The following is a 56,491-nucleotide window of genomic DNA, read 5'->3' as shown; positions in this document are numbered from 1 at the left end:
GATGTGGCAAACTTCTGGAGTGATACCCCGGCATTTCTCATGATGGCTGCAATTTTATACATCATAGCTCAGGTATTCAAAAAAGGGATAGAATTGCAAAACGAAAACGACCTAACTGTATAAGCCATGCCTATAATCGTAAACCTGGATGTCATGATGGCAAAGCGAAAAATGTCATTAAACGAACTTTCGGATAAAGTGGGGCTAACGCTCTCCAATTTATCCATTTTAAAAACCGGAAAAGCAAAAGCAATCCGATTCAGTACCTTAGAAACCATTTGCGAAGTATTAAATTGCCAACCCGGAGATATATTAGAATACGTAAATGATGAACCCATAAACCCGTCAAATCCCTAAAGAACTAAAAAAAGGCACATACTAAACCCCATCCCAAAACAGTCAACTGAAAACGGTCAACTGAAAACTGATAACTAAGGACTAAGCACTAAGGACTATTCACTAAGCACTAAGGACTATTCACTAAGAACTAAGGACTAAGGACTATTCACTAAGGACTAAAAAAAGTAGGCACACATTGAAGGTATTTTCTTAAATAAAATTTTTTTAGGTATCAAAATTGTCTATCTTAGCAATAAGCCAACATTTGGTTCGATCTGTACCAATGAGAAAGCTGATAAACTTTAACAAAACGATTAAAAATAACCCCTACTAATGGAAGACAAATTCAAACAATACGAAAAAACAATTAAAAAGAAACACAGTATCGCTTGGACACCCAGTTACAATACCGAATTTACCACCAGACGAAGTGCAAAAGAATTTTGTGCCATTGCCGAAAAAACATGTAAAAATTTAGATTGGGACATCGTTTATCAAGATGACAAATCAATTGAAGCCAAAAGAAAGGAAAAATCGCTAGGTAATGAGCGTTGGACAGAGGGAATTACAGCAACATTTGAATACGGAAAAATCAGGGTTAAAAGTGTTTCTTTGGGTAATGAAATGTGGGATTTTGGCAGAAACTCAAAGCGGGTCAAACTTTTTATATATGCATTTCAAGAAACAGAAAAATCTTATAATGAGGCAGAGCTTCAAAATCTAGTTAACGAAAAAGAATCGGTAAACAATTGGGACGATTATGTAATTCCGGAATCACTCCCACAACCTAAAGAAACAAGAGTACCCCAATTTTACATTCCTGTAATAGGATGTGTAGTACTCTCAATCGTAATAGCCTTCTTACTCGCCAAGGTTTCAATTAATGGACTTTACATTATCGGACTGTTTGAGTTCCTGGTTGGGATTGCCATAGGTTTTAGTTTTAAGTTTTGGATGAAATGGTCCAATTTCACCGATTACGACAAACTTTATTATGTTGTATTGGGAACCGTGGGTTTAACCTATGGTTTAAATCTCTATTTTCAATACGAAATAATAGTATATGAAACCCATTTGGAACGAATAGGATTCCTGGAATTTCTCAAAATAAAATGGGAATACGGTTTCAAATTTAAAAATACAAATACCGGATGGATAGGCCTCATTGTGCATTGGATTGTTCAATTGGTTATAACCTACTATGTCTCGCTTTTTGCGTTCCTTAGAAATCTATCTACATTCCAACTTGAAAGAGTACCGCCGGAAGTGGTTGACTTTGCTTTCTATCACCTAGTAAAAGACAAAACGGAAGACCAAGTAAGAACAGAGTTGGCAACTAAAGGGTGGATTGAAAAACAAAACCAAGATGAAGTGTTTGAAGCTATCGGAGCATTACAAACAATTCACGAAGCGAATAGAGTATGACATAGGCACTCCCACACACCTATAAACTACTCTCAAATTCAATACAAAATACGAAAACCCTCTTCACCCATAACCCATAACCCAAAACTTAAAACTATTCACTAATCACTAAGGACTAAGAACTAAGGACTAAGCACTAAGCACTAAGGACTAATCACTAAAGACTACCCCCATACTCCCCCAACAACGCTTCCCAAACCACCGCTTGCTCATACCGGGAAACAATCAATTCCCGAGCTTGAGCAGCCATAGCTTCCCGGAGTGCAGGTTCTTCCAAAAATCGCAACATAGCTTCCAGTAAGGCTCGCTCGTCTTTTGGAGGGACCAACAAACCGTTTTGTTGCGGTAAGATGATCTCGTTACATCCGTTTATGTCGGTAGCTATCACCGGTAAATCCATGGCCCCGGCTTGCAAAACGACGTTGGGAAACCCTTCGCGGTAACTCGGAAAAACCAAAGCATCCGAAGCCGCAAGATAGGGTCGTACATCCGACTGATACCCTACCGAAAACAAGGTAGAACAATGCTCCAACGCCTCCAAAGTATCGGGATGCAACGGATCCAAATCCGGCTCCAACGGACCAACCAACAACAAACGAATAGAAGGATTCCCTAAAGTCAATTTGCGAAAAGCACCTACCAATTCGTTGATGCCCTTATCGGTTACCAACCGACCCACAAAGACAAAAAGAAAAGCATCGGTAGGAATACCCAACGACTCGCGAAAGGCATCTCGGGAAAAAGACCCCAAAGCCGAACGGGAAAAATAAGACGTTCGAATCCCATTCGTACTGCCGTTACACAACACTTTGATGCGATGGGGAGCACAAAACCGATGAGCCAAAATCAGCGTGCGTAAACCCTCCGAATTGGAATAAACTTGAGTAGCCATACGGTAGGTAAAACGCTCCACCCATTCCAATACCCGGCGTTTAAATCCTGTGGCTTCCAGCAAGGGCAATCCGGCAACCGTATGCATCCGTACGGGTACAAAGGCCAATCGGGCTGCCAACATCCCCACCAATCCCGCTTTGGGCGTATGGGTATGTACAATCTGTGGCCGCACGCGCAACAAATAAACGGTGAGCAATAGCACACACCACAAATCCTGCAAAGGGGTAATCTTACGGGTTAGCGGTAGCGAATGTACAGCCACCCCTTCCCGCTCCCCAACGCGAGCCAAATACTCCGGTTCAGCCGATATAGCCGTTACGGCATAATGGGCCGACATGAAGCGTAGTTGCCCTTCCAATAGCTTGTCTAACGAAAGCGGAACAGTAGTAATACGAATGAGTTTAGGTAACGATTTCATACAGCTGAAGATTTGGGAGAAAGAACCAAACGGGACAATCCCCAAGTGAGAAGTAACAAAACAAATGGTTGAAATTGAATTTTTGTGCGTACAAATATACCCAAAGCAGAATAGCGTTGCAAATACACCCCAACGGCCAGTACCGTAAAGAGTAGCACAAAACCAAACCAAAAAGCCAACCGCCCTTTGGGATAATAATAAAAAAGAAGAGGCAACCCTATCAGATGCAATAATAAAACCCAGGCATTTTCAATAGAGAGAACCCAAGAATAAACCGAGGCAGAGGATTCAAAAAAGGGGCGAAATAAAAAAGCAAAATACTGCTCAGGCAACGCATACGAATCCAAAGGAATATAGGATTGGGCATGTTGAAACGAATGACGGGAAAAGGCATTAAAATGAACCACCCGCTCCCAATCCCAATAGTACAGTTGAGTGAGTTGCAAAACCGGATAAAAAGCCAAAACCGCAACACCCAATACCACAAAAGCCAATTGCAGTTTAACGCGGAACGTAAAGGAATGCGATAACAAAACGGCTACACCAAAAGCCAAAGCCAAAAGTAGTACCAGATGCGGTCGGATAACCCCCAACAAAAGGAGCGAAAAAACAAAAGCAAAGGAGCGGTAACGTTGTTGGTACATTTGCCAAAACAAAGTACTTAATCCCCAAAAAACCAGAGCCTCTTTTCCAATAAGGCCGGTCCAAAAATGAAGATTGGGTAAAAGCAATACAAAATAGACCAAATAGCGAACCCACCGATGAGCCAAGGTGTCGCCCAATAAAGCCAAAAACAAGCGGGAAAAAGTAACAATCCCCAAGAATCCTAGGGCACTGTAAAACAGAGAACCCATCCAAAAAGGGAGCTCCAAGACTTGTGCAAACGGATAATTCAAAAACAAAATGCTATCCGTTCCAAACCCCAAATAGGAAAACCAGGAGCCTACCGGTTTCCCTTGGGCAAACCAATACAAATAGGCATCGCCATCATGGGTTTCCAAATAGACATAGGCCACTGCAGAAAGCAGCAAATGATAGAAAGCCAACAGCAACCAAAATACGCGGGGAATGTAGGGAAATGTCCTCATAGATCAGACCGTTCGGGAAGCTTGTTGAGCTTGCTGGTAGGACATAGACCAAAGTATAAACAGCAACAACCCGGGCAAAAACATATTACGCATGCGTATCATAATCCCGATGTTTCCAAGCGACTGTGAAAAGGCCAAAGTCCCAAAAATCAAAAACAAAACCAACCCTTTCAATACAAAAGGCGATTGAAAGAAAGTACTTCGTAGTTCTTGACGAACCACCTTAAAACACAATACCAACAACAACAAATTCTCAAAAGAGGCCAATACAGCCGGAATCCCATTGATGTCAAAAAAGAAAGGACGAAACAAAAACGAAAAAACTTTCAGCGGAAAAGGATAACTCGAAATGTCAATTCGCGTATCCACATTGGCCCGACTCAACACATCCGATTTCGAAGACGAAAACTGCGAAAAACTGTCAAATGTAGCTTCTTCAATTCGGGCAAACTCAAGAACGGTTGGCAAAATAGCTACTCCTACTCCCAACAAGACCAAAGTAAAAAACACGCGTTGAAAAGTAGACACTTTAGAACTCAACAAATAAGCAATTCCAAATGACAAAGCCAAAAACAAGGTAATATGCGGGCGTACAAAATAAGAGACGGCCAAAGCCAAAAGCAGCAAGGGTAAACGCTTAACAGGTTGTAGCAAACCGTATACAAAAGCTCCCACAGCAAAAAACAAAAGCGTATCTTTACCTACAGCACAACTCCAAAAATGCAAATTGGGCAAAAAGAACAGAAAAGGAAACAAGGCATACCCCATAAAAGAAGAATTGTACGGTATCAGTTGATAGCAGGTTACGTAAAAAAAACACAAGCCCATAAAACCAATCAAACTGTACAACAGCGTACCCGAAAAATAGGATAGCCCCAACACTTGAGACGGGAAATAATTCAAAGAGAACATAAAATAAGTCCCCTTTTGCGTCAAACCATATAAGAACTCCGTATAGTTCAATCGTTTAGCTACTTCCCAATACCCAATAGCGTCACCTTGAATAAAAAAACAATAGTAAATGCCAAAAACAACATGATAAAACCAGAGCAGTTGCAAATGCGATAAGGCTGTAGGAGATAGTCGGGATTTGAACAGGCGTACAAAACCCAATCCCAAAACAACAATCAAAAACAGCACTATAAAATCCATACAACTAACTACTTAAAACGGTTACATGCGAGGCATAGGTCAACGATTCACACACATAAGCGGGTGTTCCGGCATAACGCTTTTGCAAGGCCTCCAAATGGGTTAAAGCATAAGACAATTGGGTAGCCAAATGCGAAACATCCGATGGGGTAAAAGTCAAAGATAAAAAATCATCAGGATTAAGCTCAACTACACTTTTAAAACTTCCGTTAATAACCACTTTACCCGAAATCAAGGCATCCAAATACTTCACGTGTACAATCAATTCCGAATAAACGTTTTGCTTATCGGGGCACACGATTACATGGGCTAAATCTTGATAGGTACGCAAATGGGTGTACGGAATTCGACCGATAAAAGTTACCACCGATTCCAATCCGTAATGACGCACCGCTTCCTGACATTCGGCATAGGTAGGTCCATCTCCCACCAAAAGCAATCGCAAATCAGAATGCTCTCGAGAAACAGAAGCAAAAGCGGCAATCAAATCGGGAACACCACCGGTTTTCTTAAAAGCCCCGGCAAACAGCACCACGCGTTGCTGTGGCAGAATCCCCAACTGAGTAACCAATTGCTCTCGCAAAACCAAATCTACCGGACTGTCACAAGCACCCGAACTCAACACATAAGGCAAAATATAATTTTTCTTTACGGAAACGGCCGGATACTGCTGTTCAAAATACTGCTGCATAGCCTTACTCGCAAAAATAAGTCCGTGAGCCTTGGTAAACACTTTACAATCCAATTGATTGGAAACCCAATACTTAATATAAAACCGAATTCGCTGAAGCAAACCGGTGGCCAATTGGGCCTGAAATTTGAACTCCAATGTAGCAACGCCGTGCAAATCATTAACATACCCACGAATCAACCCTTTTTGAAACAACCAATACCCTATGGAATTATCCAAATACTCAAAAAAGTAAACCGAATCAGCGGTTTGATAAGGAGCCATAACGGTCTTAAGTCGCTTGAAAAAACGAGCATACAACAACGTAAAAAGAAAAACGGGCAACAAGCCCAACAAGCCTTGAAAAATGCGTTTATCCTGTCGGGAAAACAAATAAGACAAATACACATGAGATATCGAAGGATGAAAAGCAGCCAACTTCTCAGGTGCTTGTACGTTGGAAATAAAAACCACTTCGTGACCCGATGCAGCCAACTCATTCAAGATTCCCAACATCCGGATAGTACCCCCGCCCTCATGCGAGAAATCATTCATTCCAAAAAAAACAAATCGCATACCTTCTTATTTAAATAAGCCTTTGGCTTTCATTTCAGCTATTGATTGTGAATAGCGGTCTTCCATGACATCCTGAGAAATAACCCAATCCACAAAACGACGAACACCGGTTGCAAAATCAAAACGGGGCTCAAATCCCAATACTTTTTTAATTTTGGTCAAATCGGCATAATTGTGGCGGATATCACCCAAACGGAAATTCCCCGTAACCTGTATGGCTATCGAAGCTCCATAGTAAGATTTCAAAGTTTCGGCTACTTGTAAAACCGGAGTAGCTACCCCGGAACCCACATTAAATACTTCATAGGCTGCAGCATCACTTTCTATCCCCAAAACAGTAGCCTGAACCACATCGTCAATATACACAAAATCACGACTCTCCATCCCGTCTTCAAAGATAGAAATAGAATTGCCGTTGCGAATTTGAGTTGAAAAAATAGACAATATTCCGGTATAAGGATTCTTTAAAGATTGCCCAGGGCCGTATACATTTTGATAGCGAAACGCTACGGCAGGTATAGACAGAGATTTACAGATGTTCAATACCATTTGCTCCTGATTTTGCTTGGTAATACCATACAAAGAAGAAGGATGTATTTTTGATTCTTCATCTGTAGCTTGTAAAGTCAATGCCCCTCCGGAAAACGGACACTTGGGTTCAAAATCACCACGCAACATATCGGCTTCTGCCCGCTCCGTAGGATAAACAAAACCATGCGATTCCGAAAAATACTTCCCTTCGCCATAAATAGCCCGTGAAGAAGCAATCACTACTTTTTCTACGGTATGCGGCTGATTAACCAAATAATCCAGAAAAATTGCCGTTCCGTTGATGTTTACATCTACATACTTCTGAACCTCATACATCGATTGACCCGTTCCGGTTTCTGCAGCCAAATGCACGACAATGTGTTGCCCCTCTAAAGCGGTATACCAATCGGGTGCATGGCGTACATCGCCCTTAATAAATCGAACTTTATCGCGTATCGAAGCATACAAAGTCGAATCCGTTCCGTGTATTTGTTCCGATAAATTATCCAAAACCGTAACAGAGTAACCTTGAGCTACCAATTGAAGAGCCAAATTAGACCCAATAAAACCGGCACCTCCGGTGATAAGTACATTTTTTTTCATAAAACAACTAATTGAAAAGAGAATGAAAAGCTTTTTGATAACTGGCAACACTTTGCTCCAGCGTAAAATACTGCAATCCCGTAGCCCGCAAAGCGGTAGGATCTGCCGTTGACAAGGTTTGCAACCATGCCAATACACCGTCATAATCCGGTGGTGTAAGTTGGGCATCCCAAAGGAAACAATGCGGGGTTTCTCGCAACAAATCCTCCGTATCCCCTATCCCTCGCGAAGCAATTGTGGGCAAACCCATCAACAAATATTCCCCCAATTTTATAGGAGCTACACCTCGCATACTCGGCTTGGGCTCCCGCAAGGCAAAAGCCACTTGTGCCAGAGAAAGATAAGCCGGAACCTCAGCAAAAGGAACACTGCGAATAAGCGTATGCGAAGCCTGCGACGCAGGCGTATGACGGATAGCAAATTCCGTATTTCCGGTTAAAATTAAAAAATAAGCATTCGGTTGCGTTTCCCGATATCGGGCAAAAATAGTCTGCATGGCTTCCCAACCGTACTGAGGCCCCAACGAACCGCAATACACAAAAACAAAAGCATCGGCGGGTATCTCCAAGGCCTTTCGCAAGGACAAAGCCTGCTCCGGTTGCCGACTAAAAAAATGGGCATCCCTACCGTTGTAAACCACATGAAACTTGGAACGATAGGCCTCGCCAAGGGTTTGCAAATGAACAGCTATCGCCGCTTGCGAACGGGTAATCACAACATCTGCCCCCAACAACATCCGCCGCTCCTCGGCCTTAAACCAACGATACGTGCGACTCTGAGGCGACAAGCCCGAAAAATCAACCCGTTCTTCTATAGGCAAGCCATCTGCATCAAACAGAACCTGAAATCCGGTTCGAGGCAGTCGATTGACTAGAATAGCCGGAAACGTACTACGGGGCATCACCACATCAATCTGATGGGTGGCTATATACTGCTTCAAAAAACGATACCCGCGATACAAAGTCAACAACGACCCCAAAGCCGGATGCGGCTTTCGCAATATCGGAAAAGAAGTATAGGCAATCCCTAGAGCATCGGCATGAGCTCGGGTTTCGGCCACGCGATTCGCATCGCCCCATGTAAACTGCAAAACGTGAAAACTCAAACCGCCTTCAGCCTGCAACCGGGCATAAATGGGCATAAACAACCCCTCCATATAGCGGGTTTGAGGACCATCCCAAGTAACAAATAAGAGCTTTTTCATGTAAGGTAACGCAATGGCAAGAGGTAGATTTTACAATAAGGGTCGAAGGGAAAAACGTTTAAATAACATAATTAAAATGGGAGCCTTTTACAAAAGTTGTAAAAGTAGCATCCAAGCGTTTGGGCTTCAATTGAAAGGTATCTTGTATTTTTTGAACCAATACCTGCTCGCCGGGACGATCGGTATTATCTACAAACAAAGCAAATCGTTCTCCTAATATACCCGACAAATGCTTGATATTAGACGAACGACTCATCACGTTCTCAGGTTGCCAGGCACTGGGTCCGTCTATAAGCACCAAATCAAACAAAGCATTTCCCAATTGGGCTTTCAAAGCCACAGGATCAAATTCATACGACTGCGAAATATCCGCACTCTTTTGAGTAGGTAAAGCCACAAAAGTAACATACGATTGCAACCCTTCTTGGGTCAAAATACCTTCTATAATTGCCTGCCATTCGGCACTCTCATCAACCGTAGTAATATGGCCTTCCAAACCATTCATCCGGAACAAACGAGCCAAAATAATAGTAGATATACCGGAACCAAATTCCAAGACCTGACGGCGGGAATTCACCACTACATCATTACACATACAAGCCAAAAACTTCATCTTCAAAGACGAAGTAGTAAAAGGCAAATACGTCCCTTGGTGAAACAACTCATGCAAAAGAAAAGCAGGGATTTCTTCGTTTTTATGGATAAAAATCCGACGGACTATTTTTTCAACTTTTTCTTTAAGCATAACCAAATGGAATTAGAAATTAGTGGGAGTAAACATACTAAAAAAAATGTTAAAACAAAGGAAATAATAACAGTTTACCTCTCTTTTATGGGTTTTGTAAGAGAAGCCAACAAGCCTTCATACAAGGTTACCACATCCCGAACATACCGCTCTTCGGTAAAATGAGCCAAAGCACGTTCTTTTCCGGCAGCCCCCATCCGATTTCGCAAAGCCGAATCAATCACCAAAGCCTTCAAGGCTTCGGCCAATTCGGGTACCGACTGTGGAGGTACCAAAAATCCGGTTTCGTTTTCGGCTACTATAGAAACCATACCCCCAACGCGTGTTGCTACTACAGGCAATTCACACAACATAGCCTCGGCCAAAACCAAACCAAAAGCTTCATAGGCAGAAGCCAATGAAAACACATCAAACGCGTGATAATACAACGCAATATCGTCTTGATAACCGGCAAAGAAAACCGAATCTGAAACGCCCAAATCAGCCGCAAGTTCGGTATAAACCGCTCGTTGTGGGCCATCACCCACCAAAAGCAAAGCTACCGGTAAGGATTGAGCTCGCAGCAGAGCCACAGCCCGAATCAAATCGGAAAAACGCTTGTGACTGTCCAACAACATCCGTCCGGTAGACCCAATAACCACCGTCTGCTCCGCAATCCCGAATGATTCCCGAACCGCCTTACGCTCGGCCACCGATACGGGTCGCGGTACCGCTACACCGTTCATAAGCAAATGTACTTTACGGGCCGGAATGTGCAACTGCTTTTGCAAATAGGCTACAGCAGCCGGAGATACCCCCACTACCGCATCAGACACACGGGCAAACCATCGCATCAAGGTATGCCCTTTCCAACTCCGATTCTGAGGATCGGAAGTTTCTTCAATAACAACTAAAGGCACCCGCTTGAGAAAACCATTCACAGCGGCCAGAGTCACGCCTTCAAAAACCGCCCCATGTACAATATGCGGCTGAAAATCAGCTATAATTTGCTGCACCTTACGGTGCTGTTTCCAATCTAAAGGATGACGTAAAGGCCCAATTTCCAAGACCTCAACCCCATAGGCTCGTATCGAATCGGCCATCGGACCGTGCGTTTGCGTACACACGAGCTTCAGGTCAAAACGCTCGGGATCCAAATACTTCGCCAACGACAACCGACGGCGTTCTACACCTCCGGAGCCAATCGTTTCTTGAATATGTAATACTCTAATGCGTGGGGTTTTCATACAAATGTTCTAAAGTGCGTTGATACTGTTCCGGAGTAAATTTCCCAATGACCGAAGTATAGCCCTTTAGAGCTACCGCTTGGCGTTCTGCAGCGGGCAATCCCATTATATAGGCCAACTTAGCTGTGAGTTCCGGAACATTTTGGGGGTCAAACAACCACCCGGTTTCAGTATCGGTTATAAATTCGGGTACGCCACCTACAGCCGAACACAAACAAGGAACTTGCTGCAATAAGGCTTCAACCACAGCTATACCAAACCCTTCCGAAAGCGAAGGTAATACAAATAAATCGGCTTGAGCCAAATAGGTTTCAGGGGTAGCCGAGAAACCCACAAAGGCAACACGATCGGTCAAACCGTAGGCCGCGACTTCCGCTTCCAAAGCCTGGCGTTCCCGCCCCTCGCCTACCAACAACAACCGAAAAGGTTGTGCCGCCAAGGGTGCCAAAGCCTGAAGCAAAACCGTATGGTTTTTTACGCGTTCCAATCGGCCTACACACACAAGAGTAAAAACAGAAGAAGGCATTTTGGGTAAAACAGCTTGCACCGAAACCGGATTGTAAACTACCACCCCACGAGCCGGCTCCAACTCGCCCAAGGCCACCAAAAACGCGTGAACCGAACGCGATACACACACCACCCGATGAGCCAATCGATACACCCATCGAAATACATACTGAGCCTTGCGGGAATGAGTGGGTAAACCAATCTCTTCTCCTATAATCGTGCGTACACCCGCCAAGCGAGCCGCCAATATCCCATGAAAATTGGCCTCTCCGGCTGCCGTATGCACCACATCGGGCCGCTCTTGCCGAAACCAACGATACAAAACCCAAACATTGGAAAGGGTACTAATTTTTGGATTCCGATTGAAAATACGAACCCGAAAACCCCGAGAACGCAACACACCCTCGGTATGACCGCCATAACCCAAAGCAGCAAATACATACTCGTGTTGCAATCCTTCGGGCGACTCAGTAAACAGCAAATATTTGCGTTCCTGACCTCCAAAATCCAATAGGGTCGTAAGTCGAATTACTTTCATGAGCGGGATATGATTTTGCGTAAAGCCGTTTTAAAATACCGAAGGCCCAAAACCACCAAAACCAAAAAGGAAACAGCAGATAAAAGACCTTTATAGAGCACGGGCAAATCCCGTAACTGATAAACCACCACAGTGAGAACCACAGTGGCCAACAACCAAGCCATAGGATAATACGATACCGTAGCATGGGCTTTGTAATCTTTCAAATAATAACCGGAATACCCCATAAACATCAAACTGAAAAAGGTGGTAACAGCCGCTATCTCAAAACCGTAAAGAGGAATGAGTATAAGGTTGGAAATAATATTCAAAACTCCGGCTACAAAAGTGATACGCCATAAAACTTGTGTCTTTTCATGATAGATTAATTTATCAACGGCTCCAAAATATATAGCACGATAATTATAGGCCATAACAATTAAAATACCCATTGGGTAAGTTGCAGCTAAAGTTGCATTTCGAATTAACAATTGAAACAATTCTTTCATCCATAAACTGGCTGCAAATGTGGCAATAAAAAAGGTAATTTGTAAAACCCAAACTAAACGACGAGCTCCATATTCATCTTTCTTACGATAACTCTCATACAACAAGGGGGAAATAGCAAATCCGGCTACGGTTCCAATAGATTGAAAAAAATTGCCAACCGTATAAGCCGCAGTATATTTTCCAATATCTCCTATGGGGACAGCCAATTTCTGCATCACCAATTTATCTGAGGTGTTAAGTAAAAAGTTAGCATAAAAATGAGGTATGGTGGGAAGTGTTACTTTCAAATACTTTCGGATTCTACGATAAGATACTTTAAAAATAGGCTGGATACGATATTTGAAATAGATAGGATAAACATAAGACAAATTAGTACCCAAAGTGACAAGAAAAATAGACAAAAACCATCCTATATAACCCATTTTAAAATAAGCTATAAAAAGAATATTGAAAACCACCGTCAAAGTTCCAAACACTATAGTACGAAGGGCAATCTGCTGAGGTTTTTGATGAATTTGATAAAAGGTAGAACCAATAGTAGCAGTTGGACCAAATAGAATTCCGGTAAATACACAGAGGAAAATAACCCATAAAGGATTTTCAACCTCTGCCGGCATCAGGGCATAAAGAAAGAGGGATTTGAATAGAACGAATACAAAATTCCAAATTATTAAAAATCCATAAATTTCACGCCAAACCCAGGTAAACCAATTACGATGCTTGTAAAAAGTGTTAATCAAAACAACTCGCAAACCTAAGTAAGCAAAAACTTCAATAGCCGCAATATAAGAAGTAATAACTCCAAAAACTCCGTAATCCAATTCTGTTAAATGAGCCGTAATAAAAGGCAACGAGAATAGCCCGGCTATCTTGGGAATTTGATTTCCAATACCATAAATAAAAGTATGTGAAAAGAGTTTTTTAATCATTTGCAATAGGTTCTAAACCAATATATTTTAAAATCAACTCCTTAGACCTATTGGCATAAGGGGTTCCTATGGTACTGCAATAATAGCGGCAAGCTTCAAAATAGGATGGCGTTTCCGTTATATTTTTCGCCTCCAAACGCTGGGGTATTTCGGGCAAAGTTACAGCTTCGGTTATACCGTTTCGCACAAATCCATACAAATCATAAGCGGCAACACCATCGTCAAAATACAAGGTTTTCACCCCCAACAAAGCGGCTTCCAAAATAATAGACGACTCTCCGGACAACAAAACATCTACCGATTGAATGAACACCTGAGGTCGTTCCAAGCGGGCATTCGAAATGCGAACACCCAAATCAGCCAACGTATCATAAAAACCTTGCGTATTGCCCGGATGGGGTCGCAAAACCACCTCAACCACCGTAGAAGCTTTTCGAATAGCAGCCAATAAAGCTACAATCAATTCCATCGAATAATAGGGCTTCAAACACAAACCCACCGTAAGCGGAGCTCCCGGGGTATAGGTTTTAATCCCCAACAAGCCATCCAAACGGGGAATACCCACCAAATGAATCCTTCGGGACAGTATTCCGAGTTGTTGATAAACATCCAAAGCCTGCTGCCCTTCCAACAAAGCTGTATGCGACAAATGCATCGGAAAAGCTTCCGAAACCGCAGCATGTTGGATGTAATACGTGGGCAACTGCAAATCGCGAGCCGCCAACATCAAAGCCAAAGCTTGCAAATTGTGATCGTTGGTCAAAACCACGCGACTAACGCCACTGGCACGCAACAATTGCGTAAACTGCCGATGAGCCGCCAAAAACAAAGCCATATTCACATACACATGGGTACGATTGAGCACCCCACGTTGGCTTCGGGCATAACCGCGTGTCAAAGCAAAAGCTTTAGGCAAATACCACAAGCCCCAAGCAAATTGATACCGCTCCGAATACAACAAATGGGAATACCCCGTAACGGAGACTTTCGAGCTCACCGCAAACAACAACGACTGCCGTTGCGATTCGGGTAAAAGTTCAAAAACATCAATCACGGCATTCTTCTGATTGAGCGTTTCCAAAAAAACAAAATGCGAATAACCCGATTGGGGCAAACGCAATCCGGGTTGCCGCAACAACCGAAAAAAATGATAGCCTAGCGTACCCAAAGCTTGCAACAAGGGCAAACGATCAAGACCCGGCCGGTACGCATACAAACGCTCGCCCAACCGGATAACATAATACAATCGATAGTAAAACAAATACTTAGCTTGGGAATACATAATCGGTTTTTTCAAGTAATTCATGCAATTGCAACAATTCCAATTCCGAGGCAAACGAAGCTACCGGAAATCCGGTAAGTTCACTAAGGTCTTGCAACGAATGCGTGCCATCACTGTAATTCAACACATACAACAAACGCTTCAAACTGGCACTGCGTTGCGTGGTATCCATCAAAGTGGGATACAACCCCCGTTTCCCCAATTGGGGTTCGCCGTAAGGTTTCAAATTGCGGTAAAAAACATCGGCTTCTATGGTCTGAACCACTTCGTAGAGTAACGTAATATAATCGGCCAAAGCATCAAAATCCATCGCGTCTTTAGCATCAGCCGACGTGTGGTATTCAGGATACTGCCCGTATTGGGTACGCGACAGACATACCATAGGCAAAAGGTATCCGGGCGATCCATACTGACGCTCGTCACTTCCCATAGGAAAATAGGCCTGTTCTACAAATGCTTCACCGCGTTGGGCCAATACAGTGGCTACCCGACGATCAAAATACCCCGGAGTTCTACTGTGTTTAAACGTCACAGGACCTCGATCGCCACAACACGTCAATACAGCTCCGCCCAACAAGGAGCGTTGCAGTTGCGTGCCGCGTTGCGACAAATAGTACAGGGCTCCTATGGTTTCGGGAGCCAAATAAAACCGATAGGTGTACTTCCGTTCGGGTAAAGCTTGAATTTGGCGATACAAAAACGCCAAAGCCAAAATTCCGGACAACTCATTGTTGGCCATGCTCGGGTGGCAACAATAGGACGTAAACAAGACCTCTTGCTCGGAAGTCCCAGGCAATACCGCCTCTCCTACGGTCATAGAACCGTCAAACAAACGAGTGCGAACGACAACTTCATACAAACCCTCTTGAGGCAAAGTCTCCAAAAGCGAATGCGGCAAACAAAAACCCCATCGGGGCGTATAATAGGACGTAACATACGGAATCACCTCGGGAGAATCCGGGCGGGTATGCAAATGAGGCACCAATTCGGCATAAGTTAGTGTCCCTTCAAACGGAATCGAATAGCCAACCAAATGCAAATTGTGGTCATTAAAATCGGCAATTCGCCGCCCATCAGGCGTGAGAATATAAGCTTCGGTAACCTCCCATTCCTGAGGTACGGTCCAATCCAATACGCGAGTCCCCGAAGGCACCTCGGTAAGTGTAAACGGAACCAACTCTTGCAAAATAGCAAAAGTGTCACGTACCCCCGAACCGGTTAAACTCCGATTCAAAGGAAAAAGGCGATCAAAATAAGATTCAAGTTGATTTTTCATGCAATCGTATCGCTTGTTGCACCACAGAGTCCAACAGCTGATTTTGTTCCAATAGGGTTTCTACAAATTCACGAAAGGCTCCTTCACCCCCTTTTTTTTGAGTAACCAAATGCACCCGAGACTGAATATAAGCCGGGGCGTTGGCCGGACAAGCACTAAAGCCCACACGTTCCAACAGCAAGGCATCGTTTATATCGTCACCCATAAAAGCACAGTCGGCCCAAGTAATACCTAAAGTTTCCAACAAGGGTTCTAGGGTTGCCACTTTATTTTTTACCCCTTGATATACATAAGGAATTTGAAGTTTTTCGGCCCTGCGAGCCACAATCTGAGTGGTTTCACCGGTGAGGATAGCCACCGGAATACCGCACAAACGGGCAAACAAAACACCGGCACTGTCGTAGGTATGAAAACGCTTCAACTCGTTTCCGGTTTGATCGTAATACATACTCCCGTCAGTCCAAACGCCATCGATATCGGTTACAATTAACTTGGGTAACATATGGTTAAGGTTTTACAACATAAGACGGTATATAATTGAATCGGGGTTTTTGAATCAATACATTTCGCGAAGCAAAAAATTCATCTACAGCTCGGGTCTCGCCCACAACCGTTCCATAATCATCAAAAACGACAATACCTCCTTTTACAACACGATCCCATAACAATTCCAAAATCAATTTCGAGGGTTCATATACATCAACATCAATATGCAACATCGCTATTTTGAAAGACGGATTTTGAGCCAAATAGGCCGGTAAAGTCTCGGTGATATCGCCGGCTACCAAACTGAAATTCTGAAATCCTTTTTGGGTCAAATGCTGTTCCAACTCTTCTTTACTAATACCATATCCGGCATCCGATTCAAATTTTTCAACAAATTTTCGGTCACTTTCCATTTCCAAAGCATCCGGAAATTTTCCAAACATATCAAATCCGATAACTTTTCGGGAAAAATCCGATTCCAATAAATTTCGAAATGACAAAAAACGAACCATAGAGGCTCCTTTGAAAACGCCAAACTCTAAAACATCACCCGGAAGATTCAAAATCTGATTGTAAATCTCTAAATGATTCAATAATTTTCCAATTCTGCTGGTTTCACAAGTCAAGTAAAATCCATTTTCATAATCCCACTTTTTAGAGGGATCTACCGTGTAATGTTTCATAAGGCAACGTTTTCAATTAGTTAATACAATCCGGATAAATCAATTCGTTTTCAGGAATGGCTTTTACAACCGTTTTCCCAATGAGGTGGTCTTTTTCACTCCATTTGTACCCGTCACCCGGACTTAACAAATGAAAATGTTCTTCTTTCAAAACGTCTCCGGGCTGCAAAGCCACTTTGGTCGCGATGGATCGCTCCAATTTAACTTTGGCCGAAGCCACCTCTTTTTCAATATAAATATCTTCAACACCCATCCACTTTTCGGCCACACGAATGTCACGAACCATTCGGAACACCCCGTCAGGGCCCAAAGAACCGGCTTGGTCTGTTCCTTTCATATTGCGGTCTATCGTTATGTGCTTTTCTATCACTTGAGCTCCCATTCCCACAGCAACCACCGGAGCCGAAATCCCTATGGTATGATCGGAAAATCCAATAGTGTACTGTCCGTAATGCTTTTGCAAATACGTGATGGTTTTCAAATTCAAATTGTCGGGATGCGTAGGATATTGCGAAACACAATGCAAAATAGAAATGTGGGAATGCGAACGCGTAATCACGTTTAAGGCATCATCCAATTCTTTTTTTCCGGCCATTCCGGTAGATAATATCATCGGAATATGCGTCTCTGCCATAGCTTCCAACAAAGGCAAATTGGTCAAATCCCGACTCGCAACTTTCAAAAAGTCGGGCGTAAACAAACGCAACAACGACAAACAACCCCGAGAGCACAAGGTTTCTACAAAGTCCAAACCGCGACTCTTGGCATAGGTGTAAATTTCAAAATGTTGTTCGTCATTCAACTCCAAAAACTCCCGGTGAGCTCCATAAGTAGCCCCAAAAGAATGCGGAGAATCATAGGGACGATTCATTTGCGTAGCGGTCAATTCTTCTTTCAAATCGCGTTTGGTGAGCTTAACCGCATCCATGGGTCGCAATTGCAAACCAAAATCACTTTCATAAACCGGACGGGAAACCAGTTCCACTATAAGTTTGGCAATATCAACAGAACCGTTGTGATTCTGACCGATTTCACCAATGATATAAACCCCGTTTTCTGTAATGTTCTTCATGTAGAGTGGTATTATTTTTATTTGGTTTGGGCACGAATTTGGGTTTCCATAACCCCCAGATAATCCGGATGGGATTCCAAATAGGTTACCAATTCAGGCAATCCAAAGGAAAAACCGTATTGAGCCACCAAGTCGGCAAAAACCGCAGACAAGGTAGTAAAATCTTCTGGGGTATCCAAGGTCATACGAATATCGGTTCGTCCTTCCAAAAAAGAAGGAACCGGAATAAAATGCAACGCAAAAGTTTCGGGATGTTCATACAAATAATTGGTCACATGCTCGTGATACCAAGCATCTGATGTAGCCGCTTGAACCTGTTGCAAGGCAGCTACAGAAACATACTCGGCCCAAAACCCAAAATGCGTTTTGATAGCCGGTAATCCATTAACCCGAAATCCCATATAATCAACATCGGGATGTTCGGCTACAGTAGCCAATAAAGTATGCAACGAGGCGACATCCAAAAAAGGATTATCGGCACAAATCCGAATCACACGCGTATACTGAAAAGTTTCGGCTGCCGATACAAAACGACCCAATACATCCGACTCAGCTCCCCGAAATACCTGAACGCCATGAGCCAAAGCTACCGTTTCCAATACCGAATTGGAAGGATGCTCCGAAGTAGCCAATACAATAGGTAGGTCAAAATGCGATTGCAACTTCTGTAGAAGTAAAGTCAAAAGTGTCTCCCCTTCGTAAAAAGGCAAGTTCATCTTTTGGGGTAACCGACTCGAACCCATTCGGGCTTGAATCATAAAACACAACCCTGCTGTAGTCTCTGTATACAATGGCATAACATTGGTCCTTGATTGGGTAGCACATTCAGACAGAAGGGCACACCGTCTGATGCGGGAATTTCACGAATTAGGAAATCCTTAACAAATATATTTATTTTTTTTGTGGGCACAACATTTTTCGATAGAATACAATGATTTAATAACATCTCATGAATTTTACTACATAAAAACGGAATACCTAAAAATTTTGCGTAACTTAGGAACTTTAATTACACGCCATGGCTACATACCAATCCAAATTCCGCATCAAAGGAACCCTTGACAATATGGAATTCTACCACCCGTCGGGGGCCAAACCTTCCGTACGTGCGGCTTCAAAAAAAGGAATAACCAAAGCCCAATTTGCCTCCAATCCGGTTTTTGACGAAATAAAAAAACACAACACCGATTTTGGTCAAGCAGTCAAAAAAGCCCGCAGTTTTCGCATGTTGGTCAAACCTCTTTTTGACCGGGCCAAAGACCTCGGATTTGCCGGCAGAGCCAATGCCCTACTCTACGACATCATAGCCAGTGATACCGAAAACGAACGCGGAAAAAAAAGAGCTGAAATCGGATGGCAAAATCCCGAAGTGCATAAATTCCCATTGGGTTTTGAAGGAAATACAACCCGACCGCTAAAAAAAGTGGTACATACAAAGTTTAAATGGGATATTAAAACCCATACGTTAGAAATGGAAATAAACCATCCGGAAACCGATTTCGATTGGCCTGAAAAAGCCACACACCTCCACCTGGCCATTGCCGTATCCGATTGGAACTTGGCTGCAGGCAGTTGGGAAACCTGTTACAGCGAAGAAATTACGATAGAAAAAACAGAAAAACCGCAAAAAATTACCCTTACAGCCGAAAGTCCCGAATCCCAAAACTGGGTCTTTGGTTGGATTTTCATCGGGTTTTCCGAAAAAACCCGCCGTGCCCTAAAACCCCTCAAACGAAGCTACAATACCCTATCCCTCTACAAAGTCTACCCAAAAACTAAAACTAAGGACTATTCACTAAGGACTATTCACTAAGGACTATTCACTAAGGACTATTCACTAAGGACTAAGAACTAAAACTACCCCTCCCGCTCAAAAAGATAATACGAGCGATACCAGCAGTAAAAAGCAGCAACACCCTCAGGCACGGAAACCACAGGTTGGTATCCAAATTCCGATTGCATAGGAGAAACATCGGCCCAAGTAGCTCGAACGTCTCCCGGTTGCATGGGCAAATAGTCCAATTGGGCTTTTTTACCGGTTGCGTTTTCAATGGCTTGGATAAATTCCAATAACGGGATAGGCTTACTATTGCCTAAATTGTATAGGGCATACGGAGTGGTATACGTTCCTGCTAATAAGGGTTGCAAAACCAAATCCATACCGGAAATGATATCGGAAATATAAGTGAAATCACGAGACAAATCGCCATGGTTAAACACCGCCAAGGGCTGGCCGTGCTCAATGGCATCTACAAAAAGATGCATTGCCATATCGGGACGACCCCAGGGACCGTAAACGGTAAAAAAGCGAAAACCTACCGTTTGAATTCCAAACAATTGCGAATAGGTATGGGCCATCAATTCATTGCTGCGTTTGGTAACGGCATACAAACTTATCGGTTGATCAACCGGATCACCCACCGCAAAAGGCACTTTGGCGTTCAATCCATACACACTCGAACTGCTTGCATAAACCAATTTGCGAATCCCATATTGCCTACACCCTTCGAGTACGGTTAAAAAACCGGTTACATTACTGTCTACATAAGTATAGGGTTGCTCCATACAAAATCGCACTCCGGCTTGGGCTGCCAAATGACAAACGGCATCAAAGCGATAATGAGCAAACCATTCCAATACCAACGGTTGATTTTCCAAATCCAAGTGAATGAAATGAAAAGCCGCATGCGAATGCGAAACCGCAACCCGATTGTAGTGCACGGTTTCTTGAGAAATCCCCAATTGAGCCAAGCGATCGTATTTCAATGAAACGGCATAATAGCTACTCAAACTGTCCAAACCTACTACGGTATGCCCTTGTTGCAACAAATGTTCACACAAGTGATACCCTATAAATCCGGCAGCTCCTGTAACTAATACAACCATCTAATCTAAATAATGGGTTTGGTAATAGGTTTGATAACGTCCCGAAGTAACCTGCTCCAACCACTCCGGATGGGTAAGATACCAATCGAGGGTTTCAGCCAATCCTTCTTCGAAGGTAACACTGGGTTGCCATCCCAATTCGGTATGAATCTTAGTGGCGTCAATGGCATAACGCAAATCGTGACCGGGTCGGTCTTTAACAAAAGTAATCAACTGAGCCGAAGTACCGGCAGGTCTTCCCAAACGGGTATCCATCAGTTCGCACAAAAGCCTAACCAAATCGATATTTTTCCATTCGTTAAAACCGCCAATATTATAAGTTTCATGATTGCGTCCTTGGTGAAAAACCAAATCAATGGCCCGAGCATGATCCAACACATAAAGCCAATCCCGGGTGTAAAGTCCGTTACCGTAAATTGGCAAAGGTTTTTGTTGTATAATATTGTGAATACAAAGCGGTATCAATTTTTCGGGAAAATGATTCGGACCGTAATTGTTGGAGCAATTGGTCAATACATACGGCAAGCCATACGTTTCGCCATACGCCCGAACAAAATGATCGGAAGCCGCTTTGGAAGCCGAATACGGAGAATTGGGAGCATAAGGCGTAGTTTCGGTAAACAAACCGGTAGCTCCTAAAGTACCATAAACCTCATCGGTAGAAACATGGTAAAACCGTTTGCCTTCATAAGAGTCTTTCCAAATAGAACGGGCGGCTTGAAGCAAATGAACGGTTCCGTTTACATTGGTGTGCACAAAAGCCATAGGATCGGTAATAGAACGATCTACATGCGATTCGGCAGCCAAATGGATAACTCCGTCAAAACGATGCGTTTCAAACAAGGTCATAACAAAGGAAGCATCGGTAATATCGCCTTTAATAAAGACATAATGGGATGCGGTTTCAATGTCGGATAAATTTTCCAAATTTCCGGCATAGGTCAACGCATCCAAATTGAATATTTGGTAGTTCGGATACTGGGTCACAAAACGACGAACCACATGCGAACCAATAAATCCGGCTCCTCCGGTAATCAAAAGTTTCTTATCAAACGCCATATACAAAGTATAAATTATTTCTTTTAGGATGCAATTAAAAATCCAAACAATTAGAGTCTGCCGTCAGCAGTACTCAAAATGCCTTTTACATCATACAACACACTTGGGTCTTTCAATAGGGCTTTTAAATCCAAAGTTAAAAAAGACGAATGAGCCACACCCAACACCACAGCATCAAAGCGAGAAGTAGGTGCCGTAGCGGTAGAACGAATCCCATACTCGTGTTGAACCTCATCCGGATTCGCCCACGGATCGTAAACCGTTACCGAGATACCGTAATCTTCCAAGGCACGGATAACATCTACAATTTTGGTATTTCGAACATCGGGACAATTTTCTTTAAAGGTTATACCTAACAGCAACAACTGAGCTCCGTTTACGGTTATGCCTTTTTTAATCATCAACTTAACCACTTGAGAAGCCACATACTCGCCCATACTGTCATTCAAACGACGTCCGGCCAAGATAATCTCGGGATGGTAACCCGCTTCTTGGGCTTTTTGGGCTAAATAATAAGGATCAACGCCTATGCAATGACCGCCTACTAATCCGGGTTTGAAAGGCAGGAAATTCCATTTGGTTCCGGCAGCTTCCAAAACCGCGTGGGTATCTATACCCAATAAATTAAAAATTTTAGCCAATTCGTTAACAAAGGCTATATTGATATCGCGTTGCGAATTTTCGATAACTTTGGCGGCTTCGGCTACTTTAATGGTGGGTGCCAAATGCGTCCCGGCCGTAATAACCGATTGGTACAAAGCATTCACTTTTTCACCAATTTCGGGCGTAGAACCCGCGGTTACTTTCAAAATCTTTTCTACAGTATGTTCTTTGTCCCCGGGATTGATTCGCTCGGGAGAATAGCCGGCAAAAAAGTCTTGGTTAAAACGAAGTCCACTCACCCGCTCCAATACCGGTACACACTCTTCTTCGGTTACACCGGGATATACCGTAGATTCATAGATTACGATATCACCTTTTTTCAATACTTTTCCCACGGTTTCACTCGATTTGTAAAGGGGAGTCAAATCGGGGCGGTTGTTTTTGTCCACCGGAGTAGGAACGGTAACCACATAATACGTACAGCCACGCAAAACTTCCAAATCGGTGGTACAGTACAATCCATTCCCTTCCAAAGGCGTGGTGGTCAATACCGACTGCAACAAATCGTTGGATACTTCCAAGGTGGCATCAACTCCCGAGTTCAACTCGGCTACGCGTTTGGCATTAATATCAAAACCAATAACCGGATATTGGGTAGCAAATAAACGTGCCAGTGGCAATCCCACATAACCCAATCCGATAACTCCAATTCGTATAGACATAATCAATAAGTTTAAGACCCAATGGCCTGGTATTTAAATCCGATAGTTTCCAAGGCTTTTTTATCCAACAAATTACGTCCGTCAAATACAAAAGCAGGTTTATTCATTTTGTCGTAAATCTGTTGCCAATCGTAGCTTCTAAATTCGTCCCATTCGGTCAAAACCGCTATAGCATGAGCACCTTCACAAGCCGCATACGGGTTGTCATAAGCCGTAACCATACGCTCATTTTCAGCATCGGAACGGGATTGCAAATAATTCAAATCAGAAAGCATTTGTTCGTGCGACACCTTGGGGTCGTATACAGCCAACTGAGCTTGTTCAAAGAGCAAATCATTGGCCACATAAATAGCTGCCGATTCGCGGGTATCATTGGTATCTTTTTTGAAAGCCCAACCCAAAAAGGCAATTTTTTTATCCGCTACCGTATTGTATAGAGTAGAAACGATATTTTTAGAAAAACGGCGTTTTTGATGGTCGTTCATCAAAATAACTTGCTCCCAATAGTCGGCTACTTCCTGCAAACCATACGACTTGGCAATGTAAACCAAATTGAGAATGTCTTTTTGAAAACAAGAACCGCCAAATCCCACCGACGATTTTAAGAATTTAGGTCCAATACGGCTGTCCATCCCGATAGCTCGGGCTACTTCGTTTACATTGGCACCGGTTTTTTCACACAACTCCGAAATCGCATTGATAGACGAAACCCGTTGTGCCAAGAAAGCATTGGCTACCAATTTAGACAATTCGGAAGACCACACATTGGTGGTCAAAATGCGATCCTTGGGAACCCACTGAGCATATACCGAAACCAAAGCCTCTATAGCTTTTTGTCCTTCGGGAGTGGTATCGCCTCCAATCAAAACCCGATCGGGTTGCAACAAATCGGCCACAGCGGTACCTTCGGCCAAAAACTCCGGATTGGATAAAATTTGAAACTTAACGCCGTTACCGGTATTGTGCAAAATACTTTGGATAGCTTCGGCGGTACGTACCGGCAAGGTAGATTTTTCAACTACAATCTTATCGGTTTTTGAAACTCGGGCAATCTGACGGGCACACAACTCAATATATTTCAAATCGGCTGCCTGTCCTCTACCCGTTCCATAGGTTTTGGTTGGGGTATTCACAGAGATGAAAATCATATCTGCATCGGCTATAGCCTGATCTACATCGGTAGAAAAAAACAAGTTTCGCCCACGAGCCTCCTGAACCACTTCACTCAACCCGGGTTCATAAATTGGAATGTTCTCCGAATTCGGATCATTCCACAAAGCAATTCGTTTGGCATTCAAATCTACAACGGTTACCTGAATATGCGGACATTTCTGAGCAATAACTGCCATGGTAGGTCCTCCTACATATCCGGCTCCGATGCAACAAATCTTGGTAATATTCATCTGTTTTTATTTATTTCTTTAATTGAGGTAAATGATTCCAATACCAAGCAACGGCCTCTTTCAACCCTTGGGCAAAAGAAAACTGAGGTTGGTACCCCAACAAACGTTGGGCTTTTTCGATACTGGCCAACGAGTGCGGGATATCGCCTGCACGTGGAGGTCCGTAAACCACCGGAATTTGGGCTATTACCGGATCGTATTCGGCCAAATAGGTTCGCAACAAATACACCATATCCTGCAACGTCGTCCGATCGCCATAAGCCGTATTGTAAACGGTATTTACCGCTTCGGGACGCGTAGTTTGCAAAGCCAAAGCATTCATTTGAACCACATTGTCTATATAGGTAAAGTCACGCGAAAATTGACCGTCACCATTAATCACCGGACTCTCGTGATTCATAAACTGCATTACAAATTTAGGAATTACGGCAGCGTAAGCCCCGGCAGGGTCTTGCCTTCTTCCAAAAACATTAAAATACCGCAACCCTATAGTTTCCATTCCATAGGTAGTACTAAAAATTCCGGCATACAACTCGTTCACATACTTAGTAATAGCATAAGGAGAAAGCGGTTTCCCTATTACCTCCTCTACTTTAGGCAATGCCTCCGAATCCCCATAGGTTGAAGAACTGGCTGCGTATACAAAACGTTTCACACCGGCATCACGAGAAGCCACCAACATATTTAAAAACCCCGATACATTAACTTCATTACTGGTAACAGGATCTTGTATAGATCGCGGCACCGAACCCAACGCCGCTTGATGCAACACATAGGTAACCCCCTGAACCGCCCTTTCACAAGTAGCCTTATCCCGAATATCCCCTTCTATCAATTCAAATCTTGGATTTTCCAGAAAAGGAGTAATATTCTTCCGAAAACCGGTAGCAAAATTATCCAAACACACCACAGCATACCCTTGGGTTAAAAAGTAGTCACACAAATTTGACCCAATAAATCCGGCACCTCCGGTAATAAGTATCTTTATATTTGAATTGTCTTGCATTACTTTTTAAATAGTTTTCGTTTCAACTTTTGAAAGAACCCTTTGGGAGCATCATCTTCGGCATACCCATAGGAATTATTAGCATAAATATAGCCGTATCCATAGCCATAACCATAGCCATAGCCATAGCCATACTTAGCTTTATTTTGATATCCGTTGAATACAATACTAACATTCTTTAATTCCCCTCTTTGGTATCGGTTATTAAGTAAACTCACCATGTCTTTCTTGGTGTAATTTTGTCTCATAATGTACAAAGTTACATCGGCATAATTTACCAATTCAATGGCATCGGCAACCAAACCAACCGGTGGTGTATCCAAAATAATATAATCGTAACGTTCTTTGAGTTCCTTCATGAACTTATCCATTAAATCTCCAATAAGTAATTCTGAAGGATTAGGAGGAATAGGACCGGATGTTATTACATCTAAGTAAGGGATGTGTGTTTTTTGAACCACCTCATCCAGATTTTTCTGTCCGATGAGATAATTTACAGCTCCAATATCATTTTTGATATCAAAATCATCAAAAATACGTGGCTTACGTAAATCGAGACCTACAATAACTGTTTTCTTTTCACTCATTGCAAAAACCGTTGCAATATTGATAGAACAGAAAGTTTTCCCTTCACCACTAATGGAAGAGGTTAACATAATGGTTTTGGAGCCTTCTATTTTTTGCTTTTTGTACATAAACTGCAATGAAGAACGAATGGCTCTAAACGATTCAGCTAAAGCAGACTTTGGTTTTTCATAAACTGAAATATTCGACTTGGTTTGTTTAATCCCTACTACCCCAATTAAAGGTAATGTGGTGAGTTTTGCAATTTCATCGGTATTGAGAATGGCATTCTCTAGGAAGAAAATTCCGAAAATGGTTAGTAAAGGAAGAATCAATCCCAGTAAAAAAGCAATGATGTAATTGACACCGGTATTTGGACCAATTTGACCACCACCAATATCCTTGGCAGTATCAATAAAATTAATATCGGCTAAGTTTGCAGCTTTAACAATATTGGCTTCGTTACGTTTTTCTAAGAAACTGGTGAAAATAACATTATTCAAATTGTATTTTCGGTTCACTTTGATTAACTCCTGTTGATCTTCAGGCAGTTTACTTATAGTGGCTTCAGCTTGAGAAATTCGGGAATTTACAATCCCTAAATCGTAATCTAAAATATTCTTGGCTGCTGCTATATTTTCTAGAATTACCTTTTTAAGAGATTCAATTTCGTTATCCAAATCTCGAAACATTTTTTCATTCTTAATGGTGTAGGCCATTTCCGAACGTTGGGTAGACAAATTGATTAATTTGGTAACATTTTGAATGATATTTGGATCTTCTATTCCAGCTACAGAAGGTGCAGGCAGTTTAGAAAAATCGATACTTTTGGTTAAATAGGATTTTAAAGAATTGTAATACGCAATTTTTCGGGTTATGGCATCTTTTTCTACTTCATATTGAAGGAGTTTTGTAGAAATTTGATTACCTCCGCTTTCAATTTGATATATATTTTTACCGCGACTAAAATCTTTAATCTCCTTTTCATTGTCTTTCAATTGCTTATCCATTGCCAAAAGGGTGCTATCTATAAATGCAATAGTGTTTGTAGCAAATTGATTTTTTCGATCTAATTGTTCTTTGATTAATACTTTTACCGTATTGTTAAGGTAATCTACCAAACGGGCTTTATTGGTTCCCTCTAATGAAAGTTTAATCAAAGACGGCGTTTTGGGCTCTACATCGGCTTTAATTTTACGGTACTTAACCACCGTTTCATCAAAACTGTTGAACTTTATAAAATACTGATTTCCGGTGTAAAATCCGGGATTTTTGGTGAGTACTAAATGAAAATTTAGGAAAGGTAAGTTAACTTGTTGGCCAATTTGAAATCGTTTTTTAAAAATCCCTTCACGAACGGAAGTACTCGATTCTTGATTGGTTTCGTAATTAATTAAACCGGCACTGTTTTCCTCAAAATTCACTGAAATTTCGTATTCTTTTTCCGAAACAAATTGAATCCCAATAATTTTTTTAATTAATTGATCTTTGGTTCGATCTAATTTTACGACAAAAGGAACTTTGCCGTAAACATCTTTCATGTAGTATTTATCTTTTTGCAGGTAATCAATAAAATAATCCAGTCTATTCACTACTACTTCATTGTGTGACCGAGACTTTATTTTTGAAGCCACCCCTTGTACTTGATCGGATGTTCCTCCCCAATTGAAAACCAAACTGGTATTGGAAGTAAAAAACGGATTGTTTTCTTCTTTAATAACAATGGTGGTATCCATGGCATAAATTTTCTCTTTGCGAACATTTACATTGTAAGCCACCAAAAAGGCTACTATCCAACTGACAACAAACCACCGCCAATAACTTCCGGTTTTAATCAAAAAGCCTTTAAAATCAAACTTATTTTGATTTTCATTTGCTAAAAAATCTTGAGAATCGAGCATGTTGTTTCTTGTTTATCGCTGAATCAAAATTATAAGTGTTGTTACCAATGAAAGTACTGAAATTATGGTGGCTAAAGACTGTAGTCCTGTAGTTCCCGTACCCCAAGATTTCTCTTTGAGCGGATTTACCAATATGTAATCATTGGGTTGTAAATAAAAATAAGGAGAGGACAACACATCCCGAGATGTTAAATCAACCGTATGCATTTCGATACCATGAGGATATTGTCTAACTATAACCACATTTTTACGATCTCCGGTCACCGTTATATCACCGGCATTGGCCACCGCATCTAGTATACTTACCCGCTCTACATACAAAACTTTAGATCCCGGAGAGGCAACTTCACCATTAATAGTATAACGAAGACCAGCTAAGCGAACACTCACAAACAAATTGGCTTCTTTTTTGAAATATTCGTCCAATAATTTTTGCTCAATATTTAATCGAACCTCATCCAAGGTATAACCCAAAACATTAACTTCGCCCAAAACCGGTATCCGTATATTGCCATGATCATTAACCGAAAAACCTTCAAAATACAAAGCTTGTTCAGACTGAACCCTTTGCGTATTTGAGTTGGTTGGTGTAAACATTTCGGAAAGTGTGGGATCAATCGTTTTTATATTTACGATTAAAACATCATTAGCCTGAATGCGATAGGGTTTTTTGTTAACCTCAGAAATTACGGGTTTGTTCGTACTTGAATCTTTATCTTGCAGATAAATCAAATCTTTAGTAGGAACACAAGATGCTACCAAAATACCCAGGAAAAGCAACCCGTAAAATGCAATTTTATTCATTTAAAAAAATTTTAGCAAACAAAGATAGTTTTTCAAATGTAATTTCAAAAAAGAATGCGTTTAATTAATTGCTCTTCATGGTATTTTCAAAAGGAATACGATTTACAATACTTCGACCCAAGGTAACTTCGTCTGCATATTCCAATTCATCTCCTACAGAAATTCCACGAGCAATAGTAGACGTTTTAACGGGCAAATCTTTAATCTGACGGTAAATATAAAAATTAGTTGTATCGCCCTCTATTGTTGAGCTTAAAGCAAATATTACTTCGCGAATAGCTCCTGTTTTTACTTTATCTACCAGGGTTGAGATATGCAATTGACCGGGACCTATACCGTCTATGGGAGAAATTTTACCACCTAAAACATGGTATTTTCCTTTAAATTGATTGGTACTTTCTATGGCCATCACATCCCGAATGTCTTCTACTACACATAACAATCCACCATCTCTGTTGTTGTTGGCACAAATTTCACAAAGTGTTGTATCTGAAATGTTATGACATTGAGAACAAAACTTTATATCTTCCCGCATGTTTTGTAGTGCCTGAGTTAAATAGATTGTTTGTTCTTTGGGTTGTTTCAACAAATGCAAGACCAATCGCAATGCCGTACGTTTTCCTATACCCGGTAATTGTGACACTTCTTGTACCGCTTTTTCTAATAATTTTGACGCAAATTCCATAAGGTCAAATTTACTGTTTTGAAATCAAAACACACAAAAAATAAAAAAGAAAGAATACGTTTTTTTAACGCGATAAAAGAACTCCGTTTTTACCTTGTAATTAAATCACTTTTTGTATTTTGCCCCTTAAAAAAAATTAGATGCAACCCTTTCACATACTCCTATTAATTCTCTGTTATTTTGCTGTTTTGATCCTTTTCTCGAACGTTATCAGTAAAAAAGACGAAGGCAATGAAGCTTTTTTTAAAGCCAATAAAAATTCGCCTTGGTATTTGGTTGCCTTTGGGATGATTGGAGCTTCATTATCAGGCGTTACCTTTATTTCGGTCCCGGGTAAAGTTGAAGCTTCTCAATTTGTTTACTTCCAACTGGTTTTAGGATATATCGTTGGATACTTAGTCATAGGTACCGTTTTATTACCCTTGTATTACCGTTTAAATCTGACTTCAATTTACACGTATTTGGGAGATCGTTTTGGGCGAAATGCATACAAAACCGGAGCTTGGTTTTTTATTATCTCAAGAACGGTTGGGTCTAATTTGCGTCTAATGTTGGTGGCCGATGTACTTCAAACTCTGGTTTTTGACAAATTGAATGTTCCGTATGCCCTTACGGTAACGGCAACTATAGCTTTAATTTGGGTATATACCAACAAATCCGGTATAAAAACCATACTATGGACAGACACTTTGCAAACTCTTTTTATGCTAATAGCCGTTGTGGTTTGTATTGTTACGGTTTCTCAAGATTTAGGATTAAATATCAACACGATTTCGGGATTTATTGCCGAAAGTGAGTTTTCAAAAACCTTCTTTTTTGACGAGGTGAGTTCACCAAATTATTTTTGGAAACAATTCCTTTCCGGTGCTTTTATAGCCATAGTAATGACCGGACTCGACCAAGATATGATGCAAAAAAATCTCACCTGCCGCAGTTTAAAAGATGCACAAAAAAATATGTTTTGGTTTACTATTGTACTCACTTTTGTAAATTTTCTTTTCTTGATTATGGGGTTGTTGTTTACTGAATATGCTCTAAAATATAACATTGAGGCTCACAAAGATCAATTGTTCCCCATTTTAGCCAATGAATACCTGGGTATAGGTGTAGCTTTCTTTTTCATTTTGGGATTAATTGCAGCCGCCTATTCTAGTGCCGACAGTGCTTTGACATCGCTAACTACTTCATTTAGCATTGACATATTGGAAATTGAAAAAAAATATGACAAGGTAAAACAAGTAGTTGTAAGAAAACAAATCCATAAAATGTTTGTATTAATTTCTATAGTTGTGATTTTAGGATTCAAATATATTGTAGAAGATGCCAGCATTATTGACAAAGTATTAAAATTTGCCGGATTCACCTATGGCCCTTTATTGGGACTTTACAGTTTTGGACTGTTTACTCAATGGAAAGTAAAAGATAAATGGGTACCCATTGTTGCCATTTTTGCTGTCATTTCATCTGTTATTCTCAACCTGAATAGCAAGGCTTGGTTTGGATTTGAATTCGGATTTGAAATCTTAATAGTAAACGGATTGTTAACTTTTATAGGATTGATGCTCATTCGCAAAAGGTAAGACGTAGTTTACAGTTGTAGTTTACAGATAATAGATTACCGACAACTTCTAATACTGATTCGTAGCAAGCAACACCAGTGTACAAGCTACCTCAACTTCTATTCCGTTAATTTTTAATAGGCTATAAAACTCCGGATTTTCGGTTCCGGGATTGAAAATGACACGTTTGGGTTCTAATCGAACGATATAATTGTAATAATCTCGTTGAGCAGTCGGATTTAAATACAACGTAACCGTATCAATATTGGTAAACGGAATTTGCTTAGTTTGAATGGTTACACCACTCACTTCTCCAACTTTTTGTCCAATGGCAACAACCGAATGGCCTTTTTGTAGCAAACTGTTTATGGCCTTAAATGAATACCGTTCGGGATTGGTTGAAGCTCCGATTACCAATGTTTTTTTCATGAAATTTAAATTTCTATAAAAGTACATTTTTTTGAGCAAATGAAAAAATGCCTAAACAAATCTTAAACCTCTATTAAACTGAATTCCAATTCGAGTATTTTCAGGTAATTTTAAATTTAAAAATCGAATTAAACCTTAGACAGATGCTTGTAAACACCTCATACAACGACAAAAAAACAACATCACGTATAAATGAAATTTTAGGGAGACCTTTCAGTATTCTTGAGAATTTCAAATTAAATGGCATTGGTTCTCCTCGTTTAATCATTGTTAAATCCAGCGAGCAAATTCATCAATTGCTTTCGTTAGACCATAACTTGAATTGGTGTAACATCGAATTGCGTCCCAAAGGTATCATCATTGGATTTCGTTCCTTATTAGAAAGTTATTCATTAGTGATTCCGTACTATAAATTGGTAATTTACAAACCGGGAAACTCCTACACCTTTCACATTGACCAACATTACATAACCGTTGACAACTCCATTCCTAATAAAAAATTCTCAAACTTCATGGAGAAACTTATGCGTTTGAAAACTGAAAATTTACCTACAAGTATAGATGAATTATAGTAACTTTGTTTTATTCATTTGGTAACTTTGTTCTAAAAGTGTTACCTTTATTTTGTAAAAAAAACAATGGAATTATTTATCTACATTTTTGCCGCTTTATTTTCTGTGTTAAATCCTTTAGGTGCTGTACCTATATTTGTGGGATTGACACAAGATTATACCAAAGTAGAACGTTCAAGAGTTTCTTTATGGACAGCCATTGATGTGTTTATTATTTTGATTATCTCTTTTTTCATTGGCGAGTATGTGTTAAAATTTTTCGGCATTAGTATAGATGCCCTGCGAATTGCCGGGGGTTTAATTATTGTAAGTTCCGGATTTTCTTTACTCACAGGAAAGTTCAGTAAAACCCGAGGGGTAAATAAAAAAGTTGAAAACGATGCCCAAACTCGCAATCAAATTGCCTTAACTCCCTTAGCCATTCCTATGCTTGCTGGCCCGGGTTCCATTTCATTATTGATTGCTTTTTATCAGGACTACACTCAAATTAGTGAAAAAGTTATTGCTGTTTGTGCTATTTTGGCAGTAGCTATTGTGATCTATTTTGTATTGAAAAGTGCTCATTACTTATCCAGAATTTTGGGAGCTTCGGGCATTGTAGCGATTTCCAGAATTATCGGTTTTATTGTGATTGCTATTGGTGTACAATACATTAGTAGCTCGGTAGTAAATATTTTCAAAACAATTTAACGTTTGTTCAATACCTTTTCTGAGTACCTTTAGAAAAATTAGGAACAATGAAAATACTTCTTACAGGAGCTAATGGCTATGTTGGCAGAAGGCTTTTACCCGAACTTTTAGCTGCCGGGCATGAAATTATATGTTGTGTGAGAGACAAAAATCGTTTGGGATTAGACAAAACAACGTTGGAATCCATTACCATTTGGGAGGTAGATTTTTTAGAAGAGGTGTCTTTCGAAAGTACACCCAAAGCCATTGATGTAGCGTATTACTTAATTCACTCTATGTCGTCTTCCACCCAAGTTTTTGATACAATGGAATCAAAAGCAGCTGAGAATTTTAACCAATACATAAACCATATTGGTGTAAAGCAAGTGGTGTATTTAAGTGGCATTGTAAACAATGATACCCTTTCAAAACATTTACAATCCCGCAAAAATGTAGAAGATATTTTATACCAAGGAAACGATAATGTCACTGTACTTCGTGCCGGAATCATAGTGGGCTCAGGTAGTTCTTCTTTTGAAATCATAAGAGACCTTTGCGAAAAATTGCCCTTTATGATTACCCCAAAATGGGTGCTAACCAAAACACAACCCATCGCCATACGCGATGTAATTCAGTACCTGATGGGCGTGTTACTAAAAGAAGAATGTTACAATGACTCCTTTGATATTGGCGGACCCAACGTTCTCACCTACAAACAAATGATGCAATTGTATGCCAAAACCAGAGGATTCAAAAATTGGATTTATACCGTGCCGGTGATGACCCCAAAATTATCATCCTATTGGTTGTATTTTGTTACCTCTACTTCCTATAAATTAGCTATGAATTTAGTAGATAGCATGAAAATGGAAGTTGTTTGTAAAGACAACCGTTTGCAAAAAATGTTGGGCATCAAACCTATTTCCTATACCGATGCCATCAAATTAGCCTTTATCAAAATCGAACAAAACTTGGTCATTTCAAGCTGGAAAGACAGCTTAGTGAGCAGTGAATTTCAACACAACTTATCTGAATTTATTCAAGTTCCAACTTTTGGCTGTTTAAAAGATGAGCAAAAAATAAAAATTGAAAATCCGGAAAAAGTTCTTGAAAATATTTGGACCATTGGCGGAACCAAAGGCTGGTATTACGGCAACTGGATGTGGCAATTGCGAGGCTTTATCGATAAATTAGTGGGTGGTGTTGGTTTGCGGAGAGGAAGGACCCACCCCACCCATTTGGACAATGGTGATTCACTTGATTTTTGGCGAGTTATCTTAGCCAATAAAGATGAAAAACGCTTGCTTTTATTTGCCGAAATGAAACTTCCGGGTGAAGCTTGGCTTGAATTTAGAATTGATGACCAAAATGTTTTACACCAAATTGCAACTTTTAGACCCAAAGGTATTTTTGGCAGATTGTATTGGTATAGTTTGGTTCCTTTTCATTTTTTTATTTTCAAAGGAATGATCCAAAATATGGCTCGAGGTTAATCGTTAAAAAAAAAAAAGATATTTAAACTTTGTTTTTCAAAGTACTTTATTATATTTGCATCATCAACAATCAAAAAAACAAATCCAATGAAAGCGAATTTTCAAATTTCACCCAATCAAAGACTAACCGTAATTGTTTTAGTAGTAGGTATGATTCTTCTCATCCCAATGGTAGCAATGCAATTTACTGACGAAGTAAACTGGAATACTTTTGATTTTATTGTGGCGGGAATACTATTGTTGGGTACCGGTTTAGCTGTTGAATTTGTGTTGAGAACCATTCGGTCAACCCAAAAACGACTTCTACTCTGTGGTTTTATTTTGTTTGTATTATTTTTAATTTGGGCAGAATTAGCAGTGGGAATTTTTGGTTCACCGTTTGCCGGAAGCTAAAATAAAAGATAAATCAATCCCATCCCAATTACAAAAGCTAAAGGAGCAATACATTGCAGATATACCGGCTTTAATTTATTAGCAAACCCCAACGAAAGTTGATGGTGTGCTTTTCGGGGAGTAACTTACAAAACCATAGAAGTTACAATCATAATCCATCCGAAAAGTTGGAAAAATAAGGGCAATTTCGTTTCGGGAGCCACATACACCATAGCCATAGCAGGAATCAACCGTATGGTAATTTCACTATAGTTAATCAATGGCGTACTACCGGCTTTGGCTATCCAACTACGAAAAAGCAAAGGTCGTATGAACATGATTCCTCCGGCCAAAAAGAAAACAATAGCAAACAGAATGACAATACCTTTTGCAACTACCAAAATCATACATACTAAATTAAATCTCTAATTTTCCTCTGAATCCTCTGGCAGCATAATAAGACTCTGCTCCGTTGTGATAAATAAATACTCTACCAAATCGATTATCGCCAAAAATAGCTCCTCCTTTTTCCCTAATTGAAATGGGTGTGGACAACCAGCTCGAAGTTTTCAAATCAAATGAAGCGAACGCTTGCAATTCTGTATAATCTTGCTCAGTCAGTAATTCTATTTTCATTTGTTGACACATCAACTCAACACTTGCCTTGGGCTTATTTTCTTTTCTAGAATGCCATGCTGCTTCATCATAACACAAACTTCTTCTACCAACGGGACTTTCTTTAGAACAATCACAATAGAATAAGGTGTTCGGATTGCTTTTAAAAAAAACCACATCCGGTTCGCCTCCACTCACCTCCATTTGATACAATACTTCCAATTTATCCGGTTGACCCAGCAACTTTGCTTTTACGTCATTCCAAGATACACCACTATGCAGATGTTGATTTAAAATGAATCGTTCTTCCAAAACGGATATAAATGAGGTTCGTGCTGATTCAGTCATTATAGTAAATAAATGAAGTTATTTTTTGTGACAACTACACTCATGATGCTCTTCCAAATACGCAATCGAATCGCGACACATGGCTTCTAAAACGGAAATATCAATATCCGAAAGTCTTTTGATATAAATACACGCTTTTCCCATTTTATATTTCCCAAAGTTATCCAACAAATGTTTGTTGTCCTCTCTGGGAGAGTAAACATACAACGAAAATTCAGCCTTTCGAGGAGAAAAACCAAGCATAGGAGCATCACCTTCGTGACCGCTGGCATATTTGTAATGGTAACTGCCAAAACCGATGATAGTTGGTCCCCACATATAAGGTTCAAAACCGGACCATTCCCTCATCAATTCGATAAGCCGAAAACTATCGTCCTTTTTTTGGTCATTCTCTACAAATGAATGAATAAAATCGGTTACACTAACTTGGGTTGCTGTAGTTTTATTGGTTGCCATAAAGAAGTCTTTAATCAAAGATAAAAAATTAAAACGTTTGTAATCTATTCGTTTCTTATTATTTCCGATTTAACAAAAAACTTCTTCCGAAACCAAAAAGCTAAATTCACCAACGCAATCAAAGCCGGTACCTCCACCAACGGACCAATAACTCCCGCAAAGGCTTGTCCGCTATTGATGCCAAAAACACCTATAGCCACCGCAATAGCTAACTCAAAATTATTACCGGTTGCTGTAAAAGCAATGGAGGTAGCTTTGGAATAATCGGCTCCAAAATATTTTCCAATGAAAAAACTGATTACAAACATCACCGCAAAATAAATCACCAACGGAATCGCTATTCGCACCACATCCAAAGGAATGTGAACAATTAACTCGCCTTTCAAACTAAACATCAAGACAATCGTAAACAACAAAGCAATCAACGTGATAGGTGAAATAATCGGAACATAATTTGTTTGAAACCAGTCTTCTCCTTTTATCTTAATCAATACATACCGACTCAAAAAGCCCAACGCAAACGGAATACCCAAATAAATCCCAACACTCTCCGCTATTTGTCCGATGCGAATATCAATAATGGAACCTTCAAACCCAAAATAGGGTGGCAAAACCGTGATAAAAAGATAGGCGTAAACACTATACAACAACACTTGAAAAATACTATTTAATGCAATCAAACCGGCGGCGTATTCTCGGTTTCCATCGGCTAAATCATTCCAAACGACTACCATGGCAATGCATCGAGCTAATCCAATCAAAATAACGCCTATCATGTATTCGGGATAACCGTTTAAAAAAAGCAAGGCTAAGAAAAACATCAAAATAGGACCAATTACCCAATTCAACAGTAAAGAAGCTCCCAAAACTTTTGTATTCTGAAATACTTCGCCCATTTTACTGTAATTCACCTTAGCCAAAGGCGGATACATCATCAAAATTAATCCGATAGCTAAAGGAATATTGGTCGTTCCCGAAGAAAAAGAATGGATAAATCCGGAAGATTCGGGAATAAAATACCCTATTCCAACTCCAATTAACATCGACAAAAATATCCAAAGGGTTAAATAGCGGTCTAAAAAACTTAATTTCTTTCGGTTTGCAACAGGAAAACAATCGGTAGCTGACATATTATTTTTTGATTTGAGAAAAGACAAAATAGAGTTCACTCGCAATTTGCAAACTGCGTTCGGCATATTTTTCATTCATGAGTTCGGTTCCGTCATAAGCTTTTGGATCATCGTATTTGATGGGAAAACGGGCTTCTGCTCCCAAAACCAACGGGCAACCTTCATCGGCATTGTTGCAAGTCATAATCGCTCCAAACTTACTTTTCGGATTGAAATCATCAAAATAGGCTTTGGAAAAACAAATAATCGGATGCTGATTTTCATCGAATTTGACCGCATAAACCGGATTTTCAGTTTCACTCAATTGTTGAATATCAAATCCTTGATGCACTAATGTTTCGGCTACTTTGGGAAACATCGCCGTAGCTTGCGTTCCACCGGAATAACAAAAAACATTTTTAATTCCAAAATGAAACGCCATTGTTTGTGCCCAAATTTGCGACAAATGACTTCTCCGGGAATTGTGGGTACAAATAAAATTCAATCGGATTTCGTCGTTACGATTCACTTTGTTTTGAAGGTAATCTACTAAAGGTTGCAAAACTGCTTTTCGTTCGTTTGGAACAGCCATTTTAGCAATAGATTCGATTGTATTCGATAAATTTTCAAACATATTATCGTTTTTTATAATGACAAAAAATAAAATTCTGAACCGTATCAAATGGCGTTTGATGGTCTTCGGTTAAACAATTTTCCAATTCAAAATTATCTCCAAAAACCGCTTCCATTTTTTCAACTGAATATTGTGTAATAGGCAGACCACTGCATTTTAATGGACCCTCTTCCGAGAATGTTCCAATGATAACCTGTGCGTGTTCATGGGTATTTGCAATTACATTTTTTTTGTATTGCTCAATATCATTTACTGCTGTAAAAAAATGAAATGAAGCCCGATCATGCCATACGTCAAAAGGATCATCCGATTGAAAATGCAAACTGTCAGAAACCACATAAGTGACATTTTTCCCTTTCTCTCCTAATCGATTTTTCGCCCGTTCAATGGCAGTTGCTGATATATCAAGTAAAGTTAAATTGGTGTAACCCAACTCCAATAAATAATCAATCAAATAACTATCGCCACCACCAACATCAATGATTCTGGCGGCTTTGGACACTTTACATGCTTGTATGAATTGAAGAGAAGTGATGGGTTTGGTCTGATACCAACTTACTTCTGTTTCTTTTTTGGTAGAAAATACGTTTTCCCAATGTTGTTTTTTTTCTGTCATGTTCATTACTTAACCACTAAGCACACAAAGAAGGCACTAAGTTCACAAAAGATTTATTTTTAATTTTTTTGATTGTTTTTATTCTTTCGATTCTTTTGATTCTTAATTTAACAACAACCCGAATTAGGTGTACAACTAGCAGTAGCTTTTGGCTTCCACTCACCTATTTTTACTTTTAATTTTTCGGGCGGAATACCACATTTGTCTTTCGCTAAACAATCGGTAAGTTTAGAAGTCAATAAAAAATTGGTTCCGTCAAAATCCAAATCAAATTTACCAATGGTGGCTGCCATTTGGTATTCCACCTCAATGGCTGCATCGGGCAGATTTAATTTTTTTTCGGATAATTCAATAATATGTAACAGTTTCTCAGGGTGTAAACGATGATCGTAATCATTCGCTTCCCAAAGTTGAAAATTAACAACTTCCTCTGTGCGAACCGTTCCGCCACAATCAATAAAATGTTTGGTCACTTTTCCCACTTCCGTTACATGAAAATGGCTGGGTACTAAATCGCCGTTTGGCAATTGAAAAGCGATGGTGGCTAATTTTTGTAAGGCTATTTTAATTTCTGATAGTTTCATTTTTTTAAGTAATTAGTGATTAGTAATTAGTGATTGGCTAACAACACTTATTCTTCAACTTTTGACGAATCGCACCAAAATGATGTTCGATTTTAGCAATCGTTTCCGGATTAAGACAATAGCAAATGGCAGTTCCTTCAATCGTTCCTTTGATAATATGGGCATTTTTGAGTTCTTTTAAATGCTGTGAAACCGTTGGCTGGGCCAAAGGCAAAACCTCAACAATATCGCCACAAATACAGGTGTCAACCGTCAGTAAATAATCAACAATCGCAATCCGTGCCGGATGTGAAAGTGCTTTAAATAAGGTAGCCATTTCATTCTGCTCCACCGAAAAAGAATCTAATTTTGATGCTCCCATGTTCTTTCAATTATTATATTGCAATATTACGATATAACAATACAATAAACAAGTTTTTTAATGAAAAACAGTACTTTACATAAAATCATCATATCGTAGCTATGGCAGAACAGTTTGAAAGTTTAAAAGTAAAACTGCCAATACACAAAAAATCCAATCAAAACCGTATAGGCCAGAAGATTCAGAGTTACCAAACCAATGTCCCATTTTGCCCAATTGGATTGCCGAAATAATTTAAAAGTAAAGTACCAAAAAGGAATAATCAACAACGCTAACAAATAAGGCAAATAAGACGTCAAAGTAACCGTCCATCGAGAAGCATCCTGATAAGGCGATGGAAAATAAAAAATCGACATGTTCGTAACCAACACAAACATGTAATACGTAAACAGCAATCCCAATAAAATCAACCCTAAAGGTAAGAATCGATACTGACGTATTGCTTGTTTGACTACCATTTGCACCAAGAAAAACAAAGCCGTTACAAAAAACAAGCCACCAAAACCAACCAGCATCAAACCAATTTTCATATTATTTTGCGGAATCTGATAGGCTGCCAACTGCTTAAATGCTTTATTGGGCGGAAATAATTCGTGTAAAGAAATCAAACGATCGCCTTTGGCCAATTCGGTTTTTAAATCTTACGAGATTGAATGTTCGAAATCATGATAAAAATACAATTGAAAGGTAAGGTCATTCAAATTCCAATTGGAGGTTAAGAGCGTTCCATCGCCAATTTTGGGTCTGGAAACGTGCATCGCTTTGGATAATTCACGGCAATAAGCAAATGAAGCTTCGTATTCTTTTTCAATAAACTCCACACCATTTCGGTACCTGTCCATGCGAAAAGCTTTTTCTTTATTGGTAATAGACGGACAAAAATTGGCAATCACATACGTGGGTTCGTTGCCAATGGTCAATTGATAAGGTTCTACAATTAGATATTTTCCGGTGGAATCTACATAAATAAAAACATCTTCAATAAAATAACTGTGGTCGTATTGGCTGTAAAAAGCCTTAACCTCTTCAACGGTTTTACAGCGTTTTAAGATTTCTTTTAAAAAATTGGTGGGCTCTGTAATCGGTTTTTTATTTCCTGTAGTTTTTTGAAACGGATGATACGAAGCCAATCGCTCAAAAGCCAAACCTACTTCATTCATGCCGGTTTGCGGGGCATAACCATATTTTCCATCCCACCGCGAACCGGTGAATGCCGCACCATAGGTATCTGTTGTTTTAGCCGTTTCAAACCACAAATGAGGTGTTAATCGCCAGGCATCTTCATTACTGCCAAAAAATGTTTTACCGTTTTTGGTGATTTTATAACCGCTGCAGGCGTAAATATTGGGCAACGATATGAAGAGACAAAAAGATAATATGAAAATTTTAAACATTGATAGCATGGCCTATTTATAAAATTTAATTTTAAAAATATAAATTAATAACAATTGACTCATACTATTGATAATAAATTCTAAAAACGTCATTTAGATAAACTTATTATGAATTGACAATAATGCAAAACAAAAAATCCAACTCTGTTAAAAGTTGGATTACATAGGTTATCTGATCTTAATTTTATGAAAGTGGCAAAAACACCTCCGCCATCATACAGCGGGCACTTCCGCCTCCGCAGGCTTCAATGGTATCCAAATTGGCGTGTAAAATTTCGCAGTGTTGTTCAATTTTATGAATTTGAACTTTTGTTAAACTCTGGTAAGCAGAATTGCTCATCACCAAATAGCGTTTGTCATCTTTGCCTTTTACCTGCAGCATGTTTCCGGCAAAGTTGTTCACCTGGTCTTCGGTTACTAAAATAATGTCTTTTCCGTCAGCTTTTAGATTATCTAACACCATTTTACGTTCTTGTTTGTCGTCAATGCAATCGGCACAAATTACGGCAAACGTTTCGGCAATGCACATCATCACGTTGGTATGGTACATGTGTTTGCGTTCGCCGTTTACGGTTTGATAGGCTTCAAATATCACGGGAGCCAAATCAAAATCTTCACAAAACTCGATGAATAATTCTTCATCCGCACGAGGCGAAAGAGCACAATAGGCTTTTCCGTTATCGCGATCTAAGACAATACTGCCGGTGCCTTCCAAAAAGAAGCCGTCTTCTTCGGCAGAAGTATAATCCATGATTTCATTGATGGCAAATCCTTTGTCTTCCAAAATATCTAAAATATCTTCCCGACGTTCTGCTCTTCGGTTTTCGGCAAACATAGGATATAATGTTACATCACCGTTCTCGTGAAAGGAAATCCAGTTATTGGGAAAAATACTGTCGGGTGTGTCCGGGTCAAGCGTATCTTCTACCACAATTACGTTTACGCCTACTTTGCGTAGTTTTTCTACAAAAGCATCAAACTCATTTTGAGCCTTGGCGTTTACGGTTGAAGGAGTGGTGTTTTCTAACACTTTTTGGTAATAATTATTTACAGCCGTTTGCTCGTTCATACGGAACGCAACGGGTCGAATCATTAAGATGGAATTGGTGGTTTGGTTCATAATTTTTTTGTTTCAGGTTTCAAGTTTCAGGTTGCTTAGTGCTAAAAACCTGTTATTATTTATCTCTTACTAATGGAAGTGTTGAACATCTTAAAAGTCCTTCCTGCTTGGCTATTTCGGCATATGGGATTTCTTCTACAGTGAAACCATTTTCGCGAAGCCAATGGTTTAAGCGGGTGAAATTCTTTTCAGAAACTACCACATCCGGTGCAATAGAAAACACATTGGAATTCATATGGTACATTTCATCACGGGTGATGTGAAACAAATTTTCTTTCCCGAAAAGGTTTACTAAATATACATAATCGGCTTCTTCACGGAAACCACTTTTGTAGATGATTCCTTTATTGGTACCAACGGGCTGAAAGCAACAATCCAGATGCAAGGCGTTGTCTCTTGCTTCCAATTTGGATTTGACTAAGTCAAATTCTTTTACTTTTTTATGTGGAAATAATTGCTTGATGTATTCTACACCCTGCATATTCGTGCGAGCTGTAATGTAATCTTTGTAATCGGAGCCTTTGTAAGTGCCAATGAAAATATAATCGTTCCACAACATGACATCTCCCCCTTCGATGTGTACTTCCTCCGGTGGACGAACTACTTTTTTAGGGTCGATATGATCAATAACATACTGAATAGCATCCAATTCTTTTTCTCTATCAGGTAAAATATTGGCCTTAATAAAAATATCATCTATCACAAAACCAATATCACGACTAAAAATTTGATTGTAATTAGGAATAATATCCGGTCTAAAGACTTCAACATCATACTTTTTAAACACTTGATTAAACGCTTCCATTTCGTTAATCATATCGGCTTCAACAGGATAGGTCCCTGCTAGGATATGCTCAAGTGATTTTGGGTCATAGGCTTCTTCGGCGGTAGGTGTTGGACCGTTATTAACTGCGGTTCCTAACACCACGGCCCTCAATCGGGAAGTTTCATTTTGTATATTTAGTGGTAGCATAAACGTGGCTTTTGACTTTTTACAAAGATAAAAAAAGGGTTTCCAAAAGCAATGTTTTTGAATCATTAATAATTTTAATAACTAATTAATATTAATTCAATAAAAAAGCCTTCTAAAAAGAAGGCTTTATCAAAGTATAATTGAAATTATCTCTTATCCATGGGAACAAAATCACGTAACGGATAACCTACATACACTTGACGAGGTCTACCAATAGGTTCCTTATTCACTCGCATTTCTTTCCATTGTGCAATCCAACCCGGCAAACGACCAATAGCAAACATAACCGTAAACATTTCGGTTGGGATACCTAGGGCACGATAAATAATTCCGGAATAGAAATCTACATTTGGATATAAGTTTCTTGCTTTGAAGTATTCGTCTTCTAAGGCAACTTTTTCCAATTGTTTAGCGATATCTAATAAAGGATCGTCTACACCAAGAGCCGTTAAAACATCATCGGCTGCTTTTTTAATAATAGTAGCTCGTGGGTCGAAGTTTTTGTACACTCTGTGTCCGAATCCCATAAGACGGAACGGATCATCTTTGTCTTTTGCTTTAAGAACGTATTTAGCAACATCTCCACCATTTTTGTGAATCTCTTCCAACATTTCCAATACTGCTTGATTGGCTCCCCCGTGTAACGGTCCCCAAAGTGCAGAAACTCCTGAAGCGATTGAAGCGAATAATCCGGCATGAGATGAACCTACTATACGCACAGTTGATGTAGAACAATTTTGTTCGTGATCGGCATGAAGTATGAATAACTTATCTAATGCCTGAACAACAATTGGGTCAATTTTGTAGGGCCCTGTTGGAAGTTCATACATTAAATGCATAAAATTCTCCACATAACCTTTAGTATTATCGTAATAATTTAAAGGATAACCCATTGATTTTCTAAAAGTCCATGTTGCAATAACCAAGAATTTACCCATGGTTTTACAAACGGCTTCATACATTTCTTTTTCATTATGCGGATTAACCGATTTTGGATTAAATGCGGTTAATGCACTCGTAAGCGAAGCTAAAACTCCCATCGGATGGGCTGTTTTAGGGAAACCATCGATGATGTTTTTCATTTCTTCGTTTACCAATGTATATTTGCGAATATCATTTTCAAACTTTTCCAATTGAGCTTTGGTAGGTAATTCTCCAAAAATCAATAAATAGGAAACTTCTAGGAAATTTGCTTTATCGGCCAAATCTTCGATTGAGTACCCTCTATAACGAAGTATACCTTCTTCTCCATCCAAAAAAGTGATTTCGCTTTTACAGGAACCGGAATTTTTGTAGCCCGGATCAAGTGTAATTGCACCGGTTAAGGCACGTAATTGTTCGATATCGATAGCAGCTTCATTTTCACTTCCAACAATCACCGGAAATTCATACTCCTTACCATCGAATTTTAATATTGCAGTTTTTGACATGATTTTGTATGTAATTTGTATATATAAACAATGTTTAATGCGAAATTACGGAATTTTGCAAGAATGTTAAAATTTTATCTCTATCGTTTTCGTTAAATTTAGTATAAAATTGCTAATTTTATATATATACCCATTAAATAAAAAAAACTTTTCAAAGCACATACTTTGAAAAGTTTTGTAATCTGAAAAGGAAAGGCCTTTATTTTTGCTTGAAAGCTTTTTCACCCGGGAAGTAAGCCACATTTCCTAACTCTTCTTCAATACGTAACAATTGATTGTATTTTGCCATACGATCGGAACGCGAAGCAGAACCGGTTTTGATTTGACCACAGTTTAAGGCCACCGCTAAATCAGCAATAGTATTGTCTTCTGTTTCTCCGGAACGATGCGACATTACAGAGGTATAACCAGCATTGTGAGCCATGTTTACTGCTGCAATTGTTTCTGTTAACGTACCAATTTGATTTACTTTTACCAAAATAGAATTGGCAATTCCTTTATCAATTCCGGTTTTTAAACGTTGTACATTGGTAACAAATAAATCGTCACCAACCAATTGTACTTTATCCCCAATTAAATCAGTTAAATATTTCCAACCCTCCCAATCATCTTCATACATTCCATCTTCAATGGAAACAATTGGATATTTAGCGGCTAATTCAGCTAAATATTCAGCTTGTTCAGCGGATGTCCTTATTTTTCCGGATTCACCTTCAAATTTTTTGTAATCGTAATTTCCGTTAACGTAAAACTCAGAAGCGGCACAATCTAAAGCAATTTTTACATCTTGCCCAAAAGAATAACCAGCATTTTCAACCGCTAATTTTATTGAATCCAAAGCATCTTCTGTGCCACCGGCTAAGTTAGGAGCAAAACCACCCTCGTCACCCACCGCCGTTGACAAATGACGATCGTGCAATACTTTTTTCAAGTTGTGAAAAATCTCCGTTCCCATTTGCATGGCATGAGTAAAACTGTTCGCTTTTACAGGCATAATCATAAATTCCTGAAACGCAATCGGAGCGTCTGAATGTGAACCCCCATTAATAATGTTCATCATTGGAACTGGTAAAGTGTTAGCTGAAACACCTCCAACATAACGGTATAAAGGCATTCCTAATTCGTTAGCCGCTGCTTTTGCAACAGCCAAAGAAACACCAAGAATTGCATTTGCACCCAAGTTTGATTTGTTGGGTGTTCCATCCAATTCAATCATGGTTTTGTCAATCTGATTTTGTTCAAAAACAGATGTTCCTACGATTTCGTTTGCAATTACTGTATTTACATTTTCAACCGCTTTTAAAACTCCTTTACCCATGAAAGCTTTTCCACCATCACGAAGTTCAACGGCTTCGTGCTCACCGGTTGAAGCTCCTGAAGGAACGGCAGCTCTTCCTAAAATTCCGTTTTCAGTGATAACATCTACTTCAACGGTTGGATTTCCTCTGGAATCAAGAATTTGTCTTGCGTGTACTTTGATAATAATACTCATGATACTGTTTATTTATTATTTTTTGTTACTTTTTTTTGTATGATACACAAATTTAAGGATTCTAAATTTGGATTTTTATATATTTTGAGAAAGTTATAAACGCAAACGATTTAGTAAAAAAAGACCCAATAGTTGAAAAACTATCGGGTTCTTTAGGCTATATCTCTTTTCGTTTCGCTTTTTGAATATTTGATACAAAATCATCAAATAAATAGGATGAATCGTGTGGTCCGGGACTTGCTTCCGGATGGTATTGAACTGAGAAACAGTTTTTAGATTTCATTCGCATACCGGCTACGGTATTATCATTTAAGTGAACGTGTGTAATTTCCATATCGGGATGTTTTTCCAACTCTTCACGCACGACCGCAAAACCATGATTTTGGGAAGTAATTTCACCTTTACCTGTTAGCAAATTCTTTACCGGATGGTTAATTCCTCGATGTCCATTGAACATTTTGTAAGTTGAAATTCCGTTGGCCAAACCAATGACTTGATGCCCAAGACAAATGCCAAAAAGAGGTTGATTTTCTGCTATAATTTGTTGAGCTACTTCGATAGCTCCGGAAAGCGGTTCCGGGTCACCGGGTCCATTGGATAAAAAATAACCGTCGGGATTGAAACTTTTTAAATCGGTATAAGAAGCGTTGTATGGAAATACTTTAATATAGCAATCTCTCTTTGCTAAATTGCGTAGGATATTGGTTTTAATTCCTAAATCGAGGGCTGCTATTTTGTAGGTTGCCTTTTCATTTCCGAAAAAATAAGGTTCTTTTGTTGAGACTTTAGATGCCAACTCCAAACCTTTCATATTAGGAACATGCTCTAATTGTTTTTTCAACTCAGATACAGCAGTGCCATCGGTACAGATTACAGCATTCTGAGCTCCATATTCCCGAATATAACTCACTAAAGCTCTGGTATCTACATCGGAAATAGCAATTAGATTTTGTTTTTCAAAATAATCATATAAGCTTTCGGCTGCGTCATCTCTGGAATAATTGAAACTAAAATTTTTGCATACCAATCCGGCAATTTTTATAGAATCGGATTCTACCTCATTGGTATTTACACCGTAATTACCAATGTGTGCATTGGTAGCTACCATGATTTGCCCAAAATATGAGGGGTCTGTAAAAATTTCTTGGTATCCTGTCATACCGGTATTGAAACACACCTCGCCAAAGGTTGTTCCGCTAATTCCGATAGATTTTCCATGAAAAATGGTGCCATCTGCTAGTAAAAGAATGGCTGGTTTTCTTGTTGTGTAGTTCATTGTTGTGTGTTGTTTTGCAAATTTAGTTTAATTTCTGAATTTGGGAAAGTTTTTTTCTGAGGTTCTGAGTTTAACCTCCCCCCGACCCCATCCAAAGGAGGGGGGATACGAGATGGATATTGGTGGCGTATAATTTTAATTGCTAACTTTTTATGGTTTATTTTTTAGCCCCGATTGCAGCGGTATCCTTTTGTGTAGTTTACGGAACAAAAGAAATAGCGGAAAGCGGGAAAATGGTTTCCTGTAAAAGCCCGAGCCAATCGCTTCTGAAACTGAAATAAATTTAGCTTTAATCAAAAAAAAAGGACAAACTCGAAAGTTTATCCTTTTTTGGTATTGTATACTGCATTTCATTATTCAGCAGCTTCGGCATTTTCAGTTGATTCAGCAGCTGGAGCTTCCGGTGCTTTAGCTTCTGGAGCAGTAACTTCTGCTTTTTTAGCTTTACCACCACGACGGCTTTTTGCTTTTTTCTCTTCTTTTTTACCACCGTTGTATAATTCGTTGAAATCAACTAACTCGATCATAGCCATATCAGCGTTATCACCCAAACGGTTACCTAACTTGATGATACGAGTATATCCACCCGGACGGTCACCTACTTTTGCAGCTACTTCTCTAAAAAGTTCTGTAACGGCATATTTATTTCTCAAGTAAGTAAACACGATACGTCTGTTGTGAGTAGTGTCTTCTTTTGACTTGGTAACCAATGGCTCAACAAATTGTTTTAGAGCTTTGGCTTTAGCAACAGTTGTATTAATTCGTTTGTGCTCAATTAGAGAACAAGCCATATTAGCCAACATAGATTTTCTATGTCCAGACTGTCTGCTTAAATGATTTACTTTTTTTCCGTGTCTCATGACGTTTTTTTTAAACCTTCATCTTGCGTCTATCCGCTTTGGAGAGCAAAATATGAAGTAAATTTATTCTTTATCTAATTTATATTTTGACAAATCCATTCCGAAATGTAAGTTTTTAATGGCTACAAGCTCATCAAGTTCGGTCAATGACTTCTTACCGAAATTACGGAATTTCATTAGGTCGTTTTTATTAAATGATACTAAATCACCTAAAGTTTCAACTTCTGCCGCTTTCAAACAATTTAATGCTCTTACAGATAAATCCATGTCAACAAGCTTTGTTTTAAGCAATTGTCTCATGTGTAAAGATTCTTCATCATACGATTCTGTTTGAGCAATTTCATCAGCCTCAAGAGTAATTCTTTCATCAGAGAACAACATAAAGTGGTGAATTAAAACTTTTGCAGCTTCGGTTAAAGCATCTTTAGGATTAATAGAACCATCCGTTTTGATTTCGAAAACTAATTTTTCGTAATCGGTTTTTTGCTCAACACGGAAGTTTTCGATTGCATATTTTACATTTTTAATAGGTGTAAAAATAGAATCCGTAAAAATAGTTCCAATGGCTGCATTTTGTTTTTTGTTCTCTTCAGCAGGAACATAACCTCTACCTTTTTCAATAGTTAACTCAAGATTTAAGTTTACTTTTGAATCCAAGTTACAGATAACAAGTTCAGGATTTAAGACTTGGAAACCAGAGATGAATTTTTGGAAATCACCTGCCGTTATTTGCTCTTTTCCTGACAATGAAATAGTTACTGTTTCGTTATCAACGTCTTCAATTTGACGTTTAAAACGAACTTGTTTAAGGTTAAGAATTATTTCGGTTACATCTTCAACTACGCCAGAGATGGTAGAAAATTCGTGATCTACCCCTTCGATACGTACAGATGTTATTGCATATCCTTCAAGAGCGGATAGCAAAACTCTTCTTAAAGCGTTACCAACAGTCAATCCATATCCGGGTTCTAAAGGTCTGAATTCAAACTTACCTTCAAAATCGGTTGAATCGATCATGATAACTTTATCGGGCTTTTGAAAATTAAATATTGCCATAATTACGACTACTGTCAATTATTATTTGTTGTATAACTCAACGATTAATTGTTCTTTGATGTTTTCCGGAATTTGCAAACGTTGAGGAACGCTTACAAAAGTACCTTCTTTAGTGTCATTATTCCAAGTAATCCACTCGTAAACTTTACTAGAGTTTGCTAAAGAACTGTTGATAGCTTCTACAGATTTAGATTTTTCACGAACTGCAACTTTATCACCTGGTTTTAAGTGATAAGAAGGAATATTAACGATTTCACCATTTACAGTAATATGTCTGTGACCCACAATTTGTCTAGCTGCTCTTCTAGATGGAGCAATACCCATTCTAAAAACAACATTATCTAAACGTGCTTCACACAACTGTAAAAGGATTTCACCGGTAACACCTTTAGATGCTGCCGCTTTTTCAAATAAGTTTCTGAATTGTTTTTCTAGAATTCCGTAAGTGTACTTTGCTTTTTGCTTTTCCATTAACTGAACTGCATATTCAGATTTTTTACCTCTTCTTTTAGCCAAACCGTGTTGTCCTGGAGGGTAATTTCTTTTTTCGAAGGCTTTGTCTTCTCCGAATATAGCTTCGCCAAATTTACGAGCTATTTTAGTTTTTGGACCAGTATATCTTGCCATTTTAAATTGATTTAAGGTAGTGATTATGAATTCAGGTCAAATCCTTCGATAATCAGTATCTACCTTGGTTATACTTAATTAAATATAGTAATTTGGAAAATCCAAATTAAACTCTTCTTCTTTTAGGAGGTCTACATCCGTTGTGTGGCATTGGAGTAACGTCAATAATTTCGGTAACTTCAATTCCACCATTGTGAATAGAACGGATTGCAGACTCACGTCCGTTTCCTGGTCCTTTCACATAAACTTTAACTTTTTTAAGACCTGCTTCTAGTGCAACTTTAGAACAATCTTCTGCAGCCATTTGAGCCGCATAAGGAGTATTCTTTTTAGATCCTCTAAAACCCATTTTACCGGCAGAGGACCATGAAATTACTTCACCTTTTTTGTTGGTAAGTGAAATAATGATATTGTTGAAAGTTGCATTAATATGAGCTTCTCCTGTTGATTCAACGATAACTTTACGTTTTTTTGTTGTTGTCTTAGCCATATTACTTATTATTTAGTTGCTTTTTTCTTGTTAGCAACAGTTTTTCTTTTACCTTTTCTAGTTCTAGAGTTATTCTTAGTTCTTTGTCCTCTTAAAGGAAGACCAGCTCTGTGACGAATACCTCTGTAACAACCAATGTCCATAAGACGTTTGATGTGTAATGATACTTCAGAACGCAACTCTCCTTCTATTTTATAGTAGGAAACAGCGTCACGAATAGCACCAATTTCATCATCATTCCAGTCTTGAACTTTTTTGTCTTGACTAACTTGAGCTTTTTCTAAAATCTCAATAGCTCTGCTTTTACCGATACCGAAGATATAGGTTAAAGCAATAACTCCTCTTTTGTTTTTAGGTATATCTACCCCTGCAATTCTTGCCATAATTATCCTTGTCTTTGTTTAAATCTAGGATTCTTTTTGTTAATAACGTACAATCTGCCTTTTCTGCGTACAATAATACACTCGGCACTTCTTTTCTTTACTGATGCTCTAACTTTCATTTGAAATAGCTTTAATATCTATAAGTAATTCTTGCTTTTGTCAAATCGTATGGACTCATTTCCAATTTTACTTTATCTCCGGGTAACAATTTAATATAATGCATACGCATTTTACCAGAGATGTGGGCAATTACGACATGACCATTTTCTAATTCTACACGGAACATCGCATTTGATAATGCTTCAATGATAGATCCGTCTTGTTCTATTGCTGATTGTTTTGCCATAAAAATTAAGCTACTGCTTTTCTATTTTTACCACTTTTCATTAAACCATCGTAATGTCTGTTCAACAAATAGGAATTAATTTGTTGCATTGTATCGATAGCCACACCAACCATAATCAATAATGATGTTCCTCCGAAAAACATTCCCCAGTTTTGTTGAACCCCCATAAGATTAACTACAACTGCCGGAAAAACGGCAATTAATGCTAAAAATATAGAACCTGGAAATGTTATTAAAGACATCACTTTATCTAGGAAATCTGAGGTTTCAACTCCGGGTCTAATACCGGGAATAAAACCACCACTTCTTTTTAAATCATCTGCCATTTTATTGGTTGGAACTGTAATTGCGGTGTAAAAATAAGTAAAAACTATGATTAACAAAGCAAAAACTAAATTATACCAAAGACCAAACATGTCGCTAAAGGCTCCTGTTACAGACTGAGCTGTTTCGGAGCTTGATAAACCAGCAACGGCAGCAGGTATAAACATGATAGCTTGAGCAAAAATAATTGGCATTACTCCAGATGCATTAAGCTTTAAAGGGATAAACTGTCTGTTTCCTCCCATCATATCTTGCTCAAAATCACCTCCAGCAGTTCTTCTTGCGTATTGAACCGGTATTTTTCTAACGGCCATTACCAATAAAATACTTGCAATGATAACCAATAACCAAAGTATAATTTCGAATACCAGTAACACAGGACCTCCTTGATCTTTTGAAACAGTTGAAACAAATTCCTGAAGGAACGCTTCCGGTAATCTTGCAATAATACCAACCATGATAAGAAGAGAAATTCCGTTTCCGATTCCTTTATCTGTAATTTTTTCACCCAGCCACATTGCAAAAATGGTTCCGGTAACTAAAATAACTACAGCTGAGAATAAGAATGAGAAAGAATTAAATCCTAACAAAAAAGCTTCTGATGGTAAGGTTCTGTACAAGTTATAAATATAACCTGGACCTTGTACTAATGTAATAGCAATAGTTAACCAACGTGTAATCTGATTGATTTTTTTTCTTCCACTCTCTCCGTCTTTTTGCAGTTTTTGTAAATAAGGTACTGCAATACCCATTAATTGAACCACGATAGACGCAGAAATATAAGGCATAATTCCCAAAGCAAAAACAGAGGCTTGTGAAAAGGCTCCACCAGTAAACATATCTAGTAAACCTCCAATACCTTGTTCTGTTTGAGAAGAAAGACCTTCTAATTTTGTGGCATCTATACCTGGTAAAGTTACTTGTGCACCAAAACGGTATACAAGAAGTAATCCTAAAGTAACTAAAATTCTATTTTTTAGTTCTTCGATTTTCCAAACGTTTGCGAGTGATTCAAAAAATTTCTTCATACTGTTAGTAAATTATAAAGTTACAGCTTCACCTCCTGCAGCTTCGATAGCGGCTTTTGCAGTAGCAGTGAATTTGTGAGCGGTTACTTTTAATTTGGCTTTCAATTCGCCTCTACCTAGTACTTTAACCAATTCTGATTTTGTAGCTAAACGGTTTTCTACCAATACTGCAAAATCTACAGTATCAGTAACTATACCATTATCCACAAGAGCTTGTAAAGTATCAAGATTTACACCTTGATAATCTACACGATTGATATTTTTGAATCCAAACTTAGGTACACGTCTTTGAAGTGGCATTTGCCCTCCTTCAAAACCAATCTTTTTAGAATAACCGGAACGAGACTTTGCTCCTTTGTGACCACGTGCAGCGGTACCACCTTTACCAGAACCTTCTCCTCTACCTAATCTTTTATTTTGATTGTGTGTTGAACCTTCAGCTGGTTGTAAGTTACTTAAATTCATTTTGAATAATATTATTTAGATTCTTCTACAGAAACTAAGTGTTTAACTTTATTTACCATACCAAGGATAGCCGATGTATTATCGTGCTCTACTACTTGTCCTAATCTTTTAAGACCCAAAGCAACCAAAGTTCTCTTTTGTGTAAGAGGACAGTTGATTTGACTTTTTACTTGTTTTACTAAAATTTTTGACATAATTTCCTTGTATATTAACCTTTGAATACTTTCTCTAAAGAAATTCCTCTTTGTTTGGCAACTGTATGAGCACTTCTCATTTGAAGTAATGCATCAAAAGTAGCTTTCACCACGTTGTGTGGGTTTGAAGAACCTTGAGATTTTGACAATACATCGTGAATACCTACCGATTCAAGTACTGAACGAACAGCACCACCGGCAATAACTCCTGTACCATGAGATGCAGGCATTAAGAAAACACGAGCACCACCAAATTTACCTTTTTGTTCGTGAGGAACAGACTGACCACTTAAAGGAATTCTCACCAAATTTTTCTTAGCATCTTCTACTGCTTTTGCAATAGCTTCAGAAACATCTTTAGATTTTCCTAATCCGTGACCCACTACTCCGTTTTCATCACCAACAACAACAATAGCAGAAAAACCAAAGGCTCTACCTCCTTTTGTTACTTTGGTAACACGATTTACACTTACCAAACGATCTTTCAATTCAAGACCGCTAGGTTTTACTAACTCTACATTTTTGTATTTACTATACATAATTTCTTAGAATTTAAGTCCGGCAGCTCTCGCTCCTTCAGCTAATGATTTAATACGTCCGTGATATAAATAACCTCCTCTATCGAAAGTTACGGTATCAATACCGGCTTTTAATGCTTTTTCAGCAACCAATTTACCTACTGCTTGAGCAACTTCAACATTTGTACCTTTTGCATCTACATCTTTGTCTCTAGATGATGCGGCTAATAAAGTTACTCCGTTTAAGTCATCTATCAATTGTGCATAGATTTCTTTGTTGCTTCTAAATACAGAAAGTCTTGGTTTTGTAGCAGTTCCGCTTACAATCTTTCTGATTCTGAACTTAATTCTCTGTCTTCTCTCAGATTTTGTTAATGACATAATCTTAATTTTTAAGCTGATTTACCTGCTTTTCTTCTTAATACTTCACCTACGAACTTAACACCTTTTCCTTTGTAAGGTTCTGGCTTACGGAAACCTCTAATTTTAGCGGCTACTTGACCTAAAAGTTGTCTATCGTGTGAGGTTAGTTTCACAATGGGGTTTTTACCTTTTTCAGAAATAGTTTCCAATTTAACTTCTGGAGCAATTTCTAAAACAATGTTATGAGAAAAACCTAGAGCCAAGTCTAATTTTTGACCTTGATTTGATGCTCTGTAACCCACACCTACTAACTCTAATTCTTTTGTAAAACCGGTTGAAACACCTGTTATCATGTTACTGATTAAGGCTCTGTACAAACCGTGTTTTGCTCTATGATCTTTGTGATCAGATGATCTTTCAACAATAACCTGACCATCTTCAACTTTAACAGTAACATCGGAATATTCCTGAGTGAGTTGACCTAATTTTCCTTTAGCTGTAACCACACCTTCATTAACTTCTAGAGTTACACCGGCTGGAATTACAATGGGATTTTTACCTATTCTTGACATCGTTCAGTCTTTTTTTTAGTATACGTAACAAATTACTTCTCCACCTACATTCAATTGTTTAGCTTGTTTACCAGTCATAAGACCTTTAGAAGTTGAAACAATTGCAATACCTAAACCGTTGAGGATTCTAGGAAGTTCAGAAGAACCTGCATATTTACGTAAACCCGGTTTACTAATTCTTTGGATATCTCTAATTACAGGCTCTTTAGTAACTTTATCGTACTTAAGAGCAATTTTAATTGTACCTTGAACGGTAGAATCTTCAAATTTGTAACTCAAGATATATCCTTGATCGAATAAAATCTTTGTGATTTCTTTTTTAAGATTAGAAGCAGGAATTTCAACCACTTTGTGATTCGCCTTCACTGCGTTTCTAACTCTTGTTAGATAATCTGCAATAGGATCTGTATACATATGTATGAATTTGCGGTAACGGTTTTCAAGTGAAACTATTTCAAATGAACCTGAAACCAATTAAAAATTTGTTTTTACCAACTAGCTTTTTTAACTCCAGGAATTAAACCTTGGTTTGCCATTTCACGAAAGGTAACACGTGATATACCGAATTGACGCATATATCCGCGTGGTCTTCCGGTTAATTTACAACGATTATGTAAACGTACAGGTGAAGCGTTTCTAGGTAATTTTTGTAATGCTTCGTAATCTCCAGCTTCTAATAAAGCCTTTCTTTTCTCTGCATATTTTTCAACTACTCTTTGTCTTTTCACCTCACGGGCTTTCATTGATTCTTTAGCCATAATTAATTCTTTTTAAAAGGTAAACCTAATTCTGCTAGTAATGATTTTGCTTCTTTATCGGTTTTGGCAGTGGTTACAAATGTAATATCCATACCTGATATTTTGTTTACTTTATCAATATCAATTTCAGGGAAAATGATTTGTTCCAAAATACCTAAGTTGTAGTTACCTCTACCGTCAAAACCTGTAGCTTTGATACCATTAAAATCTCTTACACGTGGCAAAGATGAAGTTATTAGACGATCTAAAAACTCATACATTCTTTCACCTCTTAAAGTAACTTTGGCACCAATTGGCATTCCTTTTCTAAGTTTAAAGGAAGCAACGTCCTTTTTAGAAATGGTTGCTAAAGCTTTTTGACCGGTAATTTTTGTCAACTCATCTACTGCATAATCAACTAATTTCTTATCTGATACAGCAGCACCAACACCTCGGCTAATTACGATTTTTTCCAATTTTGGAACTTGCATAACATTTTTATAACCGAATTCTTCTTTCAAAGCAGGAATTACTCTACTTTTATATTCTTCTTTTAGTCTAGGTATATAAGCCATCACTATAATACTTGATTAGATTTTTTTGAAAATCTTACTTTTTTATCACCTTCGATTTTAAAACCAACTTTAGTCGCCTTTTTTGATTTAGGATCGATTAAAGATAAATTTGAAACTTGAATAGGTGCTTCTTTTTTCACAATACCACCTTGAGGGTTTTTTGCACTTGGTTTTGTATGAACAGAAACCATGTTTACACCTTCAACGATAGCTTTATTTGCATCAATGAATACACGTAAAACTTTACCTTCAGATCCTTTGTGATCACCGGCAATAACTCTTACTACGTCTCCTGATTTAATTTTTAATTTTGTCATCATTAATCGAATTAAAGCACCTCTGGTGCTAATGATACAATTTTCATGAATTGTTTTTCACGAAGTTCTCTGGCAACCGGACCAAAAACGCGAGTTCCTCTCATTTCTCCAGCAGCATTCAACAATACGCAAGCGTTATCATCGAATCTGATGTAAGAACCATCGGCTCTTCTCACTTCTTTTTTGGTACGTACAACTACTGCAGTAGAAACCGCTCCTTTTTTTACGTTACCGTTTGGAGTGGCATCTTTGATAGATACTACAATTTTATCTCCAACAGAGGCATAACGACGTTTCGTTCCTCCTAAAACACGGATAGTCAAAACTTCTTTGGCTCCTGTGTTATCTGCTACTTTTAATCTTGATTC

At 39.0% G+C, this 56,491-nt stretch carries 67 protein-coding genes (1 of these 67 cut by a window edge); 9 read left to right on the top strand and 58 right to left on the bottom strand.

Annotation, left to right across the window (positions count from 1 at the left end):
* From V7M80_RS08565 to V7M80_RS08555, 3 genes are all read left to right on the top strand, one after another.
* Positions 1–123, top strand: partial view of a DUF2975 domain-containing protein gene (locus V7M80_RS08565; protein ID WP_333695467.1) — the 3' end only. Its footprint begins 414 nt before the window's first position; the window shows 123 of its 537 coding nt (coding positions 415–537); its start codon lies off the left edge, out of view; it ends in the stop codon at positions 121–123.
* Between the two features lie 3 nt (positions 124–126).
* Positions 127–357 (top strand): helix-turn-helix domain-containing protein, encoded by a 231-nt coding sequence (locus tag V7M80_RS08560; protein WP_333695466.1) that lies wholly within the window; start codon positions 127–129, stop codon positions 355–357.
* Between the two features lie 315 nt (positions 358–672).
* The gene (locus tag V7M80_RS08555; RefSeq protein WP_333695465.1) at positions 673–1,764 is read left to right on the top strand and encodes a hypothetical protein; all 1,092 of its coding nucleotides are present in this window, start codon (positions 673–675) and stop codon (positions 1,762–1,764) included.
* Positions 1,765–1,921: 157 nt separating this feature from the next.
* Here the strand turns inward: V7M80_RS08555 and V7M80_RS08550 are convergent, their stop codons facing one another.
* From V7M80_RS08550 to V7M80_RS08475, 16 genes are all read right to left on the bottom strand, one after another.
* Positions 1,922–3,076: a glycosyltransferase family 4 protein gene (locus V7M80_RS08550; protein WP_333695464.1), complete on the bottom strand. Its 1,155-nt coding sequence runs from the start codon at positions 3,074–3,076 to the stop codon at positions 1,922–1,924.
* Positions 3,073–4,164: a hypothetical protein gene (locus tag V7M80_RS08545; RefSeq protein ID WP_333695463.1), complete on the bottom strand. Its 1,092-nt coding sequence runs from the start codon at positions 4,162–4,164 to the stop codon at positions 3,073–3,075. Before V7M80_RS08545 ends, V7M80_RS08550 begins: the two co-directional genes overlap by 4 nt.
* A gap of 3 nt (positions 4,165–4,167) precedes the next feature.
* Positions 4,168–5,316, bottom strand: a complete 1,149-nt coding sequence (locus V7M80_RS08540) for a hypothetical protein (RefSeq protein ID WP_333695462.1) — start codon at positions 5,314–5,316, stop codon at positions 4,168–4,170.
* A 4-nt stretch (positions 5,317–5,320) separates the two neighbouring features.
* Entirely contained in the window at positions 5,321–6,562 is a 1,242-nt protein-coding gene (locus tag V7M80_RS08535; RefSeq protein WP_333695461.1) for a glycosyltransferase family 4 protein, read from the bottom strand.
* Between the two features lie 6 nt (positions 6,563–6,568).
* Positions 6,569–7,696: an NAD-dependent epimerase/dehydratase family protein gene (locus tag V7M80_RS08530; RefSeq protein WP_333695460.1), complete on the bottom strand. Its 1,128-nt coding sequence runs from the start codon at positions 7,694–7,696 to the stop codon at positions 6,569–6,571.
* Positions 7,697–7,703: 7 nt separating this feature from the next.
* Positions 7,704–8,900: a glycosyltransferase gene (locus V7M80_RS08525; RefSeq protein WP_333695459.1), complete on the bottom strand. Its 1,197-nt coding sequence runs from the start codon at positions 8,898–8,900 to the stop codon at positions 7,704–7,706.
* A 58-nt stretch (positions 8,901–8,958) separates the two neighbouring features.
* Positions 8,959–9,645 (bottom strand): class I SAM-dependent methyltransferase, encoded by a 687-nt coding sequence (locus V7M80_RS08520; protein WP_333695458.1) that lies wholly within the window; start codon positions 9,643–9,645, stop codon positions 8,959–8,961.
* Between the two features lie 74 nt (positions 9,646–9,719).
* Positions 9,720–10,871: a glycosyltransferase gene (locus V7M80_RS08515; protein ID WP_333695457.1), complete on the bottom strand. Its 1,152-nt coding sequence runs from the start codon at positions 10,869–10,871 to the stop codon at positions 9,720–9,722.
* A complete protein-coding gene (locus V7M80_RS08510) occupies positions 10,852–11,916 on the bottom strand; it encodes a glycosyltransferase (RefSeq protein WP_333695456.1) in 1,065 nt (354 codons plus the stop codon). The genes V7M80_RS08515 and V7M80_RS08510 overlap by 20 nt, the downstream gene beginning before the upstream one ends.
* Positions 11,913–13,334, bottom strand: a complete 1,422-nt coding sequence (locus V7M80_RS08505; RefSeq protein WP_333695455.1) for a lipopolysaccharide biosynthesis protein — start codon at positions 13,332–13,334, stop codon at positions 11,913–11,915. Before V7M80_RS08505 ends, V7M80_RS08510 begins: the two co-directional genes overlap by 4 nt.
* Positions 13,327–14,616, bottom strand: coding sequence for a hypothetical protein (locus tag V7M80_RS08500; RefSeq protein ID WP_333695454.1), 1,290 nt, complete (start codon positions 14,614–14,616; stop codon positions 13,327–13,329). The genes V7M80_RS08505 and V7M80_RS08500 overlap by 8 nt, the downstream gene beginning before the upstream one ends.
* Positions 14,600–15,892, bottom strand: a complete 1,293-nt coding sequence (locus V7M80_RS08495; RefSeq protein WP_333695453.1) for a DUF4910 domain-containing protein — start codon at positions 15,890–15,892, stop codon at positions 14,600–14,602. The genes V7M80_RS08500 and V7M80_RS08495 overlap by 17 nt, the downstream gene beginning before the upstream one ends.
* A complete protein-coding gene (locus V7M80_RS08490; RefSeq protein ID WP_333695452.1) occupies positions 15,876–16,394 on the bottom strand; it encodes a KdsC family phosphatase in 519 nt (172 codons plus the stop codon). The genes V7M80_RS08495 and V7M80_RS08490 overlap by 17 nt, the downstream gene beginning before the upstream one ends.
* A gap of 4 nt (positions 16,395–16,398) precedes the next feature.
* Positions 16,399–17,061 carry a TylF/MycF/NovP-related O-methyltransferase gene (locus tag V7M80_RS08485; protein ID WP_333695451.1) on the bottom strand — a complete coding sequence of 221 codons (663 nt, stop codon included), beginning with the start codon at positions 17,059–17,061 and terminating at the stop codon, positions 16,399–16,401.
* Positions 17,062–17,077: 16 nt separating this feature from the next.
* Positions 17,078–18,133 carry an N-acetylneuraminate synthase family protein gene (locus tag V7M80_RS08480; protein ID WP_333695450.1) on the bottom strand — a complete coding sequence of 352 codons (1,056 nt, stop codon included), beginning with the start codon at positions 18,131–18,133 and terminating at the stop codon, positions 17,078–17,080.
* A 17-nt stretch (positions 18,134–18,150) separates the two neighbouring features.
* Positions 18,151–18,930: a cytidylyltransferase domain-containing protein gene (locus tag V7M80_RS08475; RefSeq protein WP_333695449.1), complete on the bottom strand. Its 780-nt coding sequence runs from the start codon at positions 18,928–18,930 to the stop codon at positions 18,151–18,153.
* Between the two features lie 221 nt (positions 18,931–19,151).
* Between V7M80_RS08475 and V7M80_RS08470 the strand changes: the two genes are divergently transcribed.
* A complete protein-coding gene (locus V7M80_RS08470; protein ID WP_333695448.1) occupies positions 19,152–19,946 on the top strand; it encodes a hypothetical protein in 795 nt (264 codons plus the stop codon).
* A gap of 44 nt (positions 19,947–19,990) precedes the next feature.
* On the opposite strand, the gene V7M80_RS08465 is transcribed toward V7M80_RS08470, so the two are convergent.
* The 8 genes from V7M80_RS08465 to recR all read right to left on the bottom strand — a co-directional run bounded on the left by V7M80_RS08465 (position 19,991) and on the right by recR (position 29,766).
* Positions 19,991–21,019 carry an NAD-dependent epimerase/dehydratase family protein gene (locus V7M80_RS08465; RefSeq protein WP_333695447.1) on the bottom strand — a complete coding sequence of 343 codons (1,029 nt, stop codon included), beginning with the start codon at positions 21,017–21,019 and terminating at the stop codon, positions 19,991–19,993.
* Positions 21,020–22,078, bottom strand: coding sequence for a dTDP-glucose 4,6-dehydratase (gene rfbB, locus V7M80_RS08460; protein ID WP_333695446.1), 1,059 nt, complete (start codon positions 22,076–22,078; stop codon positions 21,020–21,022).
* 50 nt (positions 22,079–22,128) lie between these two features.
* Positions 22,129–23,403 (bottom strand): nucleotide sugar dehydrogenase, encoded by a 1,275-nt coding sequence (locus V7M80_RS08455; protein WP_333695445.1) that lies wholly within the window; start codon positions 23,401–23,403, stop codon positions 22,129–22,131.
* Between the two features lie 11 nt (positions 23,404–23,414).
* Positions 23,415–24,806 carry a UDP-glucose 6-dehydrogenase gene (locus V7M80_RS08450; RefSeq protein WP_333695444.1) on the bottom strand — a complete coding sequence of 464 codons (1,392 nt, stop codon included), beginning with the start codon at positions 24,804–24,806 and terminating at the stop codon, positions 23,415–23,417.
* 10 nt (positions 24,807–24,816) lie between these two features.
* The gene (locus tag V7M80_RS08445; RefSeq protein WP_333695443.1) at positions 24,817–25,812 is read right to left on the bottom strand and encodes an SDR family oxidoreductase; all 996 of its coding nucleotides are present in this window, start codon (positions 25,810–25,812) and stop codon (positions 24,817–24,819) included.
* Positions 25,812–28,277, bottom strand: coding sequence for an exopolysaccharide transport family protein (locus V7M80_RS08440; RefSeq protein WP_333695442.1), 2,466 nt, complete (start codon positions 28,275–28,277; stop codon positions 25,812–25,814). Before V7M80_RS08440 ends, V7M80_RS08445 begins: the two co-directional genes overlap by 1 nt.
* 12 nt (positions 28,278–28,289) lie before the next feature.
* Complete coding sequence (locus V7M80_RS08435; protein ID WP_333695440.1) at positions 28,290–29,081, bottom strand: polysaccharide biosynthesis/export family protein; 792 nt, start codon at positions 29,079–29,081, stop codon at positions 28,290–28,292.
* Positions 29,082–29,145: 64 nt separating this feature from the next.
* The gene (recR, locus tag V7M80_RS08430; protein ID WP_333695438.1) at positions 29,146–29,766 is read right to left on the bottom strand and encodes a recombination mediator RecR; all 621 of its coding nucleotides are present in this window, start codon (positions 29,764–29,766) and stop codon (positions 29,146–29,148) included.
* A 140-nt stretch (positions 29,767–29,906) separates the two neighbouring features.
* Here recR and V7M80_RS08425 point away from each other — a divergent pair, with 140 nt between their 5' ends.
* Complete coding sequence (locus tag V7M80_RS08425) at positions 29,907–31,346, top strand: sodium:solute symporter (protein WP_333695436.1); 1,440 nt, start codon at positions 29,907–29,909, stop codon at positions 31,344–31,346.
* A 48-nt stretch (positions 31,347–31,394) separates the two neighbouring features.
* Here the strand turns inward: V7M80_RS08425 and V7M80_RS08420 are convergent, their stop codons facing one another.
* A complete protein-coding gene (locus tag V7M80_RS08420; protein WP_333695435.1) occupies positions 31,395–31,754 on the bottom strand; it encodes a CoA-binding protein in 360 nt (119 codons plus the stop codon).
* Between the two features lie 143 nt (positions 31,755–31,897).
* On the opposite strand from V7M80_RS08420, the gene V7M80_RS08415 reads away from it, so the two are divergent.
* The 4 genes from V7M80_RS08415 to V7M80_RS08400 all read left to right on the top strand — a co-directional run bounded on the left by V7M80_RS08415 (position 31,898) and on the right by V7M80_RS08400 (position 34,881).
* The gene (locus V7M80_RS08415; protein ID WP_333695433.1) at positions 31,898–32,326 is read left to right on the top strand and encodes a hypothetical protein; all 429 of its coding nucleotides are present in this window, start codon (positions 31,898–31,900) and stop codon (positions 32,324–32,326) included.
* Positions 32,327–32,392: 66 nt separating this feature from the next.
* Positions 32,393–33,016 (top strand): MarC family NAAT transporter, encoded by a 624-nt coding sequence (locus tag V7M80_RS08410; protein WP_333695432.1) that lies wholly within the window; start codon positions 32,393–32,395, stop codon positions 33,014–33,016.
* A 47-nt stretch (positions 33,017–33,063) separates the two neighbouring features.
* Positions 33,064–34,488, top strand: coding sequence for an SDR family oxidoreductase (locus tag V7M80_RS08405; protein WP_333695430.1), 1,425 nt, complete (start codon positions 33,064–33,066; stop codon positions 34,486–34,488).
* Between the two features lie 87 nt (positions 34,489–34,575).
* Positions 34,576–34,881: a hypothetical protein gene (locus V7M80_RS08400; RefSeq protein WP_333695429.1), complete on the top strand. Its 306-nt coding sequence runs from the start codon at positions 34,576–34,578 to the stop codon at positions 34,879–34,881.
* A 125-nt stretch (positions 34,882–35,006) separates the two neighbouring features.
* On the opposite strand, the gene V7M80_RS08395 is transcribed toward V7M80_RS08400, so the two are convergent.
* From V7M80_RS08395 to rplN, 33 genes are all read right to left on the bottom strand, one after another.
* Positions 35,007–35,267 carry a hypothetical protein gene (locus V7M80_RS08395; protein ID WP_333695428.1) on the bottom strand — a complete coding sequence of 87 codons (261 nt, stop codon included), beginning with the start codon at positions 35,265–35,267 and terminating at the stop codon, positions 35,007–35,009.
* A 10-nt stretch (positions 35,268–35,277) separates the two neighbouring features.
* Positions 35,278–35,823 carry a DUF4256 domain-containing protein gene (locus V7M80_RS08390; RefSeq protein ID WP_333695427.1) on the bottom strand — a complete coding sequence of 182 codons (546 nt, stop codon included), beginning with the start codon at positions 35,821–35,823 and terminating at the stop codon, positions 35,278–35,280.
* A gap of 18 nt (positions 35,824–35,841) precedes the next feature.
* On the bottom strand, positions 35,842–36,279 hold the full coding sequence (locus V7M80_RS08385) for a DUF1801 domain-containing protein (RefSeq protein WP_333695425.1): 438 nt from the start codon (positions 36,277–36,279) through the stop codon (positions 35,842–35,844).
* 44 nt (positions 36,280–36,323) lie between these two features.
* A complete protein-coding gene (gene arsB / locus V7M80_RS08380; protein WP_333695423.1) occupies positions 36,324–37,409 on the bottom strand; it encodes an ACR3 family arsenite efflux transporter in 1,086 nt (361 codons plus the stop codon).
* Position 37,410: 1 nt separating this feature from the next.
* Positions 37,411–38,022 carry an arsenate-mycothiol transferase ArsC gene (locus V7M80_RS08375; RefSeq protein ID WP_333695421.1) on the bottom strand — a complete coding sequence of 204 codons (612 nt, stop codon included), beginning with the start codon at positions 38,020–38,022 and terminating at the stop codon, positions 37,411–37,413.
* Between the two features lies 1 nt (position 38,023).
* Positions 38,024–38,638 (bottom strand): class I SAM-dependent methyltransferase, encoded by a 615-nt coding sequence (locus V7M80_RS08370; protein WP_333695420.1) that lies wholly within the window; start codon positions 38,636–38,638, stop codon positions 38,024–38,026.
* Between the two features lie 107 nt (positions 38,639–38,745).
* A complete protein-coding gene (locus V7M80_RS08365) occupies positions 38,746–39,222 on the bottom strand; it encodes a DUF6428 family protein (RefSeq protein WP_333695419.1) in 477 nt (158 codons plus the stop codon).
* Positions 39,223–39,259: 37 nt separating this feature from the next.
* Entirely contained in the window at positions 39,260–39,583 is a 324-nt protein-coding gene (locus V7M80_RS08360; protein WP_333695418.1) for an ArsR/SmtB family transcription factor, read from the bottom strand.
* Between the two features lie 122 nt (positions 39,584–39,705).
* Complete coding sequence (locus V7M80_RS08355; RefSeq protein ID WP_333695417.1) at positions 39,706–40,209, bottom strand: hypothetical protein; 504 nt, start codon at positions 40,207–40,209, stop codon at positions 39,706–39,708.
* 15 nt (positions 40,210–40,224) lie between these two features.
* On the bottom strand, positions 40,225–40,977 hold the full coding sequence (locus V7M80_RS08350; protein WP_333695416.1) for a hypothetical protein: 753 nt from the start codon (positions 40,975–40,977) through the stop codon (positions 40,225–40,227).
* Positions 40,978–41,161: 184 nt separating this feature from the next.
* On the bottom strand, positions 41,162–42,097 hold the full coding sequence (gene ctlX, locus V7M80_RS08345; protein WP_333695415.1) for a citrulline utilization hydrolase CtlX: 936 nt from the start codon (positions 42,095–42,097) through the stop codon (positions 41,162–41,164).
* Between the two features lie 55 nt (positions 42,098–42,152).
* Positions 42,153–43,070 carry a dimethylarginine dimethylaminohydrolase family protein gene (locus V7M80_RS08340; RefSeq protein WP_333695414.1) on the bottom strand — a complete coding sequence of 306 codons (918 nt, stop codon included), beginning with the start codon at positions 43,068–43,070 and terminating at the stop codon, positions 42,153–42,155.
* Between the two features lie 146 nt (positions 43,071–43,216).
* Complete coding sequence (locus V7M80_RS08335; protein WP_333695412.1) at positions 43,217–44,500, bottom strand: citrate synthase; 1,284 nt, start codon at positions 44,498–44,500, stop codon at positions 43,217–43,219.
* A 199-nt stretch (positions 44,501–44,699) separates the two neighbouring features.
* Positions 44,700–45,992: a phosphopyruvate hydratase gene (gene eno, locus V7M80_RS08330; RefSeq protein ID WP_333695411.1), complete on the bottom strand. Its 1,293-nt coding sequence runs from the start codon at positions 45,990–45,992 to the stop codon at positions 44,700–44,702.
* A 157-nt stretch (positions 45,993–46,149) separates the two neighbouring features.
* The gene (gene carA / locus V7M80_RS08325) at positions 46,150–47,268 is read right to left on the bottom strand and encodes a glutamine-hydrolyzing carbamoyl-phosphate synthase small subunit (protein ID WP_333695410.1); all 1,119 of its coding nucleotides are present in this window, start codon (positions 47,266–47,268) and stop codon (positions 46,150–46,152) included.
* A 353-nt stretch (positions 47,269–47,621) separates the two neighbouring features.
* Positions 47,622–48,128 carry a 50S ribosomal protein L17 gene (gene rplQ, locus V7M80_RS08320; protein ID WP_333695409.1) on the bottom strand — a complete coding sequence of 169 codons (507 nt, stop codon included), beginning with the start codon at positions 48,126–48,128 and terminating at the stop codon, positions 47,622–47,624.
* A 63-nt stretch (positions 48,129–48,191) separates the two neighbouring features.
* Entirely contained in the window at positions 48,192–49,184 is a 993-nt protein-coding gene (locus V7M80_RS08315; protein ID WP_333695408.1) for a DNA-directed RNA polymerase subunit alpha, read from the bottom strand.
* A gap of 21 nt (positions 49,185–49,205) precedes the next feature.
* Entirely contained in the window at positions 49,206–49,811 is a 606-nt protein-coding gene (gene rpsD / locus V7M80_RS08310; RefSeq protein WP_333695406.1) for a 30S ribosomal protein S4, read from the bottom strand.
* Between the two features lie 106 nt (positions 49,812–49,917).
* Positions 49,918–50,301 carry a 30S ribosomal protein S11 gene (gene rpsK, locus V7M80_RS08305; RefSeq protein ID WP_129463101.1) on the bottom strand — a complete coding sequence of 128 codons (384 nt, stop codon included), beginning with the start codon at positions 50,299–50,301 and terminating at the stop codon, positions 49,918–49,920.
* Positions 50,302–50,309: 8 nt separating this feature from the next.
* Entirely contained in the window at positions 50,310–50,684 is a 375-nt protein-coding gene (rpsM, locus tag V7M80_RS08300) for a 30S ribosomal protein S13 (protein ID WP_169523137.1), read from the bottom strand.
* Between the two features lie 2 nt (positions 50,685–50,686).
* Positions 50,687–50,803: a type B 50S ribosomal protein L36 gene (gene ykgO / locus V7M80_RS08295; protein ID WP_002987490.1), complete on the bottom strand. Its 117-nt coding sequence runs from the start codon at positions 50,801–50,803 to the stop codon at positions 50,687–50,689.
* Positions 50,804–50,814: 11 nt separating this feature from the next.
* Entirely contained in the window at positions 50,815–51,030 is a 216-nt protein-coding gene (gene infA / locus V7M80_RS08290) for a translation initiation factor IF-1 (RefSeq protein WP_112086714.1), read from the bottom strand.
* 5 nt (positions 51,031–51,035) lie between these two features.
* Complete coding sequence (gene secY, locus V7M80_RS08285) at positions 51,036–52,382, bottom strand: preprotein translocase subunit SecY (protein WP_333695390.1); 1,347 nt, start codon at positions 52,380–52,382, stop codon at positions 51,036–51,038.
* Positions 52,383–52,394: 12 nt separating this feature from the next.
* Positions 52,395–52,847: a 50S ribosomal protein L15 gene (rplO, locus tag V7M80_RS08280; RefSeq protein ID WP_333695389.1), complete on the bottom strand. Its 453-nt coding sequence runs from the start codon at positions 52,845–52,847 to the stop codon at positions 52,395–52,397.
* Between the two features lie 11 nt (positions 52,848–52,858).
* The gene (gene rpmD / locus V7M80_RS08275; RefSeq protein WP_333695388.1) at positions 52,859–53,041 is read right to left on the bottom strand and encodes a 50S ribosomal protein L30; all 183 of its coding nucleotides are present in this window, start codon (positions 53,039–53,041) and stop codon (positions 52,859–52,861) included.
* A 14-nt stretch (positions 53,042–53,055) separates the two neighbouring features.
* Entirely contained in the window at positions 53,056–53,580 is a 525-nt protein-coding gene (gene rpsE, locus V7M80_RS08270; protein WP_333695386.1) for a 30S ribosomal protein S5, read from the bottom strand.
* A 6-nt stretch (positions 53,581–53,586) separates the two neighbouring features.
* Positions 53,587–53,940, bottom strand: coding sequence for a 50S ribosomal protein L18 (gene rplR, locus V7M80_RS08265; RefSeq protein WP_333695384.1), 354 nt, complete (start codon positions 53,938–53,940; stop codon positions 53,587–53,589).
* 11 nt (positions 53,941–53,951) lie between these two features.
* Entirely contained in the window at positions 53,952–54,494 is a 543-nt protein-coding gene (rplF, locus tag V7M80_RS08260) for a 50S ribosomal protein L6 (RefSeq protein WP_333695382.1), read from the bottom strand.
* 15 nt (positions 54,495–54,509) lie between these two features.
* Positions 54,510–54,908 carry a 30S ribosomal protein S8 gene (rpsH, locus tag V7M80_RS08255; RefSeq protein WP_333695381.1) on the bottom strand — a complete coding sequence of 133 codons (399 nt, stop codon included), beginning with the start codon at positions 54,906–54,908 and terminating at the stop codon, positions 54,510–54,512.
* A 74-nt stretch (positions 54,909–54,982) separates the two neighbouring features.
* Positions 54,983–55,252: a 30S ribosomal protein S14 gene (gene rpsN, locus V7M80_RS08250; RefSeq protein ID WP_171222655.1), complete on the bottom strand. Its 270-nt coding sequence runs from the start codon at positions 55,250–55,252 to the stop codon at positions 54,983–54,985.
* Positions 55,253–55,254: 2 nt separating this feature from the next.
* Positions 55,255–55,806, bottom strand: a complete 552-nt coding sequence (gene rplE / locus V7M80_RS08245; protein ID WP_333695378.1) for a 50S ribosomal protein L5 — start codon at positions 55,804–55,806, stop codon at positions 55,255–55,257.
* A 2-nt stretch (positions 55,807–55,808) separates the two neighbouring features.
* Entirely contained in the window at positions 55,809–56,123 is a 315-nt protein-coding gene (gene rplX / locus V7M80_RS08240; protein WP_333695481.1) for a 50S ribosomal protein L24, read from the bottom strand.
* A gap of 11 nt (positions 56,124–56,134) precedes the next feature.
* Positions 56,135–56,491: 50S ribosomal protein L14 (rplN, locus tag V7M80_RS08235; RefSeq protein ID WP_333695377.1), on the bottom strand; the 357-nt coding region annotated here is incomplete at its 5' end.

The sequence above is a fragment of the Flavobacterium sp. genome, assembly GCF_036759525.1.
GTDB lineage: Bacteria > Bacteroidota > Bacteroidia > Flavobacteriales > Flavobacteriaceae > Flavobacterium.
Note: the sequence above shows the minus strand (reverse complement) of the source record. Positions and strands in the feature narration are given on the sequence as shown.

What these genes read in the sequence shown, in the direction of transcription:
- V7M80_RS08560 (WP_333695466.1), top strand. Translation starts at nt 127, where the DNA reads ATGCCTATAATCGTAAACCTGGATGTCATGATGGCAAAGCGAAAAATG.
- V7M80_RS08555 (WP_333695465.1), top strand. Translation starts at nt 673, where the DNA reads ATGGAAGACAAATTCAAACAATACGAAAAAACAATTAAAAAGAAACAC.
- V7M80_RS08550 (WP_333695464.1), bottom strand. Translation starts at nt 3,076, where the DNA reads ATGAAATCGTTACCTAAACTCATTCGTATTACTACTGTTCCGCTTTCG.
- V7M80_RS08545 (WP_333695463.1), bottom strand. Translation starts at nt 4,164, where the DNA reads ATGAGGACATTTCCCTACATTCCCCGCGTATTTTGGTTGCTGTTGGCT.
- V7M80_RS08540 (WP_333695462.1), bottom strand. Translation starts at nt 5,316, where the DNA reads ATGGATTTTATAGTGCTGTTTTTGATTGTTGTTTTGGGATTGGGTTTT.
- V7M80_RS08535 (WP_333695461.1), bottom strand. Translation starts at nt 6,562, where the DNA reads ATGCGATTTGTTTTTTTTGGAATGAATGATTTCTCGCATGAGGGCGGG.
- V7M80_RS08530 (WP_333695460.1), bottom strand. Translation starts at nt 7,696, where the DNA reads ATGAAAAAAAATGTACTTATCACCGGAGGTGCCGGTTTTATTGGGTCT.
- V7M80_RS08525 (WP_333695459.1), bottom strand. Translation starts at nt 8,900, where the DNA reads ATGAAAAAGCTCTTATTTGTTACTTGGGATGGTCCTCAAACCCGCTAT.
- V7M80_RS08520 (WP_333695458.1), bottom strand. Translation starts at nt 9,645, where the DNA reads ATGCTTAAAGAAAAAGTTGAAAAAATAGTCCGTCGGATTTTTATCCAT.
- V7M80_RS08515 (WP_333695457.1), bottom strand. Translation starts at nt 10,871, where the DNA reads ATGAAAACCCCACGCATTAGAGTATTACATATTCAAGAAACGATTGGC.
- V7M80_RS08510 (WP_333695456.1), bottom strand. Translation starts at nt 11,916, where the DNA reads ATGAAAGTAATTCGACTTACGACCCTATTGGATTTTGGAGGTCAGGAA.
- V7M80_RS08505 (WP_333695455.1), bottom strand. Translation starts at nt 13,334, where the DNA reads ATGATTAAAAAACTCTTTTCACATACTTTTATTTATGGTATTGGAAAT.
- V7M80_RS08500 (WP_333695454.1), bottom strand. Translation starts at nt 14,616, where the DNA reads ATGTATTCCCAAGCTAAGTATTTGTTTTACTATCGATTGTATTATGTT.
- V7M80_RS08495 (WP_333695453.1), bottom strand. Translation starts at nt 15,892, where the DNA reads ATGAAAAATCAACTTGAATCTTATTTTGATCGCCTTTTTCCTTTGAAT.
- V7M80_RS08490 (WP_333695452.1), bottom strand. Translation starts at nt 16,394, where the DNA reads ATGTTACCCAAGTTAATTGTAACCGATATCGATGGCGTTTGGACTGAC.
- V7M80_RS08485 (WP_333695451.1), bottom strand. Translation starts at nt 17,061, where the DNA reads ATGAAACATTACACGGTAGATCCCTCTAAAAAGTGGGATTATGAAAAT.
- V7M80_RS08480 (WP_333695450.1), bottom strand. Translation starts at nt 18,133, where the DNA reads ATGAAGAACATTACAGAAAACGGGGTTTATATCATTGGTGAAATCGGT.
- V7M80_RS08475 (WP_333695449.1), bottom strand. Translation starts at nt 18,930, where the DNA reads ATGCCATTGTATACAGAGACTACAGCAGGGTTGTGTTTTATGATTCAA.
- V7M80_RS08470 (WP_333695448.1), top strand. Translation starts at nt 19,152, where the DNA reads ATGGCTACATACCAATCCAAATTCCGCATCAAAGGAACCCTTGACAAT.
- V7M80_RS08465 (WP_333695447.1), bottom strand. Translation starts at nt 21,019, where the DNA reads ATGGTTGTATTAGTTACAGGAGCTGCCGGATTTATAGGGTATCACTTG.
- rfbB (WP_333695446.1), bottom strand. Translation starts at nt 22,078, where the DNA reads ATGGCGTTTGATAAGAAACTTTTGATTACCGGAGGAGCCGGATTTATT.
- V7M80_RS08455 (WP_333695445.1), bottom strand. Translation starts at nt 23,403, where the DNA reads ATGTCTATACGAATTGGAGTTATCGGATTGGGTTATGTGGGATTGCCA.
- V7M80_RS08450 (WP_333695444.1), bottom strand. Translation starts at nt 24,806, where the DNA reads ATGAATATTACCAAGATTTGTTGCATCGGAGCCGGATATGTAGGAGGA.
- V7M80_RS08445 (WP_333695443.1), bottom strand. Translation starts at nt 25,812, where the DNA reads ATGCAAGACAATTCAAATATAAAGATACTTATTACCGGAGGTGCCGGA.
- V7M80_RS08440 (WP_333695442.1), bottom strand. Translation starts at nt 28,277, where the DNA reads ATGCTCGATTCTCAAGATTTTTTAGCAAATGAAAATCAAAATAAGTTT.
- V7M80_RS08435 (WP_333695440.1), bottom strand. Translation starts at nt 29,081, where the DNA reads ATGAATAAAATTGCATTTTACGGGTTGCTTTTCCTGGGTATTTTGGTA.
- recR (WP_333695438.1), bottom strand. Translation starts at nt 29,766, where the DNA reads ATGGAATTTGCGTCAAAATTATTAGAAAAAGCGGTACAAGAAGTGTCA.
- V7M80_RS08425 (WP_333695436.1), top strand. Translation starts at nt 29,907, where the DNA reads ATGCAACCCTTTCACATACTCCTATTAATTCTCTGTTATTTTGCTGTT.
- V7M80_RS08420 (WP_333695435.1), bottom strand. Translation starts at nt 31,754, where the DNA reads ATGAAAAAAACATTGGTAATCGGAGCTTCAACCAATCCCGAACGGTAT.
- V7M80_RS08415 (WP_333695433.1), top strand. Translation starts at nt 31,898, where the DNA reads ATGCTTGTAAACACCTCATACAACGACAAAAAAACAACATCACGTATA.
- V7M80_RS08410 (WP_333695432.1), top strand. Translation starts at nt 32,393, where the DNA reads ATGGAATTATTTATCTACATTTTTGCCGCTTTATTTTCTGTGTTAAAT.
- V7M80_RS08405 (WP_333695430.1), top strand. Translation starts at nt 33,064, where the DNA reads ATGAAAATACTTCTTACAGGAGCTAATGGCTATGTTGGCAGAAGGCTT.
- V7M80_RS08400 (WP_333695429.1), top strand. Translation starts at nt 34,576, where the DNA reads ATGAAAGCGAATTTTCAAATTTCACCCAATCAAAGACTAACCGTAATT.
- V7M80_RS08395 (WP_333695428.1), bottom strand. Translation starts at nt 35,267, where the DNA reads ATGATTTTGGTAGTTGCAAAAGGTATTGTCATTCTGTTTGCTATTGTT.
- V7M80_RS08390 (WP_333695427.1), bottom strand. Translation starts at nt 35,823, where the DNA reads ATGACTGAATCAGCACGAACCTCATTTATATCCGTTTTGGAAGAACGA.
- V7M80_RS08385 (WP_333695425.1), bottom strand. Translation starts at nt 36,279, where the DNA reads ATGGCAACCAATAAAACTACAGCAACCCAAGTTAGTGTAACCGATTTT.
- arsB (WP_333695423.1), bottom strand. Translation starts at nt 37,409, where the DNA reads ATGTCAGCTACCGATTGTTTTCCTGTTGCAAACCGAAAGAAATTAAGT.
- V7M80_RS08375 (WP_333695421.1), bottom strand. Translation starts at nt 38,022, where the DNA reads ATGTTTGAAAATTTATCGAATACAATCGAATCTATTGCTAAAATGGCT.
- V7M80_RS08370 (WP_333695420.1), bottom strand. Translation starts at nt 38,638, where the DNA reads ATGACAGAAAAAAAACAACATTGGGAAAACGTATTTTCTACCAAAAAA.
- V7M80_RS08365 (WP_333695419.1), bottom strand. Translation starts at nt 39,222, where the DNA reads ATGAAACTATCAGAAATTAAAATAGCCTTACAAAAATTAGCCACCATC.
- V7M80_RS08360 (WP_333695418.1), bottom strand. Translation starts at nt 39,583, where the DNA reads ATGGGAGCATCAAAATTAGATTCTTTTTCGGTGGAGCAGAATGAAATG.
- V7M80_RS08350 (WP_333695416.1), bottom strand. Translation starts at nt 40,977, where the DNA reads ATGTTTAAAATTTTCATATTATCTTTTTGTCTCTTCATATCGTTGCCC.
- ctlX (WP_333695415.1), bottom strand. Translation starts at nt 42,097, where the DNA reads ATGAACCAAACCACCAATTCCATCTTAATGATTCGACCCGTTGCGTTC.
- V7M80_RS08340 (WP_333695414.1), bottom strand. Translation starts at nt 43,070, where the DNA reads ATGCTACCACTAAATATACAAAATGAAACTTCCCGATTGAGGGCCGTG.
- V7M80_RS08335 (WP_333695412.1), bottom strand. Translation starts at nt 44,500, where the DNA reads ATGTCAAAAACTGCAATATTAAAATTCGATGGTAAGGAGTATGAATTT.
- eno (WP_333695411.1), bottom strand. Translation starts at nt 45,992, where the DNA reads ATGAGTATTATTATCAAAGTACACGCAAGACAAATTCTTGATTCCAGA.
- carA (WP_333695410.1), bottom strand. Translation starts at nt 47,268, where the DNA reads ATGAACTACACAACAAGAAAACCAGCCATTCTTTTACTAGCAGATGGC.
- rplQ (WP_333695409.1), bottom strand. Translation starts at nt 48,128, where the DNA reads ATGAGACACGGAAAAAAAGTAAATCATTTAAGCAGACAGTCTGGACAT.
- V7M80_RS08315 (WP_333695408.1), bottom strand. Translation starts at nt 49,184, where the DNA reads ATGGCAATATTTAATTTTCAAAAGCCCGATAAAGTTATCATGATCGAT.
- rpsD (WP_333695406.1), bottom strand. Translation starts at nt 49,811, where the DNA reads ATGGCAAGATATACTGGTCCAAAAACTAAAATAGCTCGTAAATTTGGC.
- rpsK (WP_129463101.1), bottom strand. Translation starts at nt 50,301, where the DNA reads ATGGCTAAGACAACAACAAAAAAACGTAAAGTTATCGTTGAATCAACA.
- rpsM (WP_169523137.1), bottom strand. Translation starts at nt 50,684, where the DNA reads ATGGCAAGAATTGCAGGGGTAGATATACCTAAAAACAAAAGAGGAGTT.
- ykgO (WP_002987490.1), bottom strand. Translation starts at nt 50,803, where the DNA reads ATGAAAGTTAGAGCATCAGTAAAGAAAAGAAGTGCCGAGTGTATTATT.
- infA (WP_112086714.1), bottom strand. Translation starts at nt 51,030, where the DNA reads ATGGCAAAACAATCAGCAATAGAACAAGACGGATCTATCATTGAAGCA.
- secY (WP_333695390.1), bottom strand. Translation starts at nt 52,382, where the DNA reads ATGAAGAAATTTTTTGAATCACTCGCAAACGTTTGGAAAATCGAAGAA.
- rplO (WP_333695389.1), bottom strand. Translation starts at nt 52,847, where the DNA reads ATGAATTTAAGTAACTTACAACCAGCTGAAGGTTCAACACACAATCAA.
- rpmD (WP_333695388.1), bottom strand. Translation starts at nt 53,041, where the DNA reads ATGTCAAAAATTTTAGTAAAACAAGTAAAAAGTCAAATCAACTGTCCT.
- rpsE (WP_333695386.1), bottom strand. Translation starts at nt 53,580, where the DNA reads ATGTATAGTAAATACAAAAATGTAGAGTTAGTAAAACCTAGCGGTCTT.
- rplR (WP_333695384.1), bottom strand. Translation starts at nt 53,940, where the DNA reads ATGTCATTAACAAAATCTGAGAGAAGACAGAGAATTAAGTTCAGAATC.
- rplF (WP_333695382.1), bottom strand. Translation starts at nt 54,494, where the DNA reads ATGTCAAGAATAGGTAAAAATCCCATTGTAATTCCAGCCGGTGTAACT.
- rpsH (WP_333695381.1), bottom strand. Translation starts at nt 54,908, where the DNA reads ATGTATACAGATCCTATTGCAGATTATCTAACAAGAGTTAGAAACGCA.
- rpsN (WP_171222655.1), bottom strand. Translation starts at nt 55,252, where the DNA reads ATGGCTAAAGAATCAATGAAAGCCCGTGAGGTGAAAAGACAAAGAGTA.
- rplE (WP_333695378.1), bottom strand. Translation starts at nt 55,806, where the DNA reads ATGGCTTATATACCTAGACTAAAAGAAGAATATAAAAGTAGAGTAATT.
- rplX (WP_333695481.1), bottom strand. Translation starts at nt 56,123, where the DNA reads ATGACAAAATTAAAAATTAAATCAGGAGACGTAGTAAGAGTTATTGCC.